Source organism: Arthrobacter sp. zg-Y1110 (assembly GCF_025244865.1).
Taxonomy (GTDB): domain Bacteria; phylum Actinomycetota; class Actinomycetes; order Actinomycetales; family Micrococcaceae; genus Arthrobacter_B.
The window spans coordinates 1027035-1084705 of the sequence record NZ_CP104272.1 but is presented as its reverse complement, the minus strand read 5'-3'; the positions used below and the strand labels follow the sequence as shown (position 1 = coordinate 1084705).

The window sequence follows — 57671 nt, the reverse complement described above, 5'->3', positions numbered from 1 at the left end:
AGGGAATCACAATCTGCAGGGCGGCACCGTTGTAGATGGGCTGTACCGAACCGACCAGGGGCTGGCCGCCGACCACCGAAGCGGTCAGGAGGTCCCCGTCCGGGTCGCTGTCATTGTCCAGCACCTGGAGGATGGTGGTGCGCCCGGCCCGGGCACCGACCTGGTCGTCGGCGGCTGAAGGGGGACGGTTTTCCGTGGTGCGGTCAGGCAGGGTGTTCACCGGGTTTTCGCTGGCGGACTCTTCCTCGTCGTCGCTCGAATCCTGCTGGGGCGGAATGATGTCTCCCCAGTTATCCACCAGCTGCATGTTTTCGAGCACCAGCCAGACGTCACCGCCGTTGACATCGTTGAGTACCACCACGTCCCGGTTGACCCGGAACACCAGTTCGGAGGATGCGGTGAGGTCGGGGATGTCTTCGCGGGCGTCCTCGGCATCGTTGCCGCAGTTCCGCACGTGGGTTCCGGCTCCCGCCCAGGCTGCGTAGACGCAGTCCCCCAGCTTCACCGGTGCGGCGGCCCCGCCCCCGGCGTCGATGTCCGTGACTTCCGGGTCCCCGCCGTCGAGCGGCTGCAGGATAAGTGCCTTCTCCGTGGCTATGGCCACGAAATCGCTCGCCGGCCCGCTCTGCTGGAGTTTGGCGTTCTTGGAGTCAGGAATGCCGACCGTGTCACCGTTGGGAAGCAGCAGCGTCTCGGTCTCCGTGTTCAGGACCACGGCCTGATTTCCGACGGCGGCGATCTGCGCATCCTTGAAGTCCTTCAGCGCCGGAGCCTCCTGCTCCTCGGGTTCGCCGTAGCCGCCGTCTTCATCCTTCTCGAAGGTGTAGAGCATGCCGTCTTCCGGTGCTGCAACCACCACGTGGTCACCGGCGGATACCGCGGCAAGTACCCCGGGGTTCCCTTCCAGCACGGGCTCGGTTTCCCCGTCGCTGAAGAAGCCCATCTCGCTGACAGGGGTAATCCAGACCCTGCCCTGTGCCGGGTCGGTGACCGCCACGGTCTCGGTCCCGAAAGAGAAAGCGGCCGTACCGGGAAGCTGGACTTCCGCACCGCGGACAACGTTGGCCACGTCCACGGGGCTGATCTTGGACTGGTCGGTGTTGAGGTTGAAGACGGTGCCGGCGTTCTGCAGGACGTCAAAATTGTCGCTGTTGGCGGTGTAGCCGCCGTCCAGGAGCTTGGAGGGGTAGTTCAGGTGGCCGACCATGCCCTGGGTCCGGTTGGTGACCCAGACGCCGCCGTCGTTCAGGTCCACATCGGCACTGGCGAAGCCGGGGTAAAGCAGCGCCCCGGTGACCAGCGCCGTGGTCACGGCGACAGCCGACCCTGCCGAGACTGCCTTCCGCCGCCTACGGCTGAGCAGACGTGCTTTTCCCCCGAGCACTGCCACGATGTTTCCCCCTGGTTATGAACCTGCACCGGAACCGTGCATCCACCGGGGACAACGCGGCGGGCACAGCAGTTCCACCGCATAGTGTTGCACAAATCTCAGGAGCGGGTGAGTCATCTCACCCGCAGGCCGGAAAGGCTGAGGGGCCGAAGGCGCCGCTAGTCCAGTACGAGGCCGGACCCGGTCCCCCGGGCCAGGGTCACCGGATGGATTTCGCCGAACCCGCGCACATTGCGCGGCTGGTGCGGGATGAGCACGAACTTGGGGTTGTCCTTCAGCGCCGCAGCGGTGGAGGCGTCGGTAAGGACCGTGCCGGGTTCGGCCAGGGAGGTGAGCCGGGAAGCCAGGTTGACCGTGGGTCCGTAGATATCGCCCAGCCGGGAAAGCACCCTGCCCCAGACCAGGGACACCCTGGCAGAGGGCAGCAGATCGTCCTCGGTAAACGCCTTCGCCAGCGCCAGTGAAATCTCCGCCCCGGCCTCCGGTGTCTCGGCATTGAAAAGAACCTCGTCACCGATGGTCTTCACCAGCCGCCCGCCGCCCACCGAAATGATCTCCGCGCACTTGTGCTCGAAACGCTGCACCATCTGGGCCAGGGTCTTCTCGTTCATCTGCCGGGAAAGGCTGGTGTAGGAGACGAGGTCGGCAAAACCAACCGCGCGCGCCAGCGGCAGCGGCGCGTCGTCGGAGGCGGCGTCGTCGTGGCTGGCCAGGCCTGCCTCCGCACGCAGGGCCAGGCGCTGGATGGCCGCGTTGAGCTGGCGTTTCCAGGCGTAGACGAGGGTCTTTTCGAGCGGCTCGATGAGATCGGGAAGTGCCTCGACGAGCCGCTTGCGGGCCTCGGCGTCGGTGATGCCGCGGCGGACCACCATTTCCTCCACCAGCGCTTCGACCTGCCAGACCACCATCCGGTCCGTCATCTGGCCGATGGACCGCATGATGGAGATGGCTGCTTCCTCGGTGAGCTGCTCGTCGCGCACCAGTTCGATCACTGTGCTCAGGGCCTCGCGGTCCTGTTCGGTGAAGAAAACGGCGTCGTCGTCGAGGTTGGGGAAACCCATGGCCCGCCAGAGCTTGCGGGCTGAAAGCAGGGACACGCCCGCTTCGGCGGCGGCTTCGCGGCGGCGAAGCGTACGCGGTCCGCCGAGCAGCTGCGCCTCAAGCTTGCGCACATCCTCCCGGTCAATCTCGGTGCCGGTACTGGCAAGGGAGTAGTCGGGCCGAGGTACCGGAACGGGCTGCACGGGCGGGGTCATGGGTTCGGGGTGGCTCGCGGGACCGAGCTCGCCGTGGCCGGTATCAGTCATCGTCCCTCCCTTCGTAGTCGTATTCCCCATCTGTTTCCATATCTACACCATCAAACATGGCAGTCAGCGGCAGCTGACCGATGGCGGAGACCACCATGGAGCGGAAACGGTGCACTTCCGGCACCGCCGGATACTGCATAATCCGCCCGTGTCCCAGGTCGAGGATGAGGGTCCCGCTGCGCTGCATCCGGTCCGTCACGGACTGCCGGATTTCCAGCTGGTAGATGGCGGCAAGGGCAATCTCGTGCTCGCGGCGCATCAGCACTCCCTGCCGTTGGATCAGCCTCCGGTCGGTGAGGATGATGCGCCCGGCCAGCCAGCGCAGCACGGGCGGAACGGTGTAGCGGGCCAGCAGCAGCACGGCCAGCGCCACTACCGCCGGCTGCAGGTAGGGGCTGAATTCGGCCAGCTGGCCGGGCAGCGTGTCCCGTCCCAGCCATCCCAAGGCGTAACCGGCCAGGGCTCCGGTGATTCCGGCGAGCACCAGCGGTTTCCACAGGGAACGGGCGTGCGGGCGGCCGGCGGCGATGATCTGCTCGCCGGGAGAGAGCTTCAGGCGCACGGGTCGCCTCCCGGCAGGCGGGTGGGTTCGGCCCTCACGGCTGCTCGGGGCGCAGGTGTACGACGTCGGCGGCGCTGACGGTATGCGTGGCGCCGGCGTCGTCGACAATGACCAGGGCACCCGTGGGCGCCAGGGCAACGGCACGGCCGGTAAGGACGTTTCCGCCGGGCAGCTGCGCGCTCACGCCCCGGCCCAGGGTGCCCAGGCGTGCCGACACCTCGTCCCGCAGTGCCTTCCGGGATCCGGCAGGCACTGCCTCCGGGTCGCCGTCCACCGAGCAGAAGGCCCGGTACCGGGCTGCCAACGCCAACAGATAATCCTGCAGGAGGATGTTCCGGTCCGTCGTGGAGGCATATTCCATCAACAGGCTGGTGGCGGTGGGGACGGGCAGGTCCTCGTCCGTGAGGCTCACGTTCAGGCCGACGCCGACCACCACGGCCGGCGGGCCACCGTTGGACGCCGGAACCAACTGGGCCAGCACGCCGGCGAGTTTCCGCCCGTCCACCATGACGTCGTTCGGCCATTTCAGCCGGGCCTCGACGCCGGTGCGCGCGGCCACGCTTTCGGCCATGGCCAGGGCGGCCAGCAGCGACAACCAGCCATAGGAGGTTGTGGGCAGGGGGCGCCCGGACGGGCCCACCGGACGCAGCAGCACGCTGACGAACAGTGATGAACGCTCGGGAGCGACCCAGCTGCGGTCCATCCGGCCGCGGCCTGCCGTCTGCAGTTCAGCGGTCAGGACGGTCAGGTCCGCGACCTCCCAGGGGCGCAGCCGGGCGGCGTCCGCCAGATCCGTATTGGTGGACCCGGTCTCCTCCACCACTTCCAGCGCAGCGAAGGGACCGTTGGGTGCCACCAGTGCCGCCCTCAGGCGGCCGGGGTCCAGGGCCGGTCTTTCCATGCTGGAGTAGTGCAGTTGCATTCTTCCGATCTTACGCGGGCGCCCCGACATTCCCTTCGCGCCCGGTCCTGCAGCGCGGGTTAGAGGAAGAAGTCCGGCATCAGCTTGTCCGCGGGCACTCCGGGGGCGTAGCGGCTGAAATCCGTGACTCCCTCCTCGCGCAGCACCTCTTCGTCGGTGTAGAAGTTGCCGGTGGACTGTCCGCTCGGACGGGTGAGGATGGCATGTGCGGCGTCCGCCATGATGTCCGCGCTGCGGGAGGCCGCGGCGAGCTTGTCCCCTCCGGGCATGTTGCGGATGGCCGCGGTGTTAATCCCGGTCACCGGCCAGAGCGAGTTCACGGACACGCCGTCGTTCTTCAGCTCTTCGGCCAGGCCGAGCGTGGTGAGGGACATGCCGTACTTGGCCATGGTGTACGCCAGGTAACCGCCGGCCCACTTGGGATCCAGGTTCAGGGGCGGGGACAGGGTGAGGATGTGGCCGTTGCCGGAGCGGCGCAGGGCGTCCAGGGAGAACTTGGAAAGCATAAACGTGCCGCGGGTATTGATGTCGGCCATCAGGTCATAGCTCTTCATCGACACGGCGTCGGTGCCGGAAAGGTCGATGGCAGAGGCATTGTTCAGGACAATGTCGATCCCGCCGAACTGCTCGATGGTGGATTCGACGGCGCGGGCAACGTCTTCGTCGCTGCGCACGTCGCCGATGATCGGCAGGGCCTTGCCGCCGGCTGCTTCCAGCTGTTCGGCGGCTGTGTAGACGGTACCTTCCAGCTTCGGGTGCGGCTCCGCCGTTTTGGCGAGTATGGCAATGTTGGCGCCGTCCGCTGCTGCGCGCAGGGCAATGGCGAGGCCGATGCCGCGGCTTCCGCCGGACATCAGGATGGTGCGTCCGGCGAGGGACCTGGACGCCGTATCCGGGGTGCTGTTGGGGATGCTCATAGGCACAGGGTAATGCACCCTCGAGCGATGTTACTAGCCAGTAACAAAAGTGTCTCCGGGGCTTCCCTTCCGGGGACCGGACCAACCGGCAGGAGACGACATTGTAGGTTTTCTACACTCGGTCCCCCTGCTGTGGCTCACTAGACTGGGTAAACCGTTCCGCTTTTTGTGCGGAACCTACTTAACGCCCTGCACTGCCTCTTCCTCGGGATCCCCCGAAGACGCGGCAGCGTCTGAACTGAAGCACCCGGAGGCCCCTTTGAGTATCGACCAGGATCTGTCCCTGCATACGACGGCCGGCAAGATTGCCGAGTTTCGGCGCCGGCAGGCCTCGGCAGCGATGCCCTCGGGGCAGGCGGCAGTGGAAAAGCAGCACGCCCGCGGCAAGCACACCGCCCGCGAGCGGATCGACCTCCTTGTGGACGCCGGTTCCTTCGTGGAGTTCGATGCCCTCGCCGTGCACCGCTCCACCGCTTTCGGCATGGAAAAGAAGAAACCCCTCGGCGACGGACTGGTTTCCGGCTACGCCACCGTCGACGGACGCCCCGTGGCCGTCTACAGCCAGGACTTCAGCGTCTACGGCGGTTCCCTGAGCCAGGTCAACGGCGAGAAGATCGTCAAGGTGCAGGAATTCGCCCTGCGCAACGGCTGCCCGGTGATCGGCATCCTGGACGGCGGCGGAGCCCGCATCCAGGAAGGCGTCGCCTCGCTGGCCATGTTCGCCGATATTTTCCGCAACAATGTCCACGCCTCCGGCGTCGTTCCCCAGATCTCACTGATCATGGGCCCCTCCGCCGGCGGCGCGGCCTACTCCCCCGCGCTCACCGACTACGTGGTGATGGTGGACAAGACCTCGCACATGTTCATCACCGGACCCGACGTCATTAAGACGGTCACGGGTGAAGACGTGGACATGGAAACCCTCGGCGGCGCCCGGCAGCACAATGCCAACACCGGCACCTCCGCCTATCTGGCCTCCGACGAAGAGGACGCCGTCGAGTTCGTCCGCGAACTGCTCGATTTCCTGCCGTCGAACAACCTGGCCGAAGCACCGCTGACCGCGTTTGACCAGGACCCGGAAACCACCGACGCCGACCTGGCCCTGGATGAGCTGATCCCGGACTCCGCGAACCAGCCCTATGACATCCGCACCGTCATCGAAACCGTCCTGGATGACGGGCACTTCCTGGAAATGCAGGCACTGTACGCCCCGAACGTGATCATCGGCTACGGCCGCATGGAGGGCCACACGGTAGGCATCGTGGCCAACCAGCCAATGCAGTTTGCCGGCACCCTGGACATCGCCGCCTCCGAGAAAGCGGCCCGGTTTGTCCGCAACTGCGACGCCTTCAATATCCCGATCCTGACCTTCGTGGACGTGCCGGGCTTCCTGCCGGGCAAGGACCAGGAGTTCCAGGGCATCATCCGCCGCGGCGCCAAGCTGCTCTACGCCTACGCCGAGGCCACGGTTCCCAAGCTGACGGTCATCACCCGCAAGGCCTACGGCGGCGCATACATCGTGATGGGCTCCAAAAAGCTCGGCGCTGACATCAACCTCGCCTGGCCCACTGCGCAGATCGGCGTGATGGGTGCCCAGGGCGCGGTGAACATCCTCTACCGGGCACCGCTCAAGGCAGCGGCCGACGCCGGCGGCGACGTCGAGGACGTCCGGCGCCAATACATTGAGCAATATGAAGACGAGCTGCTCAACCCCTATCAGGCGGCCGAGCTCGGTTACGTGGACGCCGTCATCGCTCCTTCGGACACCCGCCTGCAGCTGATCCGGGGCCTGCGTGCGCTGCGGGACAAGCGTGCGTCCCTGCCCGCCAAGAAGCACGGGAACATGCCGCTGTGAGTATCGACGGCAGTGCCCCGGAACCGGCTCCGGAGCCGCTCTTTTCCGTGGTTTCCGGCTCCCCGACGGACGAGGAACTCGCGGCCCTGGCCGCCGTCGTCGCCGGGCTGGGAGCGCAGGCTGCACCCCTGCCTCCCGCACGCCCGGCCCACCGCGCGTGGGCACGGCGGCGGAACCTGCGCCTGGACCCGAAGCCCGGGCCGGGGTCCTGGCGGCGGAGTTTCCGCTAGGCCCAATGAGGGCCTCGGGGCCGGTGTGCGGTTAGGCTACCTTTGTGACCCAACAGACACCTTCCTCCGCGCCCGTGTCCGCCACTGCCAGCAGTGCCCCGGTGCGCCAGCCCACCGCTATCGACGCCGTTGCCGATGCCTTCACCGCCACGCTCCTGCAGCTGGATCCGTCCCTCGCCACGTCCCTGGGCATCCCGGGCCGGGAAACCGAATACGGCGATTACTCGCCGGCCGGCCTGGAGTCCTATGCCGAAGCAGTCCGGGAGACGCTCAGCCGGCTGGACGGACTTGAGCCCGCGGACGACGTCGACCGCGTGACCCTTGACGCCATGCACGAACGCCTCGGCCTGGACCTCGAAATCCACGAGTCGGGCTGGGACCTTGCGGAGCTGAACAACATTGCTTCCCCCGCGCAGGGGATCCGGAGCATCTTCGACCTGATGCCGACGGATACCGAAGAGCAGTGGCACCACATTGCCGGACGTTTGAACAACGTGGACGACGCCGTCGCCGGCTACATCACCAGCCTGCGCAGCGGCATCGGACACGGCCGGGTGGCCGCCCGCCGGCAGGTAAAGATCGTGGTGGAGCAGGCTTCCGCGTATGCAGAGGACGGCGGGTTCTTTGACGCCCTCGCCGCCAATGCCGCCCTGTCCGGCGGCGGAGAGCTGCCCGACGCGCTCCGCGCGGACCTGCAGGCCGGAGCCGAATCCGCCCGCCGGGCCTATGCCAACCTCGCATCCTTCCTGGAGGAGGAGCTGCGTCCGGCTGCGCCCGCCGCAGATGCCGTGGGCCGGGAGCGCTACGCCCTGATGTCCCGCCAGTTCCTCGGATCCGCCGTGGACCTGGAGGAGACCTACCAGTGGGGTGTGGAGGAACTGGACCGCATCATCGCCGAGCAGGAAGCCGTAGCCGAGCAGATCCGGCCCGGCGCCACCGTGGTGGAAGCCATGCGCATCCTTGATGAGGATCCGGCACGCCAGCTGCACGGAACGGACGAGCTGCAGGCCTGGATGCAGGACCTCGCCGACCGTGCCGTCGAAGACCTCGCCGGATCCCACTTCGAGATCACCGAACCGATGCGGCGGATCGAGTGCATGATTGCTCCCACCCAGGAGGGCGGGATCTACTACACCGGCCCCAGCGACGATTTCTCCCGTCCGGGCCGCATGTGGTGGTCCGTGCCGGCCGGCGAGGACACCTTCACCACCTGGCAGGAAACCACCACGGTCTACCACGAGGGCGTTCCGGGCCACCACCTGCAGATTGCGACGGCAACGGCATCCCGCGGACTGCTCAACGACTGGCGGCGCAACATCTGCTGGGTTTCCGGCCACGGTGAGGGCTGGGCGCTCTACGCCGAAAGGCTCATGGAGCAGCTGGGCTACCTCAGCGACCCGGGCGACCGGATGGGAATGCTGGACGCGCAGCGGATGCGTGCCGCCCGCGTGGTCTTCGACATCGGCGTCCACCTGGAACTGGAAATCCCGGAACGGTGGGGCGAAGGCACCTGGACCGCCGACAAGGGCTACGCGTTCCTGAAGGAAAACATGTCGATCAGCGAAGGGCAGCTCAACTTCGAGTTCACCCGCTACCTGGGCTGGCCGGGACAGGCCCCTTCCTACAAGCTGGGCCAGCGGCTCTGGGAACAGATCCGCGACGAGGTCCGCAGCCGTGAGGCCGATGCCTTCGATGAGAAGGCTTTCCACACCCGGGCGCTGCAGCTCGGCTCCGTGGGACTCGACACGCTGCGGCGGGCCCTGCTGGGCGAGTAAGCGCCTGCGATCTTAGTCACAGTGGCCCGGGAAATATTCCGGGCCACTGCGATGAAGCCCCGCAACGGTGCGGATCTGACGGTCACCAGGTGAGCCCTGCAACTTTTTCCTTACGTCATATTTCGCAACTTGGAGGCGGTTCTGGTAATGACGCACCGCTAGAGTCTTTCCCGTGACCTCACAGACCTCCTCCCCTGAATCCACCGCCCGGCGGCTGCCCAAATGGGCAACGTCCTTCGGACCGCAGATCATCGCCGCCCTTATTGTTGGCCTGGCGCTGGGCCTGCTGGCCAAGTCAATGGGCACCGTTGACGATGAGCCGAACTGGCTCACCACCACGCTGGACACCATCGGCACGAGCTACGTATCGCTGCTGAAGGCCGCCGTTGTCCCCCTGATCTTCACCGCCGTGGTCAGCTCCATTGCCAACCTCCGGGCCGTTTCCAACGCCGCCCGGCTGGCCTGGCAGACGCTGCTCTGGTTCGCCATTACGGCACTCATCAGCGTGGTCATCGGTATCCTGCTCGGCTTCTTCCTGCAGCCCGGCAACAACGCCGACGTCAGCCAGGGCGAGGAGTTCAGCGGCAGCCAGGGCAGCTGGGTGGGCTTCCTGACCGGGCTGGTGCCGGCCAACTTCCTGGGACTTGGCGCCAGTTCCAAGGTGGCGGAGTCCGGGGACGTCACCACCAGCGTCAGCTTCAACGTGCTGCAGATCCTCGTGATCGCGATCGCCGTCGGCATCGCCGCCCTCAAGGTGGGCAAGCCCGCCGAAGCGTTCCTGGCCCTGAATGCCTCGGCCCTGGCCGTCATCCAGAAGGTCCTGTGGTGGATCATCCGCCTCGCACCGGTCGGCACGGTCGGCCTCATCGGCACCGCCGTCGCGACCTACGGCTGGGACACCATCGGATCCCTGGGCATGTTCGCCCTCACCGTTTACCTTGGCCTGTTCCTGGTGCTGTTCGGTGTCTACCCGGCGCTGATCAAGGCCCACGGCCTCTCCGTCCGCCAGTGGTTCTCCGGCGCCTGGCCCGCTATCCAGCTGGCCTTCGTCTCCCGCTCCTCGGTGGGTACGCTGCCGCTGACCCAGCGTGTGACCGAGCGTAACCTCGGCGTACCCCGGGCCTACGCCTCCTTCGCCGTACCCCTGGGTGCAACCACCAAGATGGACGGCTGCGCCTCCATCTACCCGGCCGTCTCCGCGATCTTCGTGGCACAGTTCTTCAACGTGGACCTGGAATTCACCCACTACCTGCTGATCGCACTGGTTTCGGTCCTGGGTTCCGCCGCAACCGCCGGCACCACCGGCGCCGTCGTGATGCTCACGCTGACCCTGTCCACCCTCGGCCTGCCGCTTGCCGGCGTCGGCCTGCTGCTGGCCATCGATCCGATCCTGGACATGGGCCGCACCGCAGTGAACGTGGCCGGCCAGACCGTGGTCCCCACCCTCGTGGCCAAGCGCAACGGGCTGCTGGACAGCGGACTGTACAACGCCCGCCGCCAGGGCGATCCCTTCGCGGACGATTCCGAGCAGATCGAGGTTCCCCTGCTCGTTGAGTCCAAGAGCTGATCCTCCCTGGAGTACGACGCCGGGCTGTCCCTTCGGGGGCGGCCCGGCGTTTTTGGTTTCCGGGCCGGTCCGCCCCGGCACTAGGCTTGAACCCGTGACCAACCCCAATCTGAGCCTCATCCTGGCCTCCGCGTCCCCCGCCCGCACCAAACTGCTGACCGATGCCGGCATCGGCCATACCGTCCTCGTCTCCGACGTCGACGAAGACGCCGTCACCGCCCGCTACGGCCTGACCGACCCGCACGATACGGCCCTGCTGCTGGCCCGTGCCAAGGCCGAAGCCGTAGCCTCCCTGCCCGAGGCCGACGGCGCGCTGGTCATCGGCTGCGATTCAGTCTTCGAATTCGACGGCGAGGCACACGGCAAGCCATGGGAGGCCGACGTCGCGCGCGAACGGATCCGCCGCATGAGCGGTTCCTCCGGGGTACTGCACACCGGGCACTGGCTCGTGGACTGCCGCGACACCGACGAGGACGGCTCCGGAGCCACCCTCGGAGCGGTGTCCTCCGCCGAGGTGCACTTCGTGAAGCTTTCCGAGGATGAGATCGACGCCTACATCGCCACGGGTGAGCCGCTCCAGGTGGCCGGTTCCTTCACCATCGATTCCCTGGGCGGGGCGTTCATCGAGCGGGTCGACGGCGACCCGCACGCCGTCGTCGGACTTTCGGTTTCGACGCTGCGCCAGCTCCTCGCCAGCGCCGATGTGCGGATCATCGACCTCTGGAAGTAGCCTCCGTGAGTGTGCAGTAGATGCTGCCTCCCCCTGAGCGAGGCAGCATCTACTGCACACTCGATGGATTTCCCGGCAAGTCCGGAGACCATCCGCCTTTCCGGAGCGCGTGGCGGACTTTCCCGACCACCCAATTGCTCCCCTGCGCCAGATCGAACCGGTTGATCTTGACCTGGTGCCAACCCAGCTCGGCCGTGAGGAGATCCCGCTCGTGGTCCCTGCTCTGCTGGCCGGGACTTAGATGGTGTATCCCCTCGTACTCAATACATGTCCGGTAGCGGCGGCAGCCCAGATCAGTCCACACGGCCGGATGGCCGGTAGCGTCGAATATCGGCGTATTGGGGGTAAATTCCGGCAGTCCCGCCCGGTGCACCAGCAACCGAACCCGTGTCTCGGGCGGAGAATCGACACCCGGCCGCATGAGGGCCATCGCCTCCCTGGCCTTGGTTATTCCCCGGACTCCATTCTTCCCGGCAACGTACCTCTCGAAATCGGCCTGACGGACCAAAGCCGTCCGAGGGATGCCGAAGGACCTCCGTGTCTCGCTGATGATGTGGTCTCCGGCAACTACCAGTTCGTCCACAGTGAGCACAGTGGCCAGATCCAGCCAGGTGCGGTGTACGGCGGTCACCCGGAGGTTCCGGAATGTCCCGAGTTCTTCCGCGCTGAGCACCAGCCGGTGGCCGGTGATTCCGCGGCGCCGCGGAACGGCATGGGCCGGGTCGCGGGAGATATGAATAGTTCCCTCCTGTGCCACCCGTTGCGGAACCACCAGTCCAAGCAACAGGGCCGCGGTCCCGTGACTGATCGCGGCATCCGGAAGCAGTTCCAGATACGGGCGGCACCGCGCAGGCAAGTCGATTCGTGCGGCTGACGGGACGCGAATGGCCCGGGTCGGAGCTGAGAGATCCCCCGCACGCATCCGGGCAACGGTGACGCCCGCTCGGAGCGCAGCCGAAAAAATGAACGGCTCAGCGGCCAAGAGCGGGGGCAGCGGTTTCGGCTTAGTCATATACCCATTACGGGGTGTGCCGGCGCCTCTGGGTTTTTTTCCACAGGCCGTTGTGCAGTTCAGCCGGCCGAATGTGCAGCAGATGCTGCCTGCCTCGGGCTTAACCAGCATCTACTGCACAGTCAGCCCCACCGACGCGCACGCAGCCGGGAACCTCCGGCCTTTTGTAGAATCCCCACAACGAACGGGCGGTTCCCACGCAGAAACAGCACGCATTATGGCCCGAGACCACAAAACCGCGCTAGGCTCCGAACAGATCAAAAGGAGCCAGTGCACCAATGAGCCAGAACATCCCCGCGCCTGCTGCGACCCCCGCCAAGGCACTCACCAAGATCCTCATTGCCAACCGCGGCGAGATTGCGGTCCGCGTCATCCGCGCCGCCCGCGATGAGGGAATTGCCGCCGTTGCGGTCTATGCCGAGCCCGACCGCGACGCCCTGCACGTCCGCCTCGCCGACGAGGCCTTTGCGCTTGGCGGCAACACCGCGGCCGAGTCCTACCTGGACATGGACAAGATCCTCGACGCCGCCGCACGCGCCGGCGCCGACGCCATCCACCCCGGCTACGGTTTCCTCTCCGAGAACGCCGAATTCGCCCAGCGCGTCATCGACGCCGGCCTGACCTGGATCGGCCCCTCCCCCGCCGCCATCTCCTCACTCGGGGATAAGGTCCAGGCCCGGCACATCGCCGCCAAGGTCGGCGCACCACTGGTTCCGGGTACGGCGGATCCGGTCGAGTCGGCCCAGGATGTCCTGGACTTCGCTGACCGGCACGGACTGCCGCTCGCCATCAAGGCGGCTTTCGGCGGCGGCGGCCGCGGCATCAAGGTTGCCCGCACCCGCGAAGAGATTCCCGAAATGTTCGACTCGGCGGTCCGCGAGGCCACAGCTGCCTTCGGCCGGGGTGAGTGCTTCATCGAGCGCTTCCTGGACGCCCCCCGCCACGTGGAAACCCAGTGCCTTGCTGATGCCTACGGCAACGTGGTGGTTATTTCCACGCGCGACTGCTCCCTGCAGCGCCGCAACCAGAAGCTTGTCGAGGAAGCCCCGGCCCCCTTCCTCACCGAAGAACAGAACGCCAGCCTCTACTCGGCGTCGAAGGCCATCCTCAAGGAAGCCGGCTACCAGGGCGCCGGGACCTGCGAATTCCTGGTCGGCAAGGATGGCACCATTTCCTTCCTGGAGGTCAACACGCGGCTGCAGGTTGAGCACCCCGTCTCCGAGGAAGTCACCGGCCTGGACCTGGTCCGCGAGCAGTTCCGCATCGCCCGCGGCGAGGCCCTGGGCTACGGCGACCCGGAAGTGCGCGGCCACTCCTTCGAGTTCCGCATCAACGGCGAAGACCCGGGGCGCAACTTCATGCCCGCCCCCGGTACCGTCTCCGAGTTCAAGCTGCCCACCGGCCCCGGCGTCCGCGTTGATTCGGGCATCGAAGCAGGCGAAACCGTGGGCGGAAACTTCGATTCCATGCTCGCCAAGCTGATCGTCACCGGGGCCACCCGCCGCGAAGCCCTGCAGCGTGCGCGGCGCGCCTTGGCGGAGATCGACGTCGCCGGCCTGCCTACCGTGCTGCCCTTCCACCGCGCCGTCGCTGCGGACCCCGCCTTCACCGGCGAGGACACCTTCGGCGTCCACACGCGCTGGATCGAGACCGAGTTCGTGAACACCATCCCGGCCTGGAGCGGCGAACCCGGAACGGGCGACGACGACGACGAGCGCCGGCGCGTCACCGTTGAAGTAGGCGGCAAGCGGCTCGAGGTTGTGCTCCCGGCCGGCCTTGGCGGCCCCGCAGCCGGCGCTTCCAACGGCACCCGCGGCAACGGCAAGGCCCGCAAGCGTTCCCGGGGCGGTGCCTCCACCGCGGCCGCGGGCGATGACCTGACCTCACCCATGCAGGGAACCATCGTCAAGGTGGCCGTCGAGGACGGAGCAGCGGTTCGCGAGGGTGACCTGGTGGTGGTGCTCGAAGCCATGAAGATGGAACAGCCGCTGACCGCGCACAAGTCCGGCACCATCTCCGGCCTGACCGCCCTGCCCGGCGCGACGGTGTCCGCCGGCGCCGTCATCGCCTCGATCCTGGACTGATCCTGGAGCAACCGGGAGCAACTCCGAGCAACAGCAGCAGCACCGCAAAACGCAGCAGGCCCGGTTCCCTCAGGGGGAACCGGGCCTGCTGCTGTGTGTTTGAAGGGCCTAGGGGACCTTCACGCCCTCACTGGAATTGTTTTCGTAGTCGACGTCGCGGGTTTCCTTGGTCACGAACAGTGCGATCAGCGTCAGCACCGCCATGGAGGACAGGTAGATGCCCACCAGCCACGGGCTTCCGTCCGCGGCCTGCCACAGGGCAACCGCGATGAACGGAGCCACGGCCGCCCCCAGGATGGAGGAGACGTTGTAGGCGATGGCCGAGCCCGTGTAACGCACGTTGGTCGGGAAGAGCTCCGGCAGCAGGGCTCCCATGGGCCCGAACGTCAGGCCCATCAGGGTGAAGCCGATGATCAGCAGCGCCATGACCCCCACGGTTCCGCCGCCCAGCAGCGGCGAGAACGTGAAGCCGAAGAGGAAGATGCCGGCGGTGACAACCAACAGTGTCTTGCGGCGTCCGAACTTCTCCGCCAGCGGACCGGCGACGAGCGTGAAGATCCCGAAGAACACCACGCCGATGATCAGCATGATCAGGAAGTCGTTGCGGGCGTAGCCCAGACCGGCGGCGAAGGTCTCCGGGTCGAAGGCCTTGCCGGCCTTTTCCGCGGCGGCCTGCGCCGCTTCCGCGCTCTTGGCCGCGGTCCCGTAGGACAGCGTGAACGTGGTCATCAGGTAGAACAGCACATACGTCGCCAGCATGATGAAGGTGCCGGCAATCATCTGGCGCCAGCTGTACTTGAAGGCGCGGCTCAGGGGCAGTTTGCTGACCTCGCCCGAATCCACAACCTTCTGGAAGGCCGGCGTCTCAACCAGCTTCAGCCGGACGTACAGGCCGATGATCACCATGACAGCGCTGGCCAGGAACGGCACGCGCCAGCCCCAGGAGTCGAACTGCTCGGCATCCAGCTGGAAGCTCAGCAGCAGGAACAGGCCGTTGGCCAGGATGAACCCGATCGGCGCGCCCAGCTGCGGGAAGGTTCCCCAGACGGCACGCTTGTTGGCCGGAGCGTTCTCGGTCGCGAGCAGCGCCGCTCCCGACCATTCCCCACCCAGGGCCAGGCCCTGGGCAAACCGCAGCACCACCAGCATGGCGGGAGCGAGGATCGTCCAGCCGTTTTCCGCGGTCGGCAGGCAACCGATGAGGAACGTCGCAATCCCCATGGTCAACAGCGATGCCACCAGGGTTCCCTTGCGGCCCACCTTGTCACCGAAGTGCCCGAAGACGATGGAGCCCAGCGGCCGGGCAATGAAAGCCACCCCAAAGACAGCGAACGAGCTCAGCAGGGCCGTGATCCCCTCGGCGTTCGGAAAGAACAACCGGGGGAAGACGAGGACCGCAGCCGTTGCGTATACGTAGAAGTCGTAGAACTCAATGGAGGTGCCGACGAGGCTGGCAACAATCACGCGGCCCTTGGAATTGGCCTTGGCCGGCACCGGCGCCGGCGTGGATGCCGCGGAGGGATTCTTAGTAGACATTGGAACTCTTTCGCAAGAGGAATTGAAGTAACCACATCCTAGGAGCTTCCGTCCGTTATTTGAGATTTGTGTCCGGATAATGGACAAATGTTTCGCGGCGCCGATATCCGGGCACAAAAAATCCCGCGCCCGCAAACGGATATACCGTTGCGGACGCGGGAAGAAGAGTAGTCGGCTACATGTGCACGTGCAGGCGCCGGGCGGCTTCAGAAATGGAACCGGTGAGCGACGGGTAGACGGCAAAAGTATTGGCCAGATCATCCACGTGCAGCTTGTGGGTGACGGCAATGGCGATGGGGAAAATCAGCTCCGATGCGCGCGGACCCACCACGACGCCGCCGATCACGGTGCCCGAGCCCTTGCGGGAAATGATCTTCACGAAGCCTTCCTTGACGTCCATCATCTTGGCCCGGGCGTTGGTGTGCAGGGACAGCTTGATGACGTCGCCCTGGTACCGGCCCTCTGCAACATCGGCCTCGGAAACGCCCACGGAGGCGATTTCCGGGGAGGTGAAGATGTTCGAGGCCACGGTCTTGAGCTTCAGTGGCTTCACGCCGTCGCCCATGAGGTGTGCCACGGCGATGCGGCCCTGCATGGCCGCCACGGAGGCCAGGTTGAAAACGCCGGTGCAGTCGCCCGCGGCGTAGACGTTGCTGGCCGTGGTGCGGGAGACGCCGTCAACCCGGATCTGGCCGCGCTCGTCCAGCTGCACGCCTGCTTCTTCCAAACCGATGCCCGCGGTGTTCGGGATGGCGCCCACGGCTACGAGGCAGTGACTGCCTTCAACAGTCCGTCCGTCCGAAAGCGTAACCAGCACGCCGTCGCCCGTATTCTTCACGGAATCGGCGCGGGACCGGCTGAGCACGGTCATGCCGCGGGCCTGGAAAACGTCTTCCAGCACGACGGCGGCATCTGCGTCCTCGCCGGGCAGCACGCGGTCGCGGCTGGAGATCAGCGTGACCTTGGTGCCGAGCCCGTTGTAGGCGGAGGCGAATTCCGCGCCCGTGACGCCGGAACCGATGACGATCAGGTGCTCGGGAACCTCGGTGAGGTTGTAGATCTGCTTCCAGGTGAAGATCCGCTCACCGTCGGGAACGGAGGTCTCCAGCTCGCGGGGGTTCGCGCCGGTGGCAATCAGCAAGGCTTCGGCCTTGACCGTTTCCACAGTGCCGTCGTCGGCGGTGACTTCAATGGTGGTGTTGTCCAGCAGGCGGCCTTCGCCGATCTTCACCTTCACGCCCACCCGTTCCAGGGTGCTGCGGATGTCATTGGACTGTTCCTTGGCCAGGGCCAGCAGGCGATGATTGACCACCTTCAGGTCTGCGTAGACCGGCGAGGCCACGTCCCCGAATTCCACGCCGAGGTTCCGGGCCGCAGTCAGCCGGGTCATCACGTCGGCGGTGGCAATGAGGGTCTTGGACGGAACGACGTCGGTAAGCACGGCTGAACCGCCCAGTCCCTGCCGCTCGACGATGGTTACGTCCGCTCCGAGGGATGCCGCCACGAGGGCAGCCTCGTAGCCGCCGGGGCCGCCTCCGAGAATCGCAAGTTTCCGGGCAGTAAAATCTAGTTGGGTGGTCACAAGGCTCTATTCTGTCCCATCGAGTGACGGCGCTCAAACGGCGGTGCAGGCGCGGACATCGGCAGGCCGGCAAGGCTGTAAGTTTGTTAAGTGACTAACGACCCATTTGAACTTGCCCAGCAGGCCGCCGACTACATTGCAGAGCACACCGGCGTGCCATCCCACGACATTGCACTGGTTCTCGGAAGCGGCTGGGGTGAAGCCGCCGAACTGATCGGCGAGACCACCGCTACGCTCTCCGCCTCCGATATCCCGGGCTTCTCGGCCCCCTCCGTGCAGGGGCACGTGGGCACCATCCGCTCCGTCCTCACCACCGACGGCAAGCGTGCCTTGGTCCTGGGCGCACGCACCCACTACTACGAGGGCAAGGGCGTACGCGCCGTCGTGCACGGCGTCCGCACCGCAGCCGCCGCCGGCGCCAAGGTCATGGTCCTCACCAACGGCTGCGGCGGGCTGAATCCCGATTGGCAGCCGGGCACCCCGGTGCTGATCAGCGACCACCTCAACCTCACCGCCACGTCCCCGCTCGAAGGCGCGACGTTCGTTGACCTGACAGACCTGTACTCGTCGCGGCTGCGCGACGTGGCACGCAGCGTGGACCCGACCCTGGATGAAGGCGTTTACGCCCAGTTCACCGGCCCGCACTACGAAACGCCGGCCGAGGTCCGCTACGCCAAGACCATCGGCGCCGACCTGGTCGGCATGTCCACGGCGCTCGAAGCCATTGCCGCCCGGCACGCCGGCATGGAGGTCTTCGGCATCTCCCTGGTCACCAACCTGGCAGCCGGCATCAGCCCGGTGGCACTGAGCCACGGCGAGGTCCTGGAAGCGGGACAGGCCGCCGGACCGCGCATCTCCAAGCTGCTCGCCGAGATCATCAACAAGATCTAGCAGCTTTCCGCCGCACAGCTACCCGCACCAGCAACAGTAGGTATCCACATGACTCTGATCCCCGCCGACCTCGAAGAACTCACCGCCGCCGCGCATGCGTGGGCGGACAGTGACCCTGACCCGGACACCGCCCGTGAGCTCCGCGCCCTCCTCCGCATCCTCGCGGACACGGACGGTGCGGACACGGACGCCCCCGGTGCGGACGCCGCTGCGGACGCCGCTGCGGCGGAACTGGCGGACCGGTTTGCCGGCACGCTCGAGTTCGGAACCGCTGGGCTGCGTGCGGAGCTGGGCGCCGGTTCAAACCGGATGAACCGCGTAGTAGTGCGGCGCACCGCTGCCGGCATCGCTTCCTTCCTGCAGGACACAGCCGGCGACAACTGGACTCCCAGCGCCGTGATCGGCTACGACGCCCGGCACAAGTCGAAGGACTTCGCGCTGGAAACGGCTGCCGTTTTCGGCGCCGCCGGCATCGAAACGTTCCTGCTGCCCTGCACGCTTCCGACGCCGCTGCTCGCCTACGCGGTCCGCGCCCTGGACACGGACGCGGGTGTGATGGTCACTGCCAGCCACAACCCTGCCGCCGACAACGGCTACAAGGTCTACCTGGGCGGCCGCACGGTCAAGGGCCCCGGCCGCGGTGCACAGATTGTCACGCCGTACGACGCCGAGATTGCCGCACGGATCGACTACACCGTTCCGCTGGACTCCATTGAGCTGGCACCGGACGGCTACACGGAGGTTTCTGAGTCACTGATCGCTGACTACATCGGCGCCGTCGACGACCTGGCGCACCGCGAAGGCTACCCGGCACGGGACCTGGACATCGTCCTCACGCCCATGCACGGCGTCGGCGGCGAAACCATGTCCGCCGTGCTTCGCGGCGCCGGATTCACCTCGGTGACCCTGGTTCCGGAGCAGGCACTGCCGGACCCGGACTTCCCCACCGTCGCCTTCCCGAACCCGGAGGAACCCGGAGCGCTGGACCTGGCCCTGAAGCTTGCCGCCGAACGGAACGCGGACCTAGTCCTTGCCAATGATCCCGACGCCGACCGCGCCGCCGTCGCCGCCAAGGACCCTGCCACGGGCGAATGGCGCATGCTGCGCGGGGACGAAGTGGGTGCCCTGCTGGGCCGCCACATTGCCCGGCGGATCGCTGCCGGACGCTGGAAGGTGCGGGGTGAGAAAGCCCGCTCCGGCGTTGTCTTCGCCAACTCGATCGTTTCCTCCCGCCTCCTGGCCCGCATTGCGGACGCTGCAGGTTTTGAGCACCAGGAAACCCTGACCGGCTTCAAGTGGATCTCCCGGGTGCCGAAGCTGACCTACGGATACGAAGAAGCCCTGGGCTACTGCGTGGCTCCGGGACTGGTCCGGGACAAGGACGGCATCTCCGCCGGAGTGCTGCTGGCCGAGCTGGCAGCGGCCCTGAAGGCGAAGGGCCGGACCCTCTTTGACGAACTCGACGAGCTGGCCCTGGAGCACGGCCTGCACCAGAGTGACCAGCTCTCCGTCCGAGTGGAGAACCTGGGCCTGCTGACCGAAATGATGCAGCGGCTGCGCGAGCACCCGCCGGTCTCCTTCGCCGGCTCCCCGGTGGAAACCGCCGTCGACCTTTCCGAGGGCGCCAACGGGCTGCCGCCCACCGACGGGCTGCGGTACATTACCCGTGACAACACCCGGGTCATCATCCGCCCCAGCGGAACCGAGCCCAAGCTCAAGTGCTATCTCGAGGTAATTGAGCCTGTTGGTTCAGCGGCTGATCTGCCGGCTGCGCGTTCCAACGCACGTGCAACCCTGGACGCAGTGCTGGCAGACGTTCGGAAGGCCCTGGGACTCTAACCTAGGCGGGAGGCCGGCATGGGACGGCTGATCTACACCAGCATCACGTCACTCGACGGGTACATAGCGGACGAGTCCGGGTCCTTTGACTGGAGCATGCCCGATGAAGAGGTCCACTCCTTCGTCAACGGGTTGGAGAGCGACGTACGCACGCACCTGTTGGGCCGTCGGCTGTATGAGGTGATGGCTGCCTGGGACGCCGTGCCCGCCGAGGACGAGCCGCCCGCCATCCACGAGTACGCGCGGATCTGGCAGGCGGCGGACAAGGTGGTTTTCTCCCGGACCCTCGCCGACCTCTCCGCGCCGCGCACGCGGCTGGAACGGGAGTTCGATCCTGCTGCCGTGCGGGCACTCGTAGAGGCGTCCGACGGCGACGTGTCCGTGGGCGGAGCGGACCTCGCCGGCCAGGCGCTGCAGGCGGGGTTGGTTGACGAGCTGCAGCAGCTGCTCTCCCCCGTGATTGTCGGTGGCGGGAAGCCGTTCCTACCGGACGGTCTGCGGCTGGCCCTGGAGCTGCTGGAGGAGAAACGATTCGCCAACGGCGTCGTGTTCCTGCGGTACCGGGTCCGGAACTGAGCTTCCCTCCCCGGCGTCCGGTTACGCGAGCAGTTCCGTAGCCAGCGGCAGGCGGCTGCCGCTGGCCAGGAGCGTCCCCACCTGCCCGGCCGTGAGCGGCCGGCTGAAGTAGTAGCCCTGGCCGCTGCAGCAGCCCATGTCCTGCAGTAGTTCAGCCTGCTGCAGGGTCTCTATCCCTTCGAACACGGCTTCCATCCCGGCAGCCTGGATAAGCCGGTGGACCGCGTCCACGAACTGCAGCTGCCCTTCGTCGCGGCTGATTTCGGCAATCAGCGCGCGGTCCACCTTGACGGTGTCCACCGGCAGGCGCCGCAGGTAGCTGATGGATGAATACCCCGTGCCGAAATCGTCGATTTCCAGACGGACGCCCAGGGCCTTGATCGATCTCATGGAGTAAGTCTCCACGTCCCCGCTGCCCACGAAGGCGCTCTCGGTGATCTCAAGAGTGAGATCACCGGGTGCGGCGCCGGTTTCCCGCAGCTGCGCCCGGACAAAGTCCACCAGGTCCATGCTCTGCAGTTCGGACGGGGAGACGTTGACGCGGATATGGAAGCCATCCTGGTCCTGGCCCGCCTTACGCCACTCCGCTAGTTGCTCCAAGGCAGACCGCAGCACCCAGCGTCCTATCCCCAGAATGGCTCCGCTCTCCTCGGCCAGCGGAATGAAGATGTCCGGCATGACCAGTCCCTGCGTCGGATGCTCCCAGCGCAGCAGCACCTCCACACCCTGCATCTTGCCGGTGACCAGATCCACAACGGGCTGGTACGCCAACCGAAACTCGTTGCGTTCAACGGCGTTGCGCAGGTCGGAGGACATTTTGCGCCGCAGCTGGCGGGCGTAGAGCATCACCGGTTCAAATAGCCGCACCAGGCCCGGGCCGTCTTCCTTCGCTTCGTACATCGCCGTGTCGGCGCGGAGCAGCAGGTCCTTGGCGGATTGCCCAACCTCGGCAAGGTGCACGCCAATGCTGGCACGGGGCCAGACATCCAGTTCCTCCACCTTCATTTTGAACCCCAGTGCTTCCTGCACACGCTCGGCCGTCGCCCGGGCGGACATGCGGCTGACGTCGGGGAGCAGGACGGCGAATTCGTCCCCGCCGAGCCGGGAGACGGTGCTATCCCCCGGCACGCAGGCCAGCAATCGGGTCGCCACTTCCTGGAGTACCCGGTCACCGGCCTGGTGTCCAAAGCTGTCATTGATGTCTTTAAATCCATCCAGGTCAACCATCAAAACCGCCGGCGCGGCATCCCGAACTTGCTCGTCGTTCCAAACCGCCAACGCGTCCTCAGCTGCCTGCATCAAGGCAGTTCTGTTTCCAGCTCCGGTGAGCGGGTCGCTCAGGGCCATGTGCTGCATCTGGGCGTGGGCTTCCCGGAGCTCCTGGGTACGGTCCTGCACACGCTGCTCAAGGTCCCGGTAAATATCGTCCAGTTCTTCGGCCAGCAGATTAATGCCCGTGCTGACGGCATCAATCTGGTCGCGTGCGGGCGAAACGGGAATCCGCGATGTGAGGTTTCCCGCCGCGATACTGACAATGCCCTCGACTATCCTGTTCAGCCGGACAGCTTCGGCAGACGGGTTGGCAGGTCCAGAGTCAGGTGTCATACCGCAAATCGTTTCAGCCAGCCAAGCGCGTCAGGCTCGCTCGAGAAGTAGCGGGTGGGGCACGGCTGCACTTCGCCTCCCAACAGAAAATTAGCAATAACGCGGTCCACCGGCGAGACACCCATGACGGCAACCGCCGAGAGCGACCGTGCCGCACTGAAAACGTCGCGGGCGCTTCGGGAGACTGAATCCACCCCGGTCAGGACCAGGAGCAGAGGCAGGGTGCTGGCTCCCGCGAAGGCCCGGATCTTCTCTGCCGCCAGCAGGGCCATCGTCCCGGTGATCACTTCACCTGGCGGCAGGACCAGCACCAAATGGCCCTCATCGGCGAATTCGACCGAGATGTTCCCGGGGGAAATCCTTTCATCCCCGGTTACCGCGCCCTTGCCTTCCGGTGGGTTCTGCGGCCCGTCATGGGGGCGCGTCCCTGCGTACTGCAATCTATCGCTTCTAGCCATGCTTCCCCCAAGTCGCTGCGCAGGATCAAATGCAGCGGATTCCCTCGCCGATTTGGAACGGCTCGTCCGTGATTGCCGCCGGTAAGTCGAAAGACGGTGTTTGTATTGTGCGCCTTCGATTCTCAAATATCGAGTTTCTCGGCCTGACTTTTCGTTTCGTGTTCAGCTGTTTGGGCGATGGAGTCATTTCGGAGGATGGTCCTGATAATCTCCCGGGCCCTTTCCGCTTGGACCGGCGCCCCTAAACCGTCGAATAGCTGTTCACCTTCCCGCGCCGCGTCCAATGCCTCCCCAGCCCGCCCAAGGTCGAACAGGCATCTTGCCAAAACCATCAGCGCCTGCGCCCGGGTATAGGGGAACAGTTCTTCTGCCTTGGTGGCCACGTCCCGGAGCTTTTGTTCGGCTACCCCGTTATTTCCGGCCAAGTGTTCCCAGTGGGCGCGTGATAAAAGGATCTCCAGCCGGTCGGCCAGGTTGCCTTCGGAAACCGAAATGGCTACTTCCGCCCGTTCAATGCATTCGAGGGTCTCCGGCTGCACTACCCCTGCATCCATCCGCAGGTTTGCCGAAGCCTTATTAAACAGCGCCCATAGGTTGACGTCCCCCAACGGGGTCAGGGCCGTTGCTGCCTTCCGGTGGAACCGGAGCCCTTCCTCGATACGTCCGGACATAAACGCCGAATTTCCAATCGTCCAGTAGGCCATACCGCTAGCCCTTGCGCCTGCTTCAGGACCGACGAGGGAGTCCAGCACCATGGCTTCCTGCCACGCAGCCTCCACCTCCCCCTCTTCCGCCAGGGTTGCCACCATGGAATGTTGAAGAGCGGTACGCAATTCCTTGGAACGATCTGGAACGATACTTATCGCCTCTTCTGTCGCAACCAGCGCACGGTCGCTTGCCCCCTTGTTCCGCAAGGCTTCGGAGAGGATCACCCGGGCGCGGGCAGCGGTTTCCGGGTAGTCAACAATGACGGGATGAGCTGTCAACGCGTTTATTGTATGGATGCACTCATCCATCAGCCCCAGGTCGTATTGGTACCGGGCGATGCTGAGCGTCAACCGACAGTATCCCCAGGTATCACCGGCCTTAAGTGCAGCTTCACGCGCGAGCACCGAATATTCGACCGCTTTGCCGTAGTCACGACGCTGGCTAGCTTGTTGCGCCTTGTACTCGTTGGCTAAATACACCTGTTCATCTTCCAAGGATTCTGGTCCTTCCAGCGACAGAGGCCCGGTGCCATTCTGCAATAATTACTCAGAATTCACCAAAGATGGTCAATCGCATATCAATAAGAGCTTCAGCATAGCTATACTTCAGGTGTTTCACCCCACCACATCTTTTCTCTCAAGGAGCACGACATGAAAAAATTCGGTGCAGCTGCACTTCTGGCCGCCCTTATCTTCGGAGCGGGCGCCGTGGCCCAGAATTCCGACGCAGCTCCTGTAGCTGGAGCCAGCAAGAATGCTGTGCAGCTGTTTGGCAACTGGCCGGCCGTAGGATAATTGTTCTGACATAAGTGAATCGGCCGGGCTCCGCATTGCGGGACCCGGCCGATTTTCTTTCCATGCTTTCGCACCCCGCACCCCACGCCCCGCACCCTCTGCCGCCACCGTGATCTCAACCACGCGGCACCACTGCCCTATGGCAAGATAGATCCCATGTCTACACCCATTGCCTCGTATATTGATCACACGCTCCTCAAACCCGAGGCCAGCCGCGACGACATCCTCCGGGTCTGCTCCGAAGCCGCTGAGTACCAGTTCAAGTCCGTCTGCGTGAACCCGATCTGGGTCGGCACCGTCCGCAACGCACTGAAGGGCAGCGGAGTGCTCACCTGCTCGGTCATCGGCTTCCCGCTGGGAGCCACCACCACCGAGGTGAAGGTCTTTGAAGCCCAGGGCGCGCTTCAGGACGGCGCAGATGAGATTGACATGGTCATCGACATCGCCGCAGCCCGGCGCGGAGACCGCGCCGCCCTGGTCCGCGACATTGCAGCCGTAGCCGATGCCGTGCATGCTGCCGGCGGCATCCTCAAGGTCATCATCGAAACCTCCCTGCTCAACGATGAGCAGAAGGTCCTGGCCTGCGAAGCTTCCGTCGAAGCCGGAGCCGACTTCGTGAAGACCTCCACCGGTTTCAACGGCGGCGGAGCCACTGCCGAAGACGTTGCCCTGATGCGCCGGACGGTCGGTCCGGACCTCGGAGTCAAGGCTTCCGGCGGCGTCCGTTCGCTCGAAGATGCGCAGGCAATGATCGACGCCGGGGCCACGCGTATCGGAGCGAGCTCCGGAATCGCTATTGTTAATGGAAGCAAAGCCACGTCGGACTACTGACCGGCATAGCTACTGACACTTTTTGAAACGGAGAACTTCATGGTTGGAACACGGTCAAAGCAGCCTTCACACTCGGGCGAGGGCCATCTGGTCAGCAACATCCTCATCTTTGCCGTGATGTTCGCCATCTTCCTGGGCGCCATCTACGCGGTGAACTGGCTGACTCTGGACAACGTGTGGCCGATGGCCATTCTGCTGGTCGCCGCGACCGGCATGTACCTCGTTGCGTTCAGCATCGGCCGTTCCGACACCACCACGGAGTTGGCCAAGGGTTACTCGCACAACGAGTAGTCTTCCTGCGTAAACAGTGATGCACCCCAGTCCGCGGGCTGGGGTGCATCACTGTTTAACTGAGTATTCGCCGGGGGTAAGCAGGTGTGTCCTACTCTTAGCTGCCGTGCCCCGCCGTCCCTAGATTCGATTTATGACTACCACCATGACCCGCAGACAGTGGCGCCGCAACCGGGCCCTGCAGCAGCGCATCGTCCTCGTCGGTTACTCGGTACTGGCCTCCTGCGTAGTGGCCGCCGCCGCTGTCTTCGTCATTGCGGTGACGGGCTAGCCTCCGGCTCACTCCTTGAACACGGCGTCGAGCACCTGCTTGGCCCAGGCCAGGATTTCGGCGTCCACCAGATCCCTTCCGCCTATCCTGGCAGTCTTCGGCTTAGGTACCAGCACCGCGTTCAGCGCAGGCTTCACGAGCGCCCCGGGATACATACGCTGCAGCCGCATGGTCCGCGATTCGGGCAGGTCCGCCGGTGCGAACTTGATGAAGTTGCCCTGCAGCGCGACGTCGGTCAGCCCGGCGGCGCGTGCATCCACCCGGAAGCGGGCAACATCGATCAGGTTCTTCACTTCCTGCGGGGGCTCGCCGTAACGGTCCACCAGTTCGGCCAGCACTTCGTCGATCGCCTCATTGGTGAGCGCGGATGCCAGCTTGCGGTAGGCCTCCAGCCGCAGCCTCTCCCCCGGAACGTAGTCATGCGGGAGATGGGCGTTGACCGGCAGCTCGATCTTCATTTCGGCTGCCTTCTCCTCGGCCTCACCCCGGTAATCGGCCACGGCTTCGCCCACCAGCCGGATGTACAGGTCAAAGCCGACGCCGGCAATATGGCCGGACTGTTCCCCGCCCAGCAGGTTGCCGGCACCGCGGATCTCCAGGTCCTTCATGGCCAGCTGCATGCCCGCACCCAGCTCGTTGTGCGTGGCCACGGCCTTCAGCCGCTCCAGTGCCACCTCGCCCAGCGGCTTTTCCGACGGGTACAGGAAGTATGCGTAGGCCCGCTCCCGGCCGCGCCCTACCCGGCCGCGCAGCTGGTGCAGCTGGGAGAGGCCGAAGTGGTCCGCACGGTCCACGATCAGGGTGTTGGCATTGGAGATGTCCAGGCCCGTTTCGATGATCGTGGTGCACACCAGCACGTCGAAGCGCTTCTCCCAGAAATCCACAATGATCTGCTCGAGCTTGGACTCACTCATCTGGCCGTGCGCCACGGCGATCCGCGCCTCCGGCACCAGTTCCCGCAGATGCGCGGCCGTCCGGTCAATCGTGGACACCCGGTTGTGGACAAAGAAGACCTGGCCCTCGCGCATGAGCTCGCGGCGGATGGCGGCAGAGGCCTGCTTGTCCGTGTACGGGCCCACATAGGTGAGTACGGGGTGCCGTTCCTCCGGCGGGGTGGCCAGTGTGGAGGTCTCGCGGATGCCGGTCAGCGACATTTCCAGGGTGCGTGGAATCGGGGTGGCGCTCATGGCCAGCACGTCCACGTTGGTGCGCATCTTCTTCAGCGCTTCCTTGTGTTCGACGCCGAAGCGCTGCTCCTCATCCACGATCACCAGGCCCAGGTCCTTGAACTGCACTTCCTGTGACAACAGGCGGTGGGTGCCGATGACCACGTCCACTGCGCCGGTCTTGACGTCCTCGATAGTTCCCTTGGCCTGCTTGGCGGTCTGGAAGCGCGAGAGCGAATCCACCCGGACCGGGAAGCCGGAGAACCGCTCGGCAAAGGTCTCCATATGCTGCTGGGCCAGCAGCGTGGTGGGCACCAGCACGGCCACCTGCTTGCCGTCCTGCACGGCCTTGAACGCTGCACGGACCGCAATCTCGGTCTTGCCGTAACCCACGTCGCCGGAGACCAGGCGGTCCATGGGGATTTCGCGCTCCATGTCTGCCTTGACCTCGTTGATAGTGGTCAGCTGATCCGGGGTCTCGACATAGGGGAACGCTTCCTCAAGTTCACGCTGCCACGGGGTGTCCGGGCCGAAGGCGTGGCCCTTGGACGCCATCCGGGCGGAGTAGAGCCGGATCAGCTCTCCCGCGATCTCCTTGACGGCCTTGCGCGCCCGGCTCTTGGTCTTGGCCCAGTCGGATCCGCCCATCTTGGACAGGACAGGGGTTTCACCGCCCACGTACCGGGTGATCTGGTCCAGCTGGTCGGTGGGGACGAACAGCCGGTCCCCCGGCGCTCCGCGCTTGGAGGACGCGTATTCAAGCACCATGTACTCGCGCACTGTCTTGTTGGTGCCGGCACCGGTGGCACGCTGGATCAGTTCAATGAACTTGCCCACGCCGTGCTGCTCGTGCACCACGAAGTCGCCCTCCTGCAGCTGCAGCGGATCGACGGCGTTGCGCCGTTTGGAGGGCATCTTGCGCATGTCGCGGGTGGAGTAGGTACTGGCGCGGCCGAGCAGGTCCGCCTCGGTCAGCAGGCCGGTCTTGAGGGTGTCAAAGACATACCCGCGGCCGGCGCTGGCCGTGGTGATGGCGATGACGCCGGGGCGCGGTTCCTCGTCCACGGATTCCACCAGCGCTGCCGGAATGTCGTTCTCCCGGAACAGTTCGGCCAGGCGGGAGGCCGGGCCCGGTCCCTCCGTCACCACCACCACACGCCAGGCGTCCCGGACGCGGCCGCCGATGAACTCCATCATTTCCGCTACGTCGCCCCGGTAGCCGCGCGGTTCGCGGGCATTGATGGTCAGGGTGTCGATGTCCAGGACGGTTTCGTCGTCGGGGTTGAAGGACGTGATGGACCACCAGGCCACGTCATTGGCATGCGCGGCAGTGCGCGTATCGGTCAGGGAACGGAAGCTTGCAGCGTCCAGGTCCGAGGCCAGCCCGGCGGAAAGATCCAGGGGTGCCGCACCGCCGTCGGACGCCGTGGCCCAGGCCGCGGCCAGGAACTCCTCATTGGTGGCGGCCAGGTCGTGGGCGCGGGCCCGGACCTTTTCCGGTTCGATGACCACGGCAATGGATCCCCGGGGCAGCTCCCCCATCAGCGGGACCATGGAGTCCACCAGTACCGGAGCGAGGGATTCCATGCCTTCCACGGCAATACCGCCGGCGATCTTTTCCAGCATGTCCGAGGCGGCCGGCATCTGGTCCTTGAGCTTGGCGGCGCGGCTCATGACCGACGGCGTGATCAGGATTTCGCGGCACGGCGGGGCGTAGAGCTCCGAGGGGTGGGTGATGTGCTCCCCGGTAAGGGTCCGCTGGTCAGCGACCGCGAACCAGCGCATGGAATCCACTTCGTCGCCGAAGAAGTCGATGCGGATGGGGTGGTCCTCGGTGGGCGGGAAGACGTCCAGGATGCCGCCGCGAACGGCGAATTCGCCGCGGTGGGAGACCATATCCACCCGCGCATAGGCAGCTTCCGCCAGTGCCTGCACCACGGAGTCGAAGGGCTGTTCCTGGCCGACCTTCAGCGCCACCGGCTTGAGTTCGCCCAGTCCGGCCACCAGCGGCTGGAGCACGGCGCGCACCGGGGCAACCACAATCTGCACGGGGGCGGTTTCCGGGTGCGCCAGCCGGCGGAGCACCGACAGGCGCCGTCCGACGGTATCCGAGCGCGGGGACAGCCGCTCGTGCGGCAGGGTCTCCCAGCTGGGGAACTCTTCAATGCCGGCCAGGGGAAGATAGCTGCGCAGCGCGGCTGCCAGGTCCTCCGCCTCGCGTCCCGTCGCCGTCACGGCCAGCACCACCGGCGGAACGCCGTCACCGGTACCGGCCGAGGCCAGGCCGTCCACGACTTCGGCCAGCAGGGCGGCGCGCATGCCCTGCGGAGCCCCGATCTGCAGGTCTTCGCTGCGGCCTGCGGGCGGCCGGGAGGAAAGAGTCCGCACCCTTGCGTACGAGGGGTCCTCAGCGAGGGCGGCACGCAGTCCGTTCAGGCTCATGGGGTGTTTTCTCCTTCATGACGGCAACGCAAATACCCGAAGTCCACAAACGGAACCCCGGGGTTTTCTTCCACATTACCTGCTGCCGGGGCGCCGGTCCGGCGCTCGCGCTGAGAGCGGAAAACATAAGGAAGCGGGAGTCCGTTACACCGGACTCCCGCTCCCGTACCGGGTATCCGCCCGGGCGGTGACGCTGGATATTAAGCCTCCTACTTCCGCAGCAGGTGTCCGCGGTAGTCGTATTCGGCCGGGACGGACCGGGCACCCTGGCCGCCGCCGCGCAGCTCCTCCTCCGTGAGGGCAAAGGTGACCACGGCGTGGGCCACGGCGTCCGACATCTGGTCGAGAACAGTGCGGTTCACGTTGTTGATGTCGTCGCAATCGGCGTGGTAGCAGGCGTCGTACGGCTCACCCGCCACCCCGCCGAACAGTGCAGCTTCCTCCGGTGTCTTCAGGCCTTCGGCACCCGTGAACAACCCTCCCGCCGGAATGTTCCTTTCGATGAACCCGGCATAGTCGGAACGGCCGCTGAACTCGGTGGGTGCCGTGGTCAGGCCCTGGGAGGCGAAGTACTCCTCGAAGACCCCCTCAATGACGTCGGACCCGGCGGGCCCTGTCCGGCCGAAGGCGTCGCCGTCGCCGTCGTAGATAAACCGGGCGAAGTTCGGGGAACCCACCATGTCGAAGTTCAGGTTCAGCAGCGTTCCGGCCAGCCCGGCTTCGTCCAAGGTGGAGACGTAGTGCCGCGAGCCTACGAGCCCGTCTTCTTCCCCGCCCCAGAACGCGAACCGGACGCGGTTCTCCAATCCGCCCTTCGTCTTGGTTTTGGCGAGCTGGACGGCTGTTTCCAAGGTTGCTGCCGAACCGCTGCCGTTGTCATTGATGCCAGGCCCCTCCGGGACCGAGTCCAGGTGTGCTCCCACCACCACGGTACGGTCCGCGTCCCCGGTGGGGGTATCCGCGAGGATGTTGAAGGAGTTGATGGTGCGCACCCCGGATTCCACCGAGACCCGCACAACAACGCCCGGAGTGCCTGCCAGGGCCTCACCGAGGGCAAATGTTGTACCGACGGCGGGAATCGGGGAAAGCTCGGTGCCCAGCGTGCCGTTGAGCAGGCCCGTGCGGTCATCCCCCGCCACATTGGTGCCCTGGTTGAAGATGACCGCAGCGGATGCCCCGGCTGCTGCGGCGTTGTCCACCTTGATTTCGAAACTGCATGTGCCGCGCTGCATCAAGGCGACGTTCCCGGCGGGGAACCCGGCGAAATCCTCCGGCTCGCAGCCGCTGCTCGAGGCACGGTTGCCGCCGAGGTTGATGTCCACCGCTGTCAGTCCGGCTGTCACGTCTCCCGGGCCCGAGTAGCTCATGGTGCTGAATTCCGTTCCTGCCACGTACGCCTGCGCCGTGGGGGAAACCTGCTCGAAGGTCTCGCCGGACAGCTCGAACTGGTCGTAGGAGAAGGGCTGCCTCACCGGGTTGTAGCCGGCCCGGCGCAGCTGCTGCTCGATGTATCGGCCGGAGGCCTCGTATCCGGGAGTTCCCGACGCGCGGTTTTCGCCGTTGGCATCTGCGGCAGCCTGCAGGGCGTCCAGGTGCCGCAACACATTCTTGACGGTCACTTTCTTCCGCAGCATTTCGCTGGCATCCGGCTTGCCGCTCCCCTTGCCGGGAGACTCCTTGTCCGGGCCGCCCTTGCCGGGATTGCCCTTTCCGGCTGCAGCGTCACGGACGCTTTGCTGGCCGTCCGCTGCTCCGTTGCCGTTGTCCGCTGACGCTGCCGGCACTCCCGCTGCAGCCGTCAGGAAAACCGCCGCTGCGAGCGCCGTCGTACGCAAAGTCCTGTTCCTCTTCATCGTTCCCCTAGGTGTGTGTCCCCCGTGCGTGCGTGATGGTCCAGCACCGCGCCCGCAGGCGTTGGCACCGTGCCGCGCAACCTACCTCGGCTTCCCGCGCGGGGTAAGCGTAGGCGGGAAGCCGGCTACATGTGCGAGGAGATCCAGACCCGGCCCGCAGCACCGGTGGATCTGGTTTTTCGTGGGGTCGCCTGCCACGCTGGAAAAGCACGGGTTACCCGGAGACGGCAGTAATCCAGTCGCCGGCCTCGCCTTTCGACAACGTAAGGACTGCCCATGGCACCAAAAGCGACCCTCCTGGCCACGGGATGTGCGGTATTCGCGCTGGCCTTCACCGGCTGCGCGGGCAACTCCGACGGAGACGGCGCCAACGATTCCGAAGGTTCCCCTTCCTCATCGTCTTCCAGCCCTTCGCCCTGCGGCACCAACTCCCCGAACGCCAGCGGAGAAAACTGCCAGGCAGCCGGCGTTCCCGGCCGCACTGCCAACCCCGATCGATGCGGAAAGTTCACTGCGTCCCCGACTCCGGGCGGGATCATCGAGGGAACGTTCGGCCCGTACTGCGACGACGCCGTCGCGACTACCTACAGCACCGCCTTGATCCCGGATGAGTCCGTAGCGATTGTCACCGTCGAGGAAAGCGCGGAGAACACCACCGTGCAGCTCCAGGCACAGAGCTTCGCCGCCGACACGACCTACAGCGCCCGGCTGCACGAGGATGATTGCGGAGCAGATCCAACGGACGCCGGCGCGGAGTACCAGAGCAGCCAGGGCGGCCTCACCCTGGACTTCACTACCGACACCGCCGGCAACGCCACCGCGAGCACCACGGTTCCGTGGACGCTGCCCGACGACGACGCCGAGTCGCTCCTCATCCTCGATGCGGGGCAGGGCGGTGCGGCGGGAAGCCCCGTGGGCTGCATCAATCTGGTGCCCTGACCCGGCCGGGAGCTCCCCGGCCCGGTTTCGGGGCAGCTGCGCGTGCGGTTTAGGATGAGGGTTGGCCGGCCGGCGGGCTGTACAAGCCCGCGGAATCCGGCATTACCGCTCACCTTACGGAGGACCTATGGCCCTGAACGCATCAACTATCCTGCCCTACGACGTACGGACCGTGACGGACACGTTCGCTGACGAGGGTTTCCTGCGCAGCATGAGCGAGCACGTAGGCGGTTCCCTGGTTTCCGCTTCCGTGGACGGTGACACCGCCGGGGCATTTGTCCTCACCGCTGTGCGGACGATGCCCACGGACCGGTTGCCGGACATTGCGAAGAAGTTTGTTGGTGCCAACCTGACCGTGACCCAGAAAGAGCAGTGGGCCGCACCTGCCGCCGACGGATCCCGCGAAGCCGCCGTGGAGCTCTCCGTGGGCGGGGTCCCGCTGAAGGTCAACGCCGTGCAGCGACTGATCAGCACCCCCGAGGGCACCCGCGTCGATGTTGACGGCAACGTGGCCTCCAGCATTCCGTTCCTGGGCGACAAGATCGCCAAGGCCGCCGAACCGATGATCGGCAAGGCCCTCACGATCCAGGCAGGCCAGGCCGGCAAGTGGATTGAAAGCCGGAAGAGCTAGCCCATGGTCCTCTCCACTCCCCTCGCTCTGGTCCTGGTGATCGCAGGCCTCTGGTCCCTCATCGTCTGGCCGCCCTATCTGCGGGACGTCCTGAAGTCCCCGCAGGCGCGGGATACCAACGGTGCGCCGACCCGGTACATGACCACGAACCTCATGAAGATCAGCACGGCCATGGTCTTCGGACTGGCAACCCTCGTGATCGGTATCCGCGGCCTGATCGGCTGACTTTCCCTGATGACGCACGCCCCGGCAGGTTTCCTGCCGGGGCGTTTTGCTGCCTGCTTCGCCCCTCATCACACGCTGCCTGACTGATGCAGTTAGACTGGTACACGGTGCGCCGGGAAGTCTGGTCGGCAATAACTTTGCCGTACCCGAATTTGATAGGAACCTTTCATGGCCTCTGAGCCCTCCTCCCCCAAGCCCAACGGTTCGCACACCGTCCTCGGCAGGCGCAGCTACGGAGAGACCCTTCGCATCAGCGAGATTCTCCGCAAGGAAACCGTGGGCGGCATTTTGCTGCTGATCGCTACCGTCGCGGCCCTGATCTGGGCCAACTCTCCGGCTGCAGACACTTACTTTGCCGTGCGTGACTTTGAATTCGGTTACGAGCCGTGGCACCTCAAGCTGAGCATCGGCACCTGGGCAGCCGACGGGCTGCTGGCCATCTTCTTCTTCCTGGTCGGCCTCGAGCTGAAGAAGGAATTCATTGCCGGGGACCTGAGGGACCTGAAACAGGCGATCGTACCCATCGCGGCAGCGGTGGGCGGCGTAATTGTCCCCGCCCTGGTCTACGTAGCCGTCAACCTGATATCCGGTTCGGACGGCCTGCGGGGCTGGGCCATCCCCACCGCCACCGATATTGCCTTCGCCCTGGCAGTGCTGGCGGTTATCAGTTCGCACCTGCCCAGCGCGCTGCGCATCTTCCTCCTGACCCTCGCCGTGGTGGATGACCTCATCGCCATCGCCATCATTGCCTTCTTCTACTCCGAAGACGTGCACCTTAGCTACCTGCTGTGGATGCTGCTGCCGCTCGCCGCATTCACACTGCTGGTCCAGCGCGTCCCGCGCTTCTTCGGCACCCGGGGCTGGCCCGCCTGGGTGATCCTGCTGCCCTTGGGTGTCGCCACCTGGGCGCTGATGCACGCCTCCGGCGTCCACGCCACCGTGGCCGGGGTGCTGCTGGGCTTTGCTGTTCCGGTGCTGCGCCGCGGTCCGGACCGGCAGAAACTGCCCGCCGATCCGAAGGCCCCCGGCCTCTCGGAAATCTTTGAGCACCGCTTCCGGCCTGTTTCCACGGGCTTTGCCGTTCCGATCTTCGCCTTCTTTTCCGCCGGCGTGGCATTGGGCGGCTGGAGCGGCGTCGGTGCTGCGGTTACGGACCCCGTAGCGATCGGAATTATCCTGGGCCTCGTGGCCGGTAAGCCCATCGGCATCCTGCTCACCACCTGGGCAGTCACCGCGGGCACGCGGGCAAAGCTGGACCCGGATGTGCGCTGGATCGATCTGGCAGGCATCGGCATTCTGGGCGGGATCGGCTTCACCGTCTCCCTGCTGGTCAATGACCTGAGCTTCGAGGTCGGCTCGCTGCACAACGACGACGCCAAGGTCGGCATCCTCGTGGCCTCCGTGCTGGCTGCCCTGCTGGCTTCAGCCCTGCTGACTGCCCGGAACCGGCGCTACCGGCTCATCGAGGCCGAAGACCGGCGCGACGACAACCAGGACGGCATTCCGGACGTGTACGAGGACCGGGAGAACTAGCGCGAGCAGGGGTAGCCCAGCAGTCCCGGTGGTGCGTAATAGAACATCTGGAGCGTGGACGCCTGGGAAGGGGCCAGGATATCGCCCTCGCTGATGGGCGTCACTGACGGGACATCCTTTTTGACCGTGGCGGTCCGCAGCGTGACTGCCAGGGGCACCTTGTCATAGGGGGTCCTGCCCAGCGCGTCGCTCAGACCGCTGAGGTATACGGGCTTGACCGTAGTAGTGCTGCGCGGAACCGCGTAGGTCTTGGTGCGCCCATTGACGGCGAAGGACAGCACATAGACCACGTCAGGGTCCACGTCCGTTACGGCGGGCCAGCTGATCTCATTGGCCAAAGCCCGAGTGGTGCAAACGGGCGGGGCGGGAGTTTGCACCTTTGCGGTCGGGAGCCCGGTGATTGTCACTGCGGTCGACTGGCTCCAGTACGCATACGCGGCGGGGCCGCCCAGGCCCAGAACAACCGTGAGCACAAAAACCACCGCAGCGGTCCGGATACCCGGCTGGGCACGAAGCCGCCTAAACGGGCCCGGACGGGTCTCCGTCACGGTGTCGGTGCCCACCGCAGCCCCCTGCTGCGTATTCCTGCTCATCGGCTCCTGCTTCGTAGTCGGATTCCGGCGGCGGCGAAGAAAGCCACCGACAGTACTATCAGGAGCGTACCGGAGAGCGAGCGGATGATGGGTTCGACGGTGCTTTCGAATGACGCCGGCGAAGCCGCTTCCAGCCGTCCGGCTTCCACCGGCGGGACCTGGGTATTGAAGCCCGAGTCCTGTGCCTGTGCGGGGGCAGCCGGGAAAGCGGCCAGCGCCGCTGTGCCGTCGGTTGGCGCAGTGCCTTGATCCGTGCCTGGACCCGGCCGTGCCTGGATAGCCTGCTGGCCCGTGTTCCCGGTATTCCGGGTGTCCCCGGAGGTGTTGCCGGTTCCGGGGACTTCGGCGTTGGGTGTCCCCGGATCCGACGGCGGTGTGTTGCCGTTGTCGTCATTGTTCCCCAGCGCCTCGCAGGCGCTGGGTCCGGTGCCTGCACCGTCGGTGGACTGCAGGTAAAACACGACGTCGAAGCGGGCACTGCGGTTCATGGCCGCGTTGGGAGCTTCCGCGGCAAGGCCTGCCGTGAGCTGTACGAGGACGGCGTCGCCCGCGCCCAGTTCCCATCCCCGGTAAAGGTCGCTGCATACTCCGGCAGCGCCGAGGTAGGCCGGGACGCCGACTGCGGCACCGGCGGATCCGCTCACGCTGACCAGGCCCGCCAGCTCCGGGTCCATCGCGGCGCTGACGGCGCCGGCGGAGAGATAGGCTGCCTCTGCGCCGTCGTTCCGCACCCACACGCTGCCGTCCGTGGATGCTCCCGGGACCAGTTGAACCGCCTGGTTAAAGACTGGCTGGGTCAGTGTCGGACTAAAGCCGACGCCGTCGGGGCTGAAGCTGAGGTAGCTGCCGGATGCGGAAGCGGCAGGGATGCCGGCGAGGGTGATGGTCGCCGCGGCTCCGCCCACGGCACCGACTGTCAGCCAGTGCCTCACCGGTTTGGAAATCTGCATTAGACGGCTACGGGCTTCCGCCGGCTGCGGACATGCGGGTGGGCGCTGTCGTGGTTGCAGTGCTCGCACTCTTCCAGGACGGGATCCTCATGATCCAGCGGGTCCTGGGTGCGGAAGGCGAAGAACGGGTCCGCGCCGTCGTCGGTGGAACCATTATCCGGATCGTCATTGTCTGCCTGCGGGGTTTCCCCGTCACCGCGTTTTTTGGCCAACGCGCCGCGGACCATGGAGATGATCCCGTAGCCCATAAGTGCGACAGCACCCCATTGGAGTGCCGCGCCGCGGTCCGAGTTACCCAGGGCATTGGCGGCAAAACCTACAAACGGTACGGCGTAGAAAAGCTTGCCTCGGACCTGGACTTCGCGCACGGGTTCGGCGTCGGCAACGTCATTGTTGTCGCCCTTGGTGATCAGTGTGCGTTCGCCGTCCTGCGCGGTGCCCACGGACGTGATTCGGTGGGTGATGACGGCAGAGCTGCCGGACTCGATCTGGTAGGTGATCACGTCGCCCGCGCGCAGTTCCTCGAACGGGGTGGGCTTGACGACCAGGAAGGTGCCGGGGGCGTAGTGCGGGGCCATGGAGCTGGTGAGGACGCTGAACGTCTGCGAGCCGGTCACAAGGGGAATGACTACGAGGACCAGGGCAACGAGCGCCGTGGCGCACAGGGCGATGTAGCTCAGACCGGCTCCGATGAAGCGCAGCGGGCTGGCGGGCTTCTCTGCTGTCCTACGGCCACTCGACATGGTGTTCCTATCCATCACTAAGCTGCCGGCGCGAGCTGCGCCACGCTGAGGTTTACCGGGATGCTGATCGGCGTTCCGAGCTGGTTTGCCGGGGTGTTTTGCTTGACTTCAACCTTGAAGCAAATGGTCTGGGTGGTTCCGGTGGCCAGCACCGGAAGGACCGGGGTTCCGGCCTGGTAGGCCAGGTTGGCGGTGCAGATCGCCGATCCCTGGACAACCGCTGTGTGCAGGGTCAGGTTGCCGTTGAGCAGGCTGCCGGGTACCGGGAGCGAAACGGCGGGCTGCAGGACCAGCGGTGACTGCGCGGTGACGTTGGTGTTGTTGGTCACCCGGACTGCGGTGAATTTCGGTACTCCGCGGTGCAATCCGGCAACGTCCAACGACAGGGTCGGTGTCTGGGCCATGTTGGCTTCATTCACCAGGATGTTGAAATCGGCGGCCTGGACGGTGCCGGCGTTCTGCTGTGCGGCGGCGTTCCACAGGGCATAGCTTCCCTGGACCGTCATCAGTCCGAGTACCACAGCGGCCAGAATCAGGCCGGCTGCCTTCAGTACTCGGGAGCTCTTCACGGATTTTTTCCTCCAGGGGAACGGTTGTGCGCGGGACATGTGTTCCGCGCACAACCGGGGTTAGAACAAGGGGCTTACGGGAATGCTACTTGGCGACCTGGGTCAGGACGTAGTTCACGCGGGTGAGGTCCAGGCTGGCGTTGGTGTCCGTGCGGGCGCCGGTGTCCTTGTTGAAGACGAAGACGGCCTTGGCGGTGACCACTCCCGCCGTGTCGACGTCGTTGGCGGCGGTCAGGTTTGCCGCGTTCAGGGTCTTGCCGCCCTGGGTCAGGGTAGGTACCGGCTTGGCACTGCCCGTGAAGCCGTTGGTGACGTCCTCGTTGATAACCAGCGTCGCCTTCATCTGGTCACCGTCGAGCTGCAGGCTGACATCCTGGGTGAAGGTCAGCTCATCGCCCGGTACAACCTTGTACTTGGTGATGTCGATTTCGGTACCGGCCTTGTTGGTCCACTTACCCGCCGCGGCGGTCACGTCAAGGTCACCGGAGACGATGGTGCCGGCGTTCGCCTTCTCGGAATCGTTCCAGACGGCGAGCGTTCCGCCGCCGCCGAGCAGCATTGCCGAGCCGATACCGATTGCCAGTGCACCCTTAGCCATCTTGTTCACGCTGTTCCCCTTGTTCGAAAGTCTTTTGGCTCGGAAGGCTTTCCTCGCCGCTGGGTATTACTTTGCCGCCCTCCCCTCAAGAAACAACGCCACCCAAACACAGGGTTCATGCAACATTCCGGCAAAGCTCAAGCGCCACACAAGGTAGCCTCAACACCAGCACAACCGGCCGTATCCGGCCCGGGAACCAGCCCTATCCGAAGCCTGAGGACATGAGACCCACCGCTGCTCCGTTCCGAATCTTGACTGTCTGCACCGGCAACATCTGCCGCTCCCCGATGGCCGAGCGCCTGCTGCAGGCCGGACTGGACAGCGTTGCCCCCGGTGAATTCGAAGTCACCAGTGCAGGCACCGGTGCCCTGGTCGGATCCGGCATCGAGCCTCATGTGGCCGGTTTCGTGAACATTTTCGGCGGCGACTCCGCCGGCTTCGCCGCACGGCAGCTCTCTGCGGAGATTCTCGAGGGCCAGGACCTCGTGCTGGGCATGACCCGGGCCCACCGGAGCAAGATCGTGGAACTCGCCCCGGCGTTTCTGCGGCGCACCTTCACACTGCGCGAGCTGGCCCGCCTGCTCCCGCTGGTCGACGCGGACCCCGATGCCACTGCCGTCGACCGTTGGCAGGCCGCAACGGCCAAGGTGCTGCGGCTGCGCAGCGCCCATCCGGTGGGACCGCAGGAGGACGACGTAGTGGACCCGTACCGCCGCAGCGACGCCGTCTACCAGCAGATGGTCCGCGAGCTGAGTCCCGCGGTGGGCAACCTCCTCGCCTGGGAGCGCCGCTACCGATGAACGTGATCATTCCGGGGACACAACGACGACGCAGGCTGGCCGGCCTTTTCCTGCTCTATATAGTCGCCCTGGCTCTCATCACGTTCTGGCCTTCCCCGGTGGATGCCGGACCGGCCGGCACCCTGCGCGCAGTCCTGGCTGCCCTGAACAGCCGAGGCATGCCCGGATGGGTCAACTACACCCTCTTAGAGTCCGTCGCGAACGTGGTCCTGTTTGTTCCCTTCGGTGTCCTGGCCGCCGCCTGCCTCACCGAACGTTTCGCCTGGCTGGGCGCCGTCGTCGGCATGGCCGCCTCCTGCGCCATCGAAGCCGGGCAGCACGTGTTCCTGCCGGCCCGCTACGCCACCATCCACGACGTCATCGCCAATTCGCTGGGTGCGGCGCTCGGCACGTTGGTGGTCTATGCCTTCCGCAGCCGGAAGGGCGATTAGTCGACGGCCCGCAATATTGCCTCGATCTTGAGCGTTGCAGGCAACTTTTCCTGAGGTTGGGGTGAGACCGTAGGGCATCAGCCGGGAGTATTCGGCTGGCTTCCATCAGGCACCGAACCGCCCGACGGCGACCCCACACCGAAGGATATTTTGTTTGTCTCTCACTCCCCCGCAGCCCCCACCGGTCTGGCCACCGCGCCCGTCCGCCGCTGCACGAGTATTACCGCGGAATTGCAACGCCGCCCTGCCCTTCAGGAGCGCCAGCTGATGACGCCCCAGGAAGAACTCGAGGCGCGGCTGATCTCCCTGGACCGATTGCGGGAACTAAGCGACCAGGTTGGCGTGGAATCCTGCCGCCGGTTCGTCGCCAACTTCACATCGATGTGGGAGGGCCGGTTCACGCGCCTTCACCAAGCGGTGCAGGGCCGGGACTTCGACGCCGCCATGGATGTGGTCCTCAGCATCAAGATTTCCAGCCACATGGCCGGAGCCGAACGGCTCTCGGCCCTTGGCGCCGCAGCGCAGGACCTCGTAGCACGCCGTGATGTGCGGGGCCTCGAGGAGATGGTGACCGCCGTCCGCACCTGCGGCGCCGAAACCATGGCCTATCTGAACGAGTCGGACCTGTTTTCCGCCGCATAAGTGCCGCTCCTACCCATCCCGGCCGCCGTGCCGCGGAAGTGAGCGCGGTCACGCCTGCGACTTACCACCGGTATCGTTAGACCCTGTTGTGTTTTACGAGGGGGTCATGCATGTCGCGGTTGTCGCAGTCGACGCTGAAGTTTTTCGGCATTTCCTCCCAGTTCCACGAACTGCCGCTGCGGTACCGGACCGCCGTGAGCCAGGCACCGCTGGTGGTCGTTGTGGCCCTGATCTGCGCCATTGCCGCCTCGCAGCTGCCTGAGGTCTTCCACCGCCGGGAATTCGTGGCCGGCCTGGTCACGCTCGCCGTTGTCACCGCCGTGTGCATCGCCCTCCCCTGGAACCGGCTCTGGTATCCGTCCTACTGGATCATCCCGCTGCTCGACTTCGTGGCCATCGCCCAGCTGCAGCATGGCAGCGCCGGCATCCTTACCGGGCTGAGCCTCCTCCACGTTTTCCCCGTGTTCTGGATGTCCTGGTCCCGAGTCTCCCCGCCGGCCGCCCGGTACCTGAGCTTCCTCTGCCCCCTGCTGTCCGTATGGCACCCCTTCATCCTGGACGCGTCCGGTCCGGTCAGCGGCGCGGATCTCTCCGCTCCCCTGCTCGTTCCGCTGGTCAGCCTGGGTGTCGCGATCACCGTGTCCGTGCTGCGCGAAGACATCCGTTCCCAGCGCGAGACGCTGGAGAATAAGGACCGGCTGCTCGAGGCCGCGCTGGCGGAGAGCAAACGGCAATCCCAGCAGCTCGACGGGGTGCTGAACGCCATCAATGTCGGTGTCCTCCTGGTGGACGAGGACGGCGTGCCGCGGCATATGAACCGCCGCCAGCGGATGCTGCAGGAACGGGCGCTGCCGCCGGACACGGCACATCCGCATGAACGCGACCTGTTCCTCTACACAGTTGACCGCACTACTCCCGTGCCCTTCGAACAGCGTCCCGTTGCCCGTGCCCTGCGCGGCTCGGACTTCAACGACCTACAGCTGTGGCTGGGCCCGCCCGGCAGCCAGATGGCCATGAACGTCTCGGGGGCCGTGCTCCGCAATGACGCCGGCGGCTTCAACGGTGCGGTGATCGTTTTCTCCGACGTCACGGCCATGGTTGGTGCGTTGGCCGCGAAGGACGACTTCGTGGCCAGCGTCTCGCACGAACTGCGCACCCCGCTGACGTCGATCATGGGCTACCTGGACCTGGCCCTGGACGAGGCAGAAGAGACCGGGCTGCAGGGCACCATTCCCGGATCAATGCGGGTGGCCCTGCGCAACAGCGAGCGGCTGCTTCGCCTGGTGTCGGATCTGCTCACCGCGGCCTCGGGGACCGTTCAGCTGGAATCCCGGCCCATGTGCCTGGCGGAGATCATCCGCAACAGCCTCCGCACGGCGGAGACCAGGGCGCGGGAGGCCGGCGTCGATCTGGTCAACGATGCCCCGGCAGAGCTGCCGATGTTCGCGGATCCGCACCGTATCGCGCAGGTACTGGACAATCTGCTGTCCAACGCCGTCAAATACTCCCCCGACGGCGGCACGGTCACGGTCAGCGCGTGGCGCGAAGGGGACCGTGCTGTGTTCCGTGTATCCGATACGGGCATGGGTATGTCCGCGGACGACGTGGATGATGTCTTCGAGAAGTTCTTCCGAACCGGCACGGTTCGGCAGGCGGGTATCCCCGGCGTCGGGCTCGGCATGGCCATCAGCAAGGACATCGCCGAGGCGCACGGGGGCAGCATCCGGGTGGAGAGCACGCTGGGCCGCGGCACCAGCTTTACCGTCGAACTCCCTGCCGGCGTGCCGGCGCTCACTTAGCAGCGCAGCCGGTACTCACGCCGGCAAGGGAGCCGGTGGGGGGATCGAGGGCCGGGATCGAGGGCCGGGGGCTCGAAGGCCGGAGGCTCCACGGCCGGAGCCAGGCGGGTCAGGCGGGTCAGGCCTGCGGAGCCAGCCGGTAGCCGACGCCGCGTACGGTTTCGAGCCAGCGCGGCGCCTTAGAATCGTCCCCGAGTTTGCGGCGCAGGTTGCCGACGTGCACTTCCACGGTCCGCTCATCGGCGTCACTGATGAAGGATCCGGTGTCATACTCCTCGCCGCGCAGCCGCCGGACCAGGTCCGTTTTAGTCCGCACCAGGCGGCCACCCTCAAGGAGCGCCTGCAGCAGGTCGAACTCGGTACGGGTCAGCTCTACGCCCTTGCCGTTGATTTCGGTGGTGCGCGTCCCCGGGTTCAGGGTCAGGCCGTTGTGGGCAAGCGTCCCCGGGGCGGCTGCGGGAGCCGGAACCTGCACCGCTGCGGGGGTGGTTCCCTGGCTTCCGCCGAGGGATGAAAGGGCATCAGCGGAAACGGGCGTCTCGGCTTCGCCTGCAGACTCTCCGCGGGGGCGGCGGAGCATGGCTGAAATCCGGGCCCGCAGTTCCCGGGGCCGGAAGGGCTTGGTGATGTAGTCATCCGCGCCGGCTTCCAGCCCCATAAGGGTGTCAAGCTCCTCGGCGCGGGCGGTGAGCATCACGATGTAGGCATCGCTGAACTGCCGCAGCTGCCGGATCACCTCAAACCCGTCAATGTCCGGAAGGCCCAGGTCCAATGTGACCACGGTGGGATTATGCAGCCGCACTGCTTCAACACCTTCGGAGCCGTTCGGGGCAGTAAAGACGTTGAAACCTGATTGCTGCAGAACTGCGTTAAGAAGATCGCGGATATCTGCATCGTCCTCGATGATGACGGCTACGCGTTGAATTTCCATGTTTTATTTTTTCCTGTCCTGCGAGACCTTCTGAATCCCCGCTCCCCTTGCTCGGTATCCTACAGGAGCACCCCTATACTCTGAGCTACCACTACAGGAATCCGGGGGTTCCCTTTTTTCATGTCCAGTCTCAAAGACCGAGTGGCCACGCTTCCTGGTATCAAATCGCAGTTTAATGAATTGAGTCTTCGGCGCCGGCTGCTGGTGAGCCAGCAGCCGATGCTGATATCGGTTGCCATAGCGGTCGTGATTACCGCTGTCGTGTCCCCGGATCTATTGCGCAGCGACAGTTTCCAATTTGCGCTGGTACTCCTTGCCGCCCTGACATTGGCATGCGTGGCCGTCCCGTGGGAACGGTATCCACCGTTGGCTTATTGGTGCATCCCCGTACTGGACTTTGCTGTTGTGGGCGGCCTCTATTACGAGGGCCGCAACTCAGTGATCGGGCTTAGTTTCCTGGCGGTCTTCCCCGTTTTCTGGATGTCTTGGTCCGGCGCTGCGCCGCGAAGGGCATGGATACTCAGCTATCTCTGCACCACGTTGCTGCTGTGGGCACCGCTGTTCATGCAGGCGGGCGGTTTCCCCGCCCGGGAGGATCTGGTGGCCCCCCTCCTTATCCCGTTCGTCATGTTTGCCATGGGCGTGGTGATCTCGACGATGGAATCGGATACCACGTCCCAGCAGAAGCGGCTTGTGGCGATTGAAACCGAACTGCAGGCCAGCCTGCAGGAGACCCGCCGACGCTCGCAGTTGCTGGACGCCGTGCTGGAAACGGTCGATGTGGGCGTGATGGCGGTAGATGCTGAGGGTCGGACCATCCTGATGAACAGCCGCCAGCGGATCAACCATGCGTTGGCTGGCCTTACCGACGGAGCAGACACGGGCAGCGACGCCCGGATTTACGGTCTGGACCAGCTCACACCGGTACCCCTGGCACAAAGACCCTCGCAGCGGGCCATGCGCGAGGAATCTTTTTCGGACGTCATTGTCTGGGTTGGAACCGGGGAGCGGCAGCGTGCCCTCGCCGTCTGCGCCCGCGCCATGCACGAACAGGGAGAATTCGCCGGCTCTGTACTGGCGTACAGCGATGTCACAGAAATGGTCAATGCACTCAATGCCCGGGAGGATTTTGTCTCCAGTGTCTCCCACGAGCTGCGGACCCCGCTGACCTCGATCATCGGCTACCTCGACCTCGTCGTCGATGATGAAGAGACCTCCGGGCTTCCAGGGCACCTCGTGAACGCCCTGCAGGTGGCCCAGCGCAACGCCGAGCGGCTGCTGCTGCTGGTGGCGGACCTGCTGACCACCGCCTCCGGAACCATGCACCTGCAGCGCTCCGAAACCGATGTCGCCGAACTGGTGCGTGTAGCCTTGGACTCCGCCCGGCCCCGAGCCACCGCCATCGGCGTGGACCTGGGTTGTGACTGCGAAGCGGAGCTGCGTGCGTTGGTGGACCCGGGCCGGATCTCCCAGGTCCTCGACAACCTGCTCTCCAACGCCATCAAATACTCCCCCGACGGCGGCAAAGTCACCGTCCGTTCCCGGATGGAGGACGGGAATCTGGTGTTGGAGGTGGAGGACACCGGCATCGGCATGAGTGAGGCCGACCAGCGGGACGTGTTCACCAAGTTCTTCCGCACCGGCCAGGTGAAGAAGGCGGCCATCCCGGGCGTGGGCCTGGGCCTGGTCATCACCAAGTCGATAGTGGAAGCCCACGGCGGGCGGATTTCGTTCAGCTCGGAGCTTGGTGCGGGGAGCACGTTCCGGGTGGAGCTGCCCGGATCCAGCTAGCTGCGCAGTGTGGCCAAATGGTTCCGGTACCAGGACACTGTGTCCCGAATGCCGTCCTCGAAGGGGATCCGTGCGGTCCAGCCGGTGGCGGTCAGTTTGGAGACGTCGAGTAGCTTTTGCGGGGTACCGTCGGGTTGCGAGGTATCCCACTCCACGGACCCGTTGTAGCCCACGGCCTCCGCGACAAGTTCGGCGAGTTCCTTGATCGTGATGTCTGACCCCGTTCCTACGTTCACCTGCTGCGGTCCGTCATAATTCTCCAAGAGGTGCAGGCAGGCAGCTGCCATGTCATCGACATGCAGGAATTCACGCCGGGGCGAACCGGTGCCCCAGTTGGTCACGGTGCTCAATCCCTGTTGCGCCGCCTCGTCATAGCGGCGGATGAGAGCCGGAAGGACGTGGGATCCTTCCGGGGAAAAATTATCCCCCGGACCGTAAAGGCTGGTGGGCATCGCTGAAATCCAGGGCAGCCCGTCTTGGCGGCGGACGGCCTGGATGTGCATGATTCCGGCGATCTTCGCGATCGCATATGCGTCGTTGGTGGGTTCGAGGTGCCCGGTCAGAAGCGAATCCTCGCGAATGGGCTGCTCGGCAAACTTGGGGTAGATGCAGGACGATCCCAGGAAAAGAAGACGTTCCACGCCCTGTTCGCGTGCGGCGTCCAGCACATTGATCTGGATCTGCAGGTTCTCGGTCAGGAAGTCCACCGGGTACGTATTGTTGGCGAGGATACCTCCCACCTTCGCTGCCGCCAGGACCACGTAGCGGGGCGAGGTCTCCGCAAAGTATTCAAAGACGGCCGGGCGGTCCAACAGATCCAGTTCGCTGGAGGTCCGACCCTGAAGATTCGAGAAACCAACGGATTCGAGGTTGCGCCAAATGGCCGAGCCTACGAGTCCCCGGTGTCCAGCGACGTAAAAGGGAGCGTCGCGGTCGAGGCGGCCGGGTTCGAAGCCCGTGTTATCTGCGATTGAGTGCTGCGTCATGTCAGTCATTCCAAGACTCGAGGTTCACGGTATCGACCCAATTACGGCCGGAGTGCTTGAGCATTTCGGTGTCAGCATCCACCATGATGCGGGCGAGATCGGGGGTATGTACCGTGGCTTTCCACCCGAGCTTCTCCTGTGCTTTGGAGGCATCACCAACGAGGGCGTCAACCTCCGTGGGCCGAAGGTACCGTTCGTCGAACTTCACGTGTTCTTCCCAATCGAGCCCTGCGTGTTCGAAGGCGATGGTGAGGAAGTCCCTTACGGTGTAGTTTCCACCGGTGGCCAGCACATAATCCTCGGGCTCGTCGGCCTGCAGCATGCGCCACATTCCCTCCACGTATTCCGCGGCGTAGCCCCAGTCACGGATGGCGTCCAGATTACCCATGTACAGGTACTGCTGCTTCCCGGCCTTGATGGCGGCTACGGCGCGGGAAATTTTACGGGTGACAAACGTTTCGCCGCGGCGGGGGGATTCGTGGTTGAAAAGAACTCCGTTGACCGCGTACATGCCATAGGCCTCGCGGTAGTTCTTAGTGATCCAGTAGCTGTAAACCTTAGCGGCGCCGTACGGCGACCGTGGATAAAACGGAGTGTCCTCGTTCTGCGGCGGTGGAGTAGCGCCGAACATCTCAGATGACGATGCCTGGTAATACCTGGTGTCAATTCCCGTGAGGCGCACGGCTTCGAGGAGCCGAACCGAACCCATGCCCGTGGTGTCTGCCGTATGTTCCGGCTCGTCGAAGGACACACGGACATGGGACTGGGCGGCAAGGTTGTAGACCTCGTCCGGCCGCAGGCCTGCGAGCAGCGTCGCCAGACGCGACCCGTCACTGAGGTCCCCGTAGTGCAGGAAAAGCTTTGCCTCGGGGTCGTGTGGATCCACGTAAAGGTGGTCCACCCGGGAGGTATTGAAAGTCGAGGCGCGGCGGATAAGCCCGTGCACCTCATAACCCTTCCTTAGCAGAAGCTCCGCAAGGTAAGAGCCGTCCTGCCCGGTTATTCCTGTAATGAGTGCGCGCTTAGACAAGATAATCCCCCGATTACTTAATGCGTTCCTTCTGATGGTGGTCAGTGAGATGCATGAGATACGAACCATACTTAGCGACTGCGTGCTCCGCCGACAATGTCGTTTCCATAAAACGGCGGCCGTTTTCAGCAAAACGGCGCCCTTGTTCCTTGTCCGCCGCCATTGCCTCTGCGCCGCGTACAAGATCAACCGGGCTCCCTGCAGCCACTCGCATACCGGCTTGCACGGTAGCGATCTCCTCGGCCGTGACGCTGTCCTTGTCGGTAGCGGCCAGTATGGGAACACCGGAGCTGAAATATGAGGTCAACTTGCTGGGCACGGACATCTCCCTAACGTCCGGCAGTTCATTGACCAGGAGGATGTCCGCGGCGGCGAGAGCTTCCTGGAATCGAGTACCGGGAAGTGAATCCACAAATTCGATCTGGTCAACGCCCTGTGCGAGTTGTTCAAGCCGGCTCCGCTGGTTGCCGTCGCCGACCAATACGAAACGGACGGCACTACCCTCGCGAGAGGCAACGCGGGCAGCCTCCACCACGTTCTCCAGCCCCTGTTTGGCGCCCATATTCCCTGCATGAAGGACAACCACGTCGTCCGGCAACCATCCGAACGAGGCACGGGACGCAGCCCGGTCCTCAAGGTTAAACGGCTTGAGGTGTGTCCAGTTACGGACGACTTCCACTCGGTGCGGATCCACTCCGAGTTGCCCGGTCACGTAATTGCGGAAGCGCTCATGAACGACCACAACACGGTCTGCTGACCGCAGTATTTTCGATTCAACCAATTTCATAACCCGGCTGACCGCGGAACCGGAGGTTCCGGTCTCCGTAATGCCCAGGCTGTAGAGATCGTGCACCCAGATGAGGACGGGAGGCTTTGCCGGGGCCATACGTGCGCGGAGCAGAGCGATCCCCGTGGCGAAAAGGGCTGGGCTAACGAGGATGACCGCGCTTTGCTGACCCCAGCGTGCGAAGGCCAGTCGAAGGCCAAAAGAAACCTCCATACAGAGCCTTGCGAAGCTCCGAGGCCTGGCAGGTACGAGATGGTTTAGCCGGCGAACGGATACGCCGCCGATTGCTTCAGAAATGCTCCATCCCTTGTATCCCGGGCGCCTCCGCCACTCCGGGTAATGCGGGAAGCCCGTAAGTACGCTTACTTGGTAACCCTTATCGGAAAGTCCGGTAGCCAACCCAGAGATATATGGAGCGTTGCCGGATGGCTCGGGGCTGTAATTCAAGCCCGCAATTAGTATTTTTGGGTTATTTGGAATCACATGGGGAGACTAGCAGTCGGACGAGACCGAAACGATGGATTCAATTCCACTTACTACTCGAACCAGCAATGCGTGGTTGGGTGCCCTTGAATAAAAAACAAGTGTTTATCTGAGTACCGGAAATGGGCGCAGTAGGTAATTTCCCAGCCCTGGGTTCCGTGCGCACACGGCTCAAGGGATAGGCTGGTAGCCGTCTTCCGCTATCGAACCTATGGGGTAACAGTGCGTCTCTCGGTTATTGGCTGCGGCTACCTGGGCGCCGTACACGCGGTTTCCATGGCCAAGCTTGGACATGATGTTGTAGGGATCGACGTCGACGCCGCCCGGATCGCAGACCTCGCCGCCGGCCGCGCCCCGTTCTTCGAACCCCGCCTGCCCGAGCTTCTTGCGGAAGGGTTGGAGAGCGGCCGCCTGAGGTTCAGCACCGACCTGGCGGACGCCGCCGGCGCTGACGTCCACTTCGTCTGCGTGGGCACGCCCCAACGGAAGGGCGAGTACGCCGCGGACATGCGGTACGTGGATGCGGCCGTCGCCGGGCTGGCGCCGTACCTGCTGCCGGGCAGCATTGTGGCCGGTAAGTCCACGGTCCCGGTGGGCAGCGCCGCACGGCTGGCCGATCAGCTGGCCGAAACCGCGCCGGACGCGGTCCTGGCCTGGAACCCGGAATTCCTGCGCGAGGGTCACGCAGTGCAGGACACGTTAACCCCTGACCGCTTTGTCTACGGCGTGCCCGACGGCGCTGCCGGAGCCGCCGCCGTCGCCGCACTGGATGAGGTCTATTCCATTCCTTTATCCACCGGAACCCCTCGCATGGTGGTCGACTACGCCACGGCCGAACTGGTCAAGACCGCAGCCAATTCCTTCCTGGCCACCAAGATCAGCTTCATCAACGCCATGGCGGAGGTCTGCGAGGCGTCGGGGGCGGACGTCACGGCCCTGGCCGACGCCATCGGCATGGACGAGCGCATCGGGCGGAGCTTCCTGAACGCCGGCGTCGGGTTCGGCGGCGGCTGCCTGCCCAAGGACATCCGTGCGTTCATGGCACGGGCCGGGGAACTGGGTGCCGACCAGGCCTTGACCTTCCTGCGCGAGGTGGACGCCATCAACATGCGCCGCCGTTCCAAGGTTGTGGAAATGACACGCGAAATCTGCGGCGGCTCCCTGCTGGGCAAGCGGGTGACCATCCTGGGTGCCGCCTTCAAGCCGGAGAGCGACGACGTCCGCGACTCCCCTGCCCTGAGCGCCGCGGCCCAGATGCAGCTCCAGGGCGCCACCGTCACCGTGGCCGACCCCCAGGCCCTGCAGAACGCCAAGGGCCGCTTCCCCGAACTGAACTACGAACCGGACACCGGGAACGCACTGCTGGGCGCCCATGCCGTGGTGCTGTTGACGGAGTGGAAGGAATACCGGTCCCTTGACCCGGGGTCGGTCAGCGCCCTGGTTGCGGATAAAAACATTATCGACGGCCGCAACGTCCTCGACCCGGCCGCATGGCGGGCCGCCGGTTGGAACTACCGCGGTATGGGCCGGCCCTGACACTGCCCCCGGGACTCAGCCCTTCACCGTCGACGCAGGATGGTGGAACCGGATTGCGGCAACCATCTCGGCGGTCTCGTCCTCATCCTCGTCGCCGGTTTCCAGGTCCTCCACAACCACCCGCGGCTTGAACTTCGTGGGCGTGAAGCTGAACCGCGCGGCGTAGCCGGGGCGGACCCGGATCTTGGCCAGTGCCTCCAGATCAGGAAGGCTCCGGGTCCACGCGTCAACCGCCCGCCGGGCTTCCTGCCGCTTCTCCTCGAGGGGCACCGGTGCAGCATCGTCTTCCGGTTCATCCAAGGCCACGGAGTAGCTGATTTCCGGTTCCTCGGCTGTCCCGCCGATAGTCATTTCGACCTCGGACATCGGCCAGTGCTCCAGTTCCGCGGCCAGCATGTGCTCCCACCATTTGATCAGGCGGCGGGCGGCGGGCACGGCGTCGTCGCGCGCCACCCCGCTGACGGTAAAGCCTCCGTAGGAGCCGTCCACCAGCACAGACGTCCCGGGGAACCCTGCCAGCAACTCCCCGTGCGTCCGCACAAGGAAGTCCAGCATGTCCGCATCCCGGTTTTGCCCGATAATCCGCAGCGATGAAAAAAGGGCATCGGGAGCAGCTGACTCCACGATCCGCACCTCCAGATCGTCGGTGCGGCCCAGCCCGTTGACCGCACCGTTCAACCGGGAGACCAGGAGGGGCAGCTCCCGGCGGGTGCCGGTAATCGCTGCGGTGTACGTCGTGAAGCCAACGCTCCAGGAATCGGCCGACACAGTCGCACCACCGGGAAGGGCAGCGGTTATCTCTGCCGCCAGTGCCTCCGCAGCGGCTGCCGCAGAGGCTTTGGCGGCACGCTTGGTACCGTCCAGGAAATCGAGGAAACCCATTAGATCAGTCCGTTCAGTGGTCCGGTCAGGAGTAACCGCGCGAGCACGAGGACGGCGAAACCGCCCACGGTCCAGATCAGGGCAGGAGTGAGGGTGCGGCGTTTGAGCGTGCGGCCTTCCGGAGGCACCGGCTGCGCGGCGCCACTGGCGAACCGCTGCGCGGACACCGGGCCGTTCGCCAGTCCCACCAGCACCGCACCGGGTCCGAAGATGACCCGTGAGAGCTGTTCCCAGGTTCCTTCGCTGCCCAGATCAAGTTCCCTCCGGGTAAAGAAGATGATGGAATCGTCCACGGTCTCGACGTCGAACCCCGGAGCTTCAGCGAGCACCCGGCGCAGGACCTCCGGCGTGAAGACGGCCAGGGCCGCTGCCTCGTGCCCCTCCGGGGCGTACAGGGTGAAGTGGCGGTCCAGGTCCTCCGGCAGCGCGACCTGCTGCGACTTCGCCAGGCTGACCGGCACGCTGGAGCCAAACATGGGATCGTTTCCCTTGGCATCGAGCAGCATCCGGGGCAGCCGCCGCTCCGCGGTGACCGCGGCGTAGGTCCAGGCTGTGACGGACGGCCGATCGTTCCGGTTCCGGGCCTGCGAGCCCGTCCGGTAGGAGAAATGGGCAACCTCGAAGGGAAAGGGGTGGGCGGGTCCGCTGCGGAACCGCTTCCAGGACTGCGGATGGTGGCCCTCCCCGAAGATGGTGGCATCGATCCTGGGAAGCTTGGGGTCCGCCTTGTAGGACAGCCCGTTCCGCTGTACGAACCGGCTCAGCTTTGCGGCAGTGATCCGCGGATCCTCTTTCCGGCCTTGGAGGAGGAAACCCACCGCGGCGGCCAGGAGCCCGGCCAGGAAGATCCCCGATCCCACATTGACCGCTGACGCGTCCAGGATAAAGGAGTCCACCGTCGCTTCGGCAATGCCCATCGAGCAGACCAGCCACACTGCCAGGCAGGCGGCTGCGAAACCCGCCAGGAACAGCCGGGACCCGGTGACCAGACCGGCAATACCGGTGGGCCGCTGGGCTGCGATCTCCTCAGCGGGCACGGGGTCACGGAAGGCGGAGGTATCCAGTTGGCTGATCATGCCGCCAGCGTACGGACCGGATGCGTCGCCCGACGTCGGTGACACGCCGCCACGCCGTCGGGTCACCGACGTCGGGTCACCGACGTCGGGTCATCCGCCGTCGCGCAGCCGCGCGAGGTCGGATGCGTCAGTTAGCCGCCAGCAGCGCTTCTTCCAAGGCAACCCAGGCGAGCATGGCGCACTTGACCCGCGCCGGGTAGCGGGCCACGCCCGCGAAGGCCGCGGCGTCGCCGAGCACTTCCTCATCCGGTTCAATGCTGCCCCGCGAACGCATCAGCGTCCGGAACTCGTCCACCAGCGAGATGACTTCGTCCCGCTCCAGGCCGGCGACAAGTTCGGTCAGCACCGAGGCAGACGCCATGGAGATGGAGCAGCCCTGTCCTTCCCAGCTGATGCCGTCCACGGTGGAACCGTCGACGGCGGCCCGCAGGGTGATCTCGTCGCCGCAGGTGGGGTTCAGCTGGTGGGACTCCCCCGAAGCCAAGCCGTCCGGGGCCGCTTCCAGTCCGTCGCCGCGGCGACGCTTGGCGTGTTCCAGGATGATCTGCTGGTAGAGCTGCTGCAGGTCCGAGCTCATTTACTTCACTCCAAAGAAGGGACGGACGCCGGCCACCGCGGCAAGGAACGCGTCAACGTCGTCCGTGGTGTTGTAGAGGTACGTACTGGCACGGGTGGTGGAGACCAGCCCCAGTCGGCGGTGCAGCGGCTGGGCGCAGTGGTGTCCCACCCGCACGGCAATCCCCTGGTCGTCCAGGAACTGGCCCACGTCGTGGGAGTGGACGCCGTCGACGTCGAACGCCGCCAGACCGATCCGCTCCTCGCCGGCCTTCGGACCCAGCACGCGGATCCCGTCAATCTCCTCCAGCCCCTGCACCAGGCGCTGGCCGAGCGTGGTTTCCCAGGCATGGATACGGTCCATCCCGGTCTCGGTGAGGTAGTTCGCCGCCGTGCCCAGGGCCATTGCCTGCGAGATCCGCTGCGTTCCGGCCTCGAAACGCTGGGGTGCGGGCAGGTACGCGGCCTTTTCCATGGTCACCGTGGTGATCATGGACCCGCCGGTGAGGAAAACCGGCATGGCATCCAGCAGTTCGGCCTTGCCGTAGAGGGCGCCGATGCCGGTGGGCCCGAGCATCTTGTGCCCGGAGAAGACCAGGAAGTCGACGTCGAGCGCCTTCACATCCACCGGCAGGTGCGGCACGGACTGGCATGCATCCAGCACCACCAGGGCGCCGTGGCGGTGCGCCATGGCCACCAGGGTCTCCACCGGGTTGATCGTGCCGAGCACGTTGGAGGCATGGCTGAACGCCAGGATCCTGGTGCGCGGGCCGATGATGTGCTCGGCCTCCTCGAGCCGCAGCCCGCCGTCGTCATCCACCGGGATGAACCGCAGAGTTGCTCCGGTGCGGGCCGCGAGCTCCTGCCACGGGATCAGGTTGGCGTGGTGCTCCATTTCGGTGACGACTATTTCGTCCCCGGGTTTCAAGGCGAACCGGGCTGCCGCTTCTCCCCCGCGGCCCAGGGAAGCGTTGGAGAAGGAGTAGGCCAGCAGGTTCAGGCCTTCGGTGGCATTGGAGGTCCACACCAGCTCATTGGAGCGGGCGTTGATGAAGGCCGCCACCGTTTCGCGGGCCTGCTCGTAGACGTCGGTGGCGGCAACGGCGAGGGTGTGGGCGCCGCGGTGGACGGCGGAATTGCGCTGCTCGTAGAACTCCTGCTCAGCTTCGATGACACTCAGCGGGTTCTGGGAGGTGGCACCCGAGTCAAGGTAGACAAGCCGGTGCCCGTTGACCTCCTGGTCGAGGATCGGGAAGTCATTGCGGATGCGCAGCACTTCGGCGTTGTCCATGGGCCCGGTTGCCGGGCGCAACGTTGCGGGGGTAGTCACCACAGGCACGTTAGTTACTCCTCTGCTGGCGGCGTCCTGCATTACGCAAGACAAATCTTCCCTAATCGTCCCATGCAGCAGGGGGCAATGCATCTGAGTCTGGCCTAAGTTCCGTTCGCCCCTGGGCGAAATACTACAAATCCAGCGGCATCGATTGGGCACAGGCCGGACGACGGCGACGCGCCGGGCGGTGCGACGGCGACGCGCCGGGCGGTGCCGCCGCAGGCGTAAGTAAGGCCTGCACAAAACCGGGTATGCACCCGCGTTACTGTTCCTCCTCCTCCCCGCTAAGTTTCCAGCCAAAGCCGTTTGGACAGCCGGGAAGGAACATGCGCAGGAAACCTACCGAGCGCCCTCCAAGTTACCGGATCCGCTGGGCAGCCAAAGCTGCTGCTGCCGTGGTCCTTGCCACCGGCATTCTTGCGGTGGTCCTGTGGCCAACACCGGTGGACCGCCCGTTGTACGGGCGGCTGCTGGGGGCGCTGCACCGGCTCGAGGAGCTGGGCCTGCCCGGGTTGAGCTACGCCTCCCTGGAGGCCTCCGCAAACGTGGTGCTCTTCGTGCCGCTTGGTTTCATGGCCGCCTGCCTTATGGCCCCGCAGCGGTGGTGGATCGCTTTGTTGCTCTGCACCATGCTGTCCGGAACCGGCGAACTGGCCCAGGAGCTGTTCCTTCCCGAACGGGTGGGCAATGCGAGGGACGTCCTGCTCAACTGCGCCGGCGCGCTGGCCGGGATCGGAATGGCCGCGTTGCTGCGGCGGGGTTTGCGGCGGGAACTGCCGATCAGGTGATTGCCACATTGCGGAACTCAACCGGGAATTCCCCGGCGTAGTTGCGGGTAAGGCTGAAGTAACCGCCGCGGTAGCTGCGTTCAACAGCCATACCTCCCCATCCGGAGCTGTCCCGGCGGGAGAAGCGCAGGCTGTCGGGGGCTATGTCGATTTTAAAGGAGAGCCATTCGCCGGATTTGGCCGGCTGGGTCTCCAGGACGGCGAGCCGCAGGCCGTTTGGTTCGCCTGAATGGCGCAGCAGCAGTGCCATTTCCCCGTTCGGCCGGAACACAAGGTGGTAGCCGCCCACCTCGCTCGGTATCAGCACCCGGTAGGGCAGATCGTTCTCCTGCCCGAACGCCAGGCCTGCGTGCCCTTCGATGCCGGGGAGCTGTCCGGGCCAGCGCATCTCGAACTCGATGCTGTACACGTCCTGCTCCACCGGCCCCATGGACCCCATCCGGTAGCTGCTGTTCACCGGGGCGTGGAGCCGAAGCACCCCCTCATCCGCATCCAATTGCGGCTGCACGTTCCACCCTTGTTTAACCGTCCAGGGAAGGTCCCCGGCTGCGCGGAGACCGTCCCCGAAGCGATCGGCGGTTTCCGGAGACGTCTGGACCGACAGATAGGGAACGTTCGCGCTCATGAGGCCCGCGACTCCAAGCCCGATCAGCCGGTCCCGTTCCGCCCGGGAATGGACCTCCCAGCAGATCACCGGCTTCCCCGTTGCCACCGCGGCGGTGATCTCCGCGTCCGTGGCGAGGGTGTTGATTCCCAGGAACGTGAACCGCTCATAGCTTTCCGGCAGCAAGGACATCTGTTCCTCGGTGAAGTAGCCCCAACTGTCGTATCCGCGCTCGGTCACCGCCCAGATCTGTTTTGCCACTGCGGACTGCTTCCAGATGATGTGCCGGCGCGAATCCGGATAGGTGTCCATCAGATCCAGGAGTGCTTTGGTGTTGGTGCCCTGCTTGTCCTCGAGGAAGATCACGTGCGTGCCGGCGTACGCATCCAGCACCTCCTGCAGCCGCGGAATCGGTTCCACCGGCATCTGCGGCCCCAGCCACGGCCGGGCGTCGACGCGCAGCTTCGACAGGTCTTTCCATGTCGTGTCGCTAATGACCAGGTTCTGCCCGGTGGTTCTTCCGGTATCGATGTCGTGATGACAGATTAGGGTGCCGTCCGCCGTCGAGCACACCGAAACTTCCAAGGCCGGCGCGCCGGCACGGGCCGCTTCCCGGTATGCAGTCATGGTGTGTTCGGGCCAGTTGTCCCAGGAGCCGCGGTGGGCCACTTGGAAGGGATGCGAATCGAAGAGTGAGCGCACCGTGTGCACCTGGGCTGCCGCGGGGGTCTCTTCGGATGCACCGTCCGGATCCGTGTCCTTGGGCATGCATCCGGCCAAGGCCAGGCCTATGGTTCCAAGGGCCAATACGCTGCGGCGGCTCGGCCCGGAGGCCGCCGGGGCGCCCAGTCCGGGAGTGCCGCGGTGTTTCATGCGTTCAGGGCCGAATCGCCGGGTAAACCGGTGATGGCGCTCAGCGCGCGGCGCAGCATCGTAGAAGAGGTCGTCGCCGTATAAGGCAGGTAGACGACTTCGACACCGATCAGCTTCATGTCCCGTTCCAGGCGTACGCCCTTCGGTGTGCCCCGCCAGTCGTCGCCTTTGAAGAAAACGTTGAATCCGACTTCGCGCCACGTCTCGGCCTTGTTCACGTGTTCATCCACCACCACAGCGTCCACGAACCGGATACTGCGCACGATCTCCAGCCGCTCGGCCAGCGGAACCACCGGGGTGGTGCCTTTGAGCCGCTGGGACATTTCCGCCGAAGCGACGCCGGCTATAAGGAAATCACACCGGTCCCGGGCCTCACGCAGCAGGTTCAAATGGCCGATATGGAAGAGATCGTAGACGCCCGAGGCGTAACCGACTTTTACAGGCATGACCTATGGACCCCCAGCTGCGACGGTGACTTTCCGGCTTATCTTCCAGTCCCGGGAACCGGCGGTAAAGGGCATTTTTCGGCTTCGAGTAGCCTCACTGCAAACACGGGTACCGGTGCACGGATGCCGCGTAACGCCGGGCACAAGTCGGGTAATAGACACCGTGCAAACGGCCTCTTCGGCACAGCTACGATGCTCACAGTCTCGGGCAAATCGTCCCGACCCCATGTAAACGAGGCGTGGCGTGCGTAAATCACTAGCAGCTTTATTGACGGTTGCGGCCCTGGCAGCAACCACGTTGGCAGGGACTGCAACGCCGGCGTCGGCCATCAGTCCCGGCGTCGCTTTTTCTGCCACCGACCTGCCCACCTGGCAGACCAACGGCATCGTCTGGGCACTGGCACAGTCCAACGGCATCGTCTACGCCGGCGGCACCTTCACCGCCATCCGCCCGCCCGGCACCACCGCCGGCGGCACCGGAACACGCAGCGCCGTGAACTTCGCCGCCTTCGACGCCTACACAGGCAACCCGACCAACTGCAACCTCTCGGTCACCGGCGGCAGCGGCACCGTCCGCGCCATGGATGTTTCCCCGGACGGGCGTACCCTCTACATCGGCGGCAGCTTCAGCTCCGTCAACGGCGTCAATGCCTCAAGCATCGCGGCGATCAACCTGCCCGGCTGCACCGTCAAAACCAGCTTCAATCCCGGCGGCGTTTCCGCTACTGTCCGCGCCATCGACGCCACCAGCGACACCGTGTATTTCGGCGGGGACTTCCGCACCGTCCGCAACACCCCCCGCAATCGCCTCGCCGCCGTCACACCGACCGGAGCGCTGCTTCCCTGGGCCCCGTCAGCGGACCTGCCCGTCCGGGCCCTGCACGTCCCGCCCGCCAAGAACGTTGTCATCACCGGCGGAGACTTCACGACCATGAACGGCACCGATTCCAAGGCCCTGGCCGTCGTCGACCCGGTCTCGGGCAGCAGCATCAGGACGTACCCGAACTTCTTCATTCCGAGAACATCAGTGGTGAAAAGCATCACCTCGGATGCCACCAGCTTCTACATCGGCAACGAAGGAACCGGCGGTGGTGTCTTCGACGGACGGGCCCGCCTCGATCTGGGCACGTATGACCAGGTTTGGAGGGACACCTGCCTCGGCGCCACGCAGGCCGTGTCCGTCTACCAGCGCAGCCTCTACTCCGCCCACCATGCGCACGACTGCGGCAGCATGGGTTCGTTCACCGATGGAAGCCGGATCCACCTCAGCGCCCAGGACGTGGACAACCCCTCCCCCATGATGCAGTGGAACCCCCTCACCAATGACGGGCAGGGTGAAGGCATCGGCCCGCGGACCCTTGCACAAACCACCACCGGATCAAACGACGTGCTGTGGGTCGGTGGTGAATTCACCACCACCAACGGCAAGGCACAGCAAAGCCTGACCCGGTTCGGTCCCGGTCCCGGCGCCGCCGGCCCCGGCACACCCCGTTTCGTCAGTGCCGAGTCCCGCGCCGCCGGGCAGAACACCATCCGCTGGCAGACCGCAACGGACGCCGATGACTCGGAGCTTACCTACAGCATTTACCGCAACGGATCCTCCACGCCGTTGAGCACCGTGCCGGCGTCCTCGCTCTGGTGGAACCTGCCGCAGGCCTCCTTCACGGACACCACCGCGGCACCCGGGGTCAGCTACTCCTACCGGGTGCGCGCCAACGACCCCAACGGACACGTGGGAGCACTCTCGGCCCAGGTACAGATCACCACGGCCACCGCCGCTCAGGCATACCCCTCCAGGGTCCGCGCCGACGGCGCCGAAACCTACTGGCGGCTCGGCGACTCCTTTGCCGCCGCGCCGGACTCCGCAGGCGACCGGATGGGACTGCCCTACGGCTCTCCCGTCATGGGCTCAGCCACCGGAGC

General features: G+C 65.3%; 53 protein-coding genes (2 of these 53 cut by a window edge). 25 read left to right on the top strand and 28 right to left on the bottom strand.

The annotated features are described in order from the left end of the window. The 5 genes from N2K99_RS05035 to N2K99_RS05015 all read right to left on the bottom strand — a co-directional run. Positions 1–1312: the beginning of an Ig-like domain-containing protein gene (locus N2K99_RS05035; RefSeq protein ID WP_227934063.1), read on the bottom strand. 4709 nt of this gene lie to the left of the window's left edge; only the first 1312 of its 6021 coding nucleotides appear in the window; it begins with the start codon at positions 1310–1312; its stop codon lies off the left edge, out of view. A gap of 236 nt (positions 1313–1548) precedes the next feature. Beyond that, a complete protein-coding gene (locus N2K99_RS05030; RefSeq protein ID WP_227934062.1) occupies positions 1549–2697 on the bottom strand; it encodes an adenylate/guanylate cyclase domain-containing protein in 1149 nt (382 codons plus the stop codon). Continuing rightward, the gene (locus N2K99_RS05025; RefSeq protein WP_227934061.1) at positions 2690–3259 is read right to left on the bottom strand and encodes a PH domain-containing protein; all 570 of its coding nucleotides are present in this window, start codon (positions 3257–3259) and stop codon (positions 2690–2692) included. Before N2K99_RS05025 ends, N2K99_RS05030 begins: the two co-directional genes overlap by 8 nt. Before the next feature lie 34 nt (positions 3260–3293). Further along, positions 3294–4181 carry a biotin--[acetyl-CoA-carboxylase] ligase gene (locus N2K99_RS05020; protein WP_227934060.1) on the bottom strand — a complete coding sequence of 296 codons (888 nt, stop codon included), beginning with the start codon at positions 4179–4181 and terminating at the stop codon, positions 3294–3296. 59 nt (positions 4182–4240) lie between these two features. Then, positions 4241–5098, bottom strand: a complete 858-nt coding sequence (locus N2K99_RS05015; protein ID WP_227934059.1) for an NAD(P)-dependent oxidoreductase — start codon at positions 5096–5098, stop codon at positions 4241–4243. A 265-nt stretch (positions 5099–5363) separates the two neighbouring features. Here N2K99_RS05015 and N2K99_RS05010 point away from each other — a divergent pair, with 265 nt between their 5' ends. The 5 genes from N2K99_RS05010 to N2K99_RS04990 all read left to right on the top strand — a co-directional run bounded on the left by N2K99_RS05010 (position 5364) and on the right by N2K99_RS04990 (position 11255). Beyond that, entirely contained in the window at positions 5364–6953 is a 1590-nt protein-coding gene (locus N2K99_RS05010; protein ID WP_227924383.1) for an acyl-CoA carboxylase subunit beta, read from the top strand. Then, entirely contained in the window at positions 6950–7183 is a 234-nt protein-coding gene (locus N2K99_RS05005; RefSeq protein WP_227934058.1) for an acyl-CoA carboxylase epsilon subunit, read from the top strand. Before N2K99_RS05010 ends, N2K99_RS05005 begins: the two co-directional genes overlap by 4 nt. Positions 7184–7227: 44 nt before the next feature. Further along, the gene (locus N2K99_RS05000) at positions 7228–8958 is read left to right on the top strand and encodes a DUF885 domain-containing protein (protein WP_227934057.1); all 1731 of its coding nucleotides are present in this window, start codon (positions 7228–7230) and stop codon (positions 8956–8958) included. 172 nt (positions 8959–9130) lie between these two features. Next, entirely contained in the window at positions 9131–10525 is a 1395-nt protein-coding gene (locus N2K99_RS04995) for a dicarboxylate/amino acid:cation symporter (protein ID WP_227934056.1), read from the top strand. Between the two features lie 94 nt (positions 10526–10619). After that, a complete protein-coding gene (locus N2K99_RS04990) occupies positions 10620–11255 on the top strand; it encodes a nucleoside triphosphate pyrophosphatase (protein WP_227934055.1) in 636 nt (211 codons plus the stop codon). A 49-nt stretch (positions 11256–11304) separates the two neighbouring features. Here N2K99_RS04990 and N2K99_RS04985 read toward each other — a convergent pair whose 3' ends face one another. After that, on the bottom strand, positions 11305–12267 hold the full coding sequence (locus N2K99_RS04985) for an endonuclease domain-containing protein (protein ID WP_227934054.1): 963 nt from the start codon (positions 12265–12267) through the stop codon (positions 11305–11307). A gap of 278 nt (positions 12268–12545) precedes the next feature. Here N2K99_RS04985 and N2K99_RS04980 point away from each other — a divergent pair, with 278 nt between their 5' ends. Next, positions 12546–14351, top strand: a complete 1806-nt coding sequence (locus tag N2K99_RS04980) for a biotin carboxylase N-terminal domain-containing protein (RefSeq protein WP_227934053.1) — start codon at positions 12546–12548, stop codon at positions 14349–14351. Positions 14352–14459: 108 nt separating this feature from the next. Here N2K99_RS04980 and N2K99_RS04975 read toward each other — a convergent pair whose 3' ends face one another. Continuing rightward, complete coding sequence (locus N2K99_RS04975) at positions 14460–15887, bottom strand: MFS transporter (RefSeq protein ID WP_227924344.1); 1428 nt, start codon at positions 15885–15887, stop codon at positions 14460–14462. Between the two features lie 175 nt (positions 15888–16062). After that, positions 16063–17469 (bottom strand): NAD(P)H-quinone dehydrogenase, encoded by a 1407-nt coding sequence (locus tag N2K99_RS04970; protein WP_227924343.1) that lies wholly within the window; start codon positions 17467–17469, stop codon positions 16063–16065. A gap of 90 nt (positions 17470–17559) precedes the next feature. Here N2K99_RS04970 and N2K99_RS04965 point away from each other — a divergent pair, with 90 nt between their 5' ends. Genes N2K99_RS04965 through N2K99_RS04955 form a run of 3 tightly spaced genes read left to right on the top strand, consistent with a single transcriptional unit; the run spans position 17560 to position 20775 of the window. Beyond that, entirely contained in the window at positions 17560–18360 is an 801-nt protein-coding gene (locus N2K99_RS04965; protein WP_227924342.1) for a purine-nucleoside phosphorylase, read from the top strand. Positions 18361–18408: 48 nt separating this feature from the next. Further along, positions 18409–20199 carry a phospho-sugar mutase gene (locus tag N2K99_RS04960; RefSeq protein WP_227934052.1) on the top strand — a complete coding sequence of 597 codons (1791 nt, stop codon included), beginning with the start codon at positions 18409–18411 and terminating at the stop codon, positions 20197–20199. Positions 20200–20217: 18 nt separating this feature from the next. Continuing rightward, positions 20218–20775, top strand: a complete 558-nt coding sequence (locus N2K99_RS04955) for a dihydrofolate reductase family protein (RefSeq protein WP_227934051.1) — start codon at positions 20218–20220, stop codon at positions 20773–20775. A 21-nt stretch (positions 20776–20796) separates the two neighbouring features. Here N2K99_RS04955 and N2K99_RS04950 read toward each other — a convergent pair whose 3' ends face one another. The 3 genes from N2K99_RS04950 to N2K99_RS04940 form a co-directional block, all read right to left on the bottom strand. Next, entirely contained in the window at positions 20797–22380 is a 1584-nt protein-coding gene (locus N2K99_RS04950; protein ID WP_227934050.1) for an EAL domain-containing protein, read from the bottom strand. Continuing rightward, entirely contained in the window at positions 22377–22838 is a 462-nt protein-coding gene (locus N2K99_RS04945) for an STAS/SEC14 domain-containing protein (protein WP_227924338.1), read from the bottom strand. Before N2K99_RS04945 ends, N2K99_RS04950 begins: the two co-directional genes overlap by 4 nt. A 122-nt stretch (positions 22839–22960) precedes the next feature. Then, positions 22961–24040 carry a hypothetical protein gene (locus N2K99_RS04940; RefSeq protein ID WP_227934049.1) on the bottom strand — a complete coding sequence of 360 codons (1080 nt, stop codon included), beginning with the start codon at positions 24038–24040 and terminating at the stop codon, positions 22961–22963. 156 nt (positions 24041–24196) lie between these two features. Here N2K99_RS04940 and N2K99_RS04935 point away from each other — a divergent pair, with 156 nt between their 5' ends. The 4 genes from N2K99_RS04935 (at position 24197) to N2K99_RS04920 (ending at position 25733) form a co-directional block, all read left to right on the top strand. After that, positions 24197–24340 carry a hypothetical protein gene (locus N2K99_RS04935; protein ID WP_227924336.1) on the top strand — a complete coding sequence of 48 codons (144 nt, stop codon included), beginning with the start codon at positions 24197–24199 and terminating at the stop codon, positions 24338–24340. A gap of 156 nt (positions 24341–24496) precedes the next feature. Next, entirely contained in the window at positions 24497–25171 is a 675-nt protein-coding gene (gene deoC / locus N2K99_RS04930) for a deoxyribose-phosphate aldolase (RefSeq protein ID WP_227924335.1), read from the top strand. Between the two features lie 39 nt (positions 25172–25210). Beyond that, positions 25211–25462: a hypothetical protein gene (locus N2K99_RS04925; protein ID WP_146363517.1), complete on the top strand. Its 252-nt coding sequence runs from the start codon at positions 25211–25213 to the stop codon at positions 25460–25462. Positions 25463–25595: 133 nt separating this feature from the next. Further along, entirely contained in the window at positions 25596–25733 is a 138-nt protein-coding gene (locus N2K99_RS04920) for a hypothetical protein (RefSeq protein ID WP_227924334.1), read from the top strand. Between the two features lie 8 nt (positions 25734–25741). Here the strand turns inward: N2K99_RS04920 and mfd are convergent, their stop codons facing one another. Together mfd and N2K99_RS04910 are read right to left on the bottom strand one after the other, a co-directional pair. After that, on the bottom strand, positions 25742–29341 hold the full coding sequence (gene mfd / locus N2K99_RS04915) for a transcription-repair coupling factor (protein ID WP_227934048.1): 3600 nt from the start codon (positions 29339–29341) through the stop codon (positions 25742–25744). Positions 29342–29550: 209 nt separating this feature from the next. Then, positions 29551–31176 (bottom strand): M28 family metallopeptidase, encoded by a 1626-nt coding sequence (locus N2K99_RS04910; RefSeq protein WP_227934047.1) that lies wholly within the window; start codon positions 31174–31176, stop codon positions 29551–29553. A 294-nt stretch (positions 31177–31470) separates the two neighbouring features. On the opposite strand from N2K99_RS04910, the gene N2K99_RS04905 reads away from it, so the two are divergent. The 4 genes from N2K99_RS04905 (at position 31471) to nhaA (ending at position 34522) form a co-directional block, all read left to right on the top strand. Further along, on the top strand, positions 31471–32133 hold the full coding sequence (locus tag N2K99_RS04905) for a hypothetical protein (RefSeq protein ID WP_227934046.1): 663 nt from the start codon (positions 31471–31473) through the stop codon (positions 32131–32133). 127 nt (positions 32134–32260) lie between these two features. Further along, a complete protein-coding gene (locus N2K99_RS04900) occupies positions 32261–32764 on the top strand; it encodes a DUF2505 domain-containing protein (protein WP_227924330.1) in 504 nt (167 codons plus the stop codon). Positions 32765–32767: 3 nt separating this feature from the next. Then, positions 32768–32989, top strand: a complete 222-nt coding sequence (locus N2K99_RS04895) for an SCO4848 family membrane protein (RefSeq protein WP_227924329.1) — start codon at positions 32768–32770, stop codon at positions 32987–32989. Between the two features lie 168 nt (positions 32990–33157). Next, on the top strand, positions 33158–34522 hold the full coding sequence (gene nhaA, locus N2K99_RS04890; protein ID WP_227924328.1) for a Na+/H+ antiporter NhaA: 1365 nt from the start codon (positions 33158–33160) through the stop codon (positions 34520–34522). On the opposite strand, the gene N2K99_RS04885 is transcribed toward nhaA, so the two are convergent. The 5 genes from N2K99_RS04885 to N2K99_RS04865 form a co-directional block, all read right to left on the bottom strand. Beyond that, positions 34519–35115 carry a hypothetical protein gene (locus tag N2K99_RS04885; RefSeq protein WP_227934045.1) on the bottom strand — a complete coding sequence of 199 codons (597 nt, stop codon included), beginning with the start codon at positions 35113–35115 and terminating at the stop codon, positions 34519–34521. The genes nhaA and N2K99_RS04885 overlap by 4 nt on opposite strands. After that, on the bottom strand, positions 35112–36065 hold the full coding sequence (locus tag N2K99_RS04880; RefSeq protein WP_227934044.1) for a hypothetical protein: 954 nt from the start codon (positions 36063–36065) through the stop codon (positions 35112–35114). The genes N2K99_RS04885 and N2K99_RS04880 overlap by 4 nt, the downstream gene beginning before the upstream one ends. Further along, positions 36065–36808, bottom strand: coding sequence for a signal peptidase I (locus N2K99_RS04875; RefSeq protein WP_227934043.1), 744 nt, complete (start codon positions 36806–36808; stop codon positions 36065–36067). Before N2K99_RS04875 ends, N2K99_RS04880 begins: the two co-directional genes overlap by 1 nt. Before the next feature lie 17 nt (positions 36809–36825). Continuing rightward, on the bottom strand, positions 36826–37377 hold the full coding sequence (locus tag N2K99_RS04870; protein ID WP_227924324.1) for a hypothetical protein: 552 nt from the start codon (positions 37375–37377) through the stop codon (positions 36826–36828). Between the two features lie 85 nt (positions 37378–37462). Continuing rightward, a complete protein-coding gene (locus N2K99_RS04865; RefSeq protein ID WP_227924382.1) occupies positions 37463–37975 on the bottom strand; it encodes an alternate-type signal peptide domain-containing protein in 513 nt (170 codons plus the stop codon). Between the two features lie 221 nt (positions 37976–38196). Here N2K99_RS04865 and N2K99_RS04860 point away from each other — a divergent pair, with 221 nt between their 5' ends. The 4 genes from N2K99_RS04860 to N2K99_RS04845 all read left to right on the top strand — a co-directional run bounded on the left by N2K99_RS04860 (position 38197) and on the right by N2K99_RS04845 (position 41647). Further along, on the top strand, positions 38197–38775 hold the full coding sequence (locus tag N2K99_RS04860; protein WP_227934042.1) for a low molecular weight phosphatase family protein: 579 nt from the start codon (positions 38197–38199) through the stop codon (positions 38773–38775). Next, positions 38772–39206 carry a VanZ family protein gene (locus tag N2K99_RS04855; protein WP_227934041.1) on the top strand — a complete coding sequence of 145 codons (435 nt, stop codon included), beginning with the start codon at positions 38772–38774 and terminating at the stop codon, positions 39204–39206. Before N2K99_RS04860 ends, N2K99_RS04855 begins: the two co-directional genes overlap by 4 nt. Positions 39207–39473: 267 nt before the next feature. Next, the gene (locus tag N2K99_RS04850) at positions 39474–39848 is read left to right on the top strand and encodes an Hpt domain-containing protein (RefSeq protein ID WP_227924321.1); all 375 of its coding nucleotides are present in this window, start codon (positions 39474–39476) and stop codon (positions 39846–39848) included. A 110-nt stretch (positions 39849–39958) separates the two neighbouring features. Continuing rightward, entirely contained in the window at positions 39959–41647 is a 1689-nt protein-coding gene (locus tag N2K99_RS04845) for a cell wall metabolism sensor histidine kinase WalK (RefSeq protein ID WP_227934040.1), read from the top strand. 118 nt (positions 41648–41765) lie between these two features. On the opposite strand, the gene N2K99_RS04840 is transcribed toward N2K99_RS04845, so the two are convergent. Beyond that, positions 41766–42578, bottom strand: a complete 813-nt coding sequence (locus N2K99_RS04840; protein ID WP_227924319.1) for a response regulator transcription factor — start codon at positions 42576–42578, stop codon at positions 41766–41768. A 180-nt stretch (positions 42579–42758) separates the two neighbouring features. Between N2K99_RS04840 and N2K99_RS04835 the strand changes: the two genes are divergently transcribed. Further along, complete coding sequence (locus N2K99_RS04835) at positions 42759–44369, top strand: cell wall metabolism sensor histidine kinase WalK (protein WP_227924318.1); 1611 nt, start codon at positions 42759–42761, stop codon at positions 44367–44369. Here the strand turns inward: N2K99_RS04835 and N2K99_RS04830 are convergent. From N2K99_RS04830 to N2K99_RS04820, 3 genes are read right to left on the bottom strand one after another with little or no spacing between them, the layout of a single operon-like run. Then, positions 44366–45355: a GDP-L-fucose synthase gene (locus N2K99_RS04830; protein WP_260554876.1), complete on the bottom strand. Its 990-nt coding sequence runs from the start codon at positions 45353–45355 to the stop codon at positions 44366–44368. The two genes, N2K99_RS04835 and N2K99_RS04830, sit on opposite strands and share 4 nt — an antisense overlap. 1 nt (position 45356) lies before the next feature. Beyond that, entirely contained in the window at positions 45357–46385 is a 1029-nt protein-coding gene (gene gmd / locus N2K99_RS04825; protein ID WP_227934038.1) for a GDP-mannose 4,6-dehydratase, read from the bottom strand. A gap of 13 nt (positions 46386–46398) precedes the next feature. Next, positions 46399–47655 carry a glycosyltransferase family 4 protein gene (locus tag N2K99_RS04820; protein WP_227934037.1) on the bottom strand — a complete coding sequence of 419 codons (1257 nt, stop codon included), beginning with the start codon at positions 47653–47655 and terminating at the stop codon, positions 46399–46401. A gap of 222 nt (positions 47656–47877) precedes the next feature. Here N2K99_RS04820 and N2K99_RS04815 point away from each other — a divergent pair, with 222 nt between their 5' ends. Continuing rightward, positions 47878–49191: a UDP-glucose/GDP-mannose dehydrogenase family protein gene (locus tag N2K99_RS04815; protein ID WP_227934036.1), complete on the top strand. Its 1314-nt coding sequence runs from the start codon at positions 47878–47880 to the stop codon at positions 49189–49191. A 15-nt stretch (positions 49192–49206) separates the two neighbouring features. Here the strand turns inward: N2K99_RS04815 and N2K99_RS04810 are convergent, their stop codons facing one another. The 4 genes from N2K99_RS04810 to N2K99_RS04795 all read right to left on the bottom strand — a co-directional run bounded on the left by N2K99_RS04810 (position 49207) and on the right by N2K99_RS04795 (position 53043). Next, entirely contained in the window at positions 49207–50073 is an 867-nt protein-coding gene (locus N2K99_RS04810; RefSeq protein WP_227934035.1) for a hypothetical protein, read from the bottom strand. Next, a complete protein-coding gene (locus N2K99_RS04805; protein ID WP_227934034.1) occupies positions 50073–51149 on the bottom strand; it encodes a hypothetical protein in 1077 nt (358 codons plus the stop codon). Before N2K99_RS04805 ends, N2K99_RS04810 begins: the two co-directional genes overlap by 1 nt. Positions 51150–51276: 127 nt before the next feature. Further along, positions 51277–51726: a Fe-S cluster assembly sulfur transfer protein SufU gene (gene sufU / locus N2K99_RS04800; protein ID WP_227934033.1), complete on the bottom strand. Its 450-nt coding sequence runs from the start codon at positions 51724–51726 to the stop codon at positions 51277–51279. Further along, positions 51727–53043 carry a cysteine desulfurase gene (locus N2K99_RS04795; protein ID WP_308036435.1) on the bottom strand — a complete coding sequence of 439 codons (1317 nt, stop codon included), beginning with the start codon at positions 53041–53043 and terminating at the stop codon, positions 51727–51729. A 320-nt stretch (positions 53044–53363) separates the two neighbouring features. Here N2K99_RS04795 and N2K99_RS04790 point away from each other — a divergent pair, with 320 nt between their 5' ends. Then, on the top strand, positions 53364–53825 hold the full coding sequence (locus tag N2K99_RS04790; RefSeq protein WP_227934032.1) for a VanZ family protein: 462 nt from the start codon (positions 53364–53366) through the stop codon (positions 53823–53825). Here the strand turns inward: N2K99_RS04790 and N2K99_RS04785 are convergent. Together N2K99_RS04785 and N2K99_RS04780 are read right to left on the bottom strand one after the other, a co-directional pair. Further along, complete coding sequence (locus N2K99_RS04785) at positions 53818–55197, bottom strand: glycerophosphodiester phosphodiesterase family protein (RefSeq protein WP_227934031.1); 1380 nt, start codon at positions 55195–55197, stop codon at positions 53818–53820. The genes N2K99_RS04790 and N2K99_RS04785 overlap by 8 nt on opposite strands. 101 nt (positions 55198–55298) lie before the next feature. Continuing rightward, positions 55299–55748: an adenylyltransferase/cytidyltransferase family protein gene (locus N2K99_RS04780; protein ID WP_227924308.1), complete on the bottom strand. Its 450-nt coding sequence runs from the start codon at positions 55746–55748 to the stop codon at positions 55299–55301. 244 nt (positions 55749–55992) lie between these two features. Between N2K99_RS04780 and N2K99_RS04775 the strand changes: the two genes are divergently transcribed. After that, on the top strand, positions 55993–57671 hold the 5' portion of the coding sequence (locus tag N2K99_RS04775; RefSeq protein WP_227934030.1) for a LamG-like jellyroll fold domain-containing protein. 1390 nt of this gene lie beyond the right edge of the window; 1679 of the gene's 3069 nt are visible here — the first part of the coding sequence; the start codon lies at positions 55993–55995; its stop codon lies beyond the right edge, outside the window.

Bases quoted from the DNA above. Each gene is read 5' to 3' on its own strand.
- N2K99_RS05030 (WP_227934062.1), bottom strand. From the start codon at position 2,697: ATGACTGATACCGGCCACGGCGAGCTCGGTCCCGCGAGCCACCCCGAA.
- N2K99_RS05020 (WP_227934060.1), bottom strand. From the start codon at position 4,181: ATGCAACTGCACTACTCCAGCATGGAAAGACCGGCCCTGGACCCCGGC.
- N2K99_RS05015 (WP_227934059.1), bottom strand. From the start codon at position 5,098: ATGAGCATCCCCAACAGCACCCCGGATACGGCGTCCAGGTCCCTCGCC.
- N2K99_RS04985 (WP_227934054.1), bottom strand. From the start codon at position 12,267: ATGACTAAGCCGAAACCGCTGCCCCCGCTCTTGGCCGCTGAGCCGTTC.
- N2K99_RS04980 (WP_227934053.1), top strand. From the start codon at position 12,546: ATGAGCCAGAACATCCCCGCGCCTGCTGCGACCCCCGCCAAGGCACTC.
- N2K99_RS04975 (WP_227924344.1), bottom strand. From the start codon at position 15,887: ATGTCTACTAAGAATCCCTCCGCGGCATCCACGCCGGCGCCGGTGCCG.
- N2K99_RS04960 (WP_227934052.1), top strand. From the start codon at position 18,409: ATGACTCTGATCCCCGCCGACCTCGAAGAACTCACCGCCGCCGCGCAT.
- N2K99_RS04955 (WP_227934051.1), top strand. From the start codon at position 20,218: ATGGGACGGCTGATCTACACCAGCATCACGTCACTCGACGGGTACATA.
- N2K99_RS04950 (WP_227934050.1), bottom strand. From the start codon at position 22,380: ATGACACCTGACTCTGGACCTGCCAACCCGTCTGCCGAAGCTGTCCGG.
- N2K99_RS04945 (WP_227924338.1), bottom strand. From the start codon at position 22,838: ATGGCTAGAAGCGATAGATTGCAGTACGCAGGGACGCGCCCCCATGAC.
- N2K99_RS04935 (WP_227924336.1), top strand. From the start codon at position 24,197: ATGAAAAAATTCGGTGCAGCTGCACTTCTGGCCGCCCTTATCTTCGGA.
- deoC (WP_227924335.1), top strand. From the start codon at position 24,497: ATGTCTACACCCATTGCCTCGTATATTGATCACACGCTCCTCAAACCC.
- N2K99_RS04925 (WP_146363517.1), top strand. From the start codon at position 25,211: ATGGTTGGAACACGGTCAAAGCAGCCTTCACACTCGGGCGAGGGCCAT.
- N2K99_RS04920 (WP_227924334.1), top strand. From the start codon at position 25,596: ATGACTACCACCATGACCCGCAGACAGTGGCGCCGCAACCGGGCCCTG.
- mfd (WP_227934048.1), bottom strand. From the start codon at position 29,341: ATGAGCCTGAACGGACTGCGTGCCGCCCTCGCTGAGGACCCCTCGTAC.
- N2K99_RS04905 (WP_227934046.1), top strand. From the start codon at position 31,471: ATGGCACCAAAAGCGACCCTCCTGGCCACGGGATGTGCGGTATTCGCG.
- N2K99_RS04900 (WP_227924330.1), top strand. From the start codon at position 32,261: ATGGCCCTGAACGCATCAACTATCCTGCCCTACGACGTACGGACCGTG.
- N2K99_RS04895 (WP_227924329.1), top strand. From the start codon at position 32,768: ATGGTCCTCTCCACTCCCCTCGCTCTGGTCCTGGTGATCGCAGGCCTC.
- nhaA (WP_227924328.1), top strand. From the start codon at position 33,158: ATGGCCTCTGAGCCCTCCTCCCCCAAGCCCAACGGTTCGCACACCGTC.
- N2K99_RS04885 (WP_227934045.1), bottom strand. From the start codon at position 35,115: ATGAGCAGGAATACGCAGCAGGGGGCTGCGGTGGGCACCGACACCGTG.
- N2K99_RS04880 (WP_227934044.1), bottom strand. From the start codon at position 36,065: ATGCAGATTTCCAAACCGGTGAGGCACTGGCTGACAGTCGGTGCCGTG.
- N2K99_RS04875 (WP_227934043.1), bottom strand. From the start codon at position 36,808: ATGTCGAGTGGCCGTAGGACAGCAGAGAAGCCCGCCAGCCCGCTGCGC.
- N2K99_RS04865 (WP_227924382.1), bottom strand. From the start codon at position 37,975: ATGGCTAAGGGTGCACTGGCAATCGGTATCGGCTCGGCAATGCTGCTC.
- N2K99_RS04860 (WP_227934042.1), top strand. From the start codon at position 38,197: ATGAGACCCACCGCTGCTCCGTTCCGAATCTTGACTGTCTGCACCGGC.
- N2K99_RS04855 (WP_227934041.1), top strand. From the start codon at position 38,772: ATGAACGTGATCATTCCGGGGACACAACGACGACGCAGGCTGGCCGGC.
- N2K99_RS04850 (WP_227924321.1), top strand. From the start codon at position 39,474: ATGACGCCCCAGGAAGAACTCGAGGCGCGGCTGATCTCCCTGGACCGA.
- N2K99_RS04845 (WP_227934040.1), top strand. From the start codon at position 39,959: ATGTCGCGGTTGTCGCAGTCGACGCTGAAGTTTTTCGGCATTTCCTCC.
- N2K99_RS04840 (WP_227924319.1), bottom strand. From the start codon at position 42,578: ATGGAAATTCAACGCGTAGCCGTCATCATCGAGGACGATGCAGATATC.
- N2K99_RS04830 (WP_260554876.1), bottom strand. From the start codon at position 45,355: ATGACGCAGCACTCAATCGCAGATAACACGGGCTTCGAACCCGGCCGC.
- N2K99_RS04810 (WP_227934035.1), bottom strand. From the start codon at position 50,073: ATGGGTTTCCTCGATTTCCTGGACGGTACCAAGCGTGCCGCCAAAGCC.
- N2K99_RS04805 (WP_227934034.1), bottom strand. From the start codon at position 51,149: ATGATCAGCCAACTGGATACCTCCGCCTTCCGTGACCCCGTGCCCGCT.
- sufU (WP_227934033.1), bottom strand. From the start codon at position 51,726: ATGAGCTCGGACCTGCAGCAGCTCTACCAGCAGATCATCCTGGAACAC.
- N2K99_RS04790 (WP_227934032.1), top strand. From the start codon at position 53,364: ATGCGCAGGAAACCTACCGAGCGCCCTCCAAGTTACCGGATCCGCTGG.
- N2K99_RS04785 (WP_227934031.1), bottom strand. From the start codon at position 55,197: ATGCCCAAGGACACGGATCCGGACGGTGCATCCGAAGAGACCCCCGCG.
- N2K99_RS04780 (WP_227924308.1), bottom strand. From the start codon at position 55,748: ATGCCTGTAAAAGTCGGTTACGCCTCGGGCGTCTACGATCTCTTCCAT.